General features: G+C 42.8%; 44 protein-coding genes and 3 tRNA genes (1 of these 47 only partly in view). 33 read left to right on the top strand and 14 right to left on the bottom strand.

Features of this window, described 5'->3' with window-relative positions; genetic code table 11:
- Nucleotides 1–272: the end of a type II secretion system ATPase GspE gene (gspE, locus tag I3252_RS05880; RefSeq protein ID WP_193011286.1), read on the top strand. Its footprint begins 1,282 nt before the window's first position; the window shows 272 of its 1,554 coding nt (coding positions 1,283–1,554); the start codon falls outside the window, past its left edge; it ends in the stop codon at nt 270–272.
- A 194-nt stretch (nt 273–466) separates the two neighbouring features.
- Here the strand turns inward: gspE and I3252_RS05885 are convergent, their stop codons facing one another.
- On the bottom strand, nt 467–955 hold the full coding sequence (locus I3252_RS05885; protein ID WP_238034534.1) for a RidA family protein: 489 nt from the start codon (nt 953–955) through the stop codon (nt 467–469).
- 118 nt (nt 956–1,073) lie between these two features.
- On the bottom strand, nt 1,074–1,775 hold the full coding sequence (locus I3252_RS05890) for a DUF4442 domain-containing protein (RefSeq protein WP_238034535.1): 702 nt from the start codon (nt 1,773–1,775) through the stop codon (nt 1,074–1,076).
- Nucleotides 1,776–2,121: 346 nt separating this feature from the next.
- Between I3252_RS05890 and I3252_RS05895 the strand changes: the two genes are divergently transcribed.
- The 22 genes from I3252_RS05895 (at nt 2,122) to I3252_RS14255 (ending at nt 26,528) form a co-directional block, all read left to right on the top strand.
- Nucleotides 2,122–3,582, top strand: a complete 1,461-nt coding sequence (locus I3252_RS05895; protein WP_238034536.1) for an AAA family ATPase — start codon at nt 2,122–2,124, stop codon at nt 3,580–3,582.
- Between the two features lie 12 nt (nt 3,583–3,594).
- Nucleotides 3,595–5,193 (top strand): McrC family protein, encoded by a 1,599-nt coding sequence (locus tag I3252_RS05900; RefSeq protein ID WP_238034537.1) that lies wholly within the window; start codon nt 3,595–3,597, stop codon nt 5,191–5,193.
- 243 nt (nt 5,194–5,436) lie between these two features.
- A tRNA-Pro gene (locus tag I3252_RS05905) sits at nt 5,437–5,513 on the top strand.
- A 96-nt stretch (nt 5,514–5,609) separates the two neighbouring features.
- Nucleotides 5,610–5,686, top strand: a tRNA-Arg gene (locus tag I3252_RS05910).
- Between the two features lie 39 nt (nt 5,687–5,725).
- Nucleotides 5,726–5,801, top strand: a tRNA-His gene (locus tag I3252_RS05915).
- A gap of 525 nt (nt 5,802–6,326) precedes the next feature.
- Complete coding sequence (locus I3252_RS05920) at nt 6,327–7,262, top strand: AraC family transcriptional regulator (RefSeq protein WP_238034538.1); 936 nt, start codon at nt 6,327–6,329, stop codon at nt 7,260–7,262.
- 291 nt (nt 7,263–7,553) lie between these two features.
- Nucleotides 7,554–8,609, top strand: coding sequence for a hypothetical protein (locus I3252_RS05925; RefSeq protein ID WP_238034539.1), 1,056 nt, complete (start codon nt 7,554–7,556; stop codon nt 8,607–8,609).
- An 81-nt stretch (nt 8,610–8,690) separates the two neighbouring features.
- Nucleotides 8,691–9,893 carry a type II secretion system inner membrane protein GspF gene (gspF, locus tag I3252_RS05930; protein ID WP_109591221.1) on the top strand — a complete coding sequence of 401 codons (1,203 nt, stop codon included), beginning with the start codon at nt 8,691–8,693 and terminating at the stop codon, nt 9,891–9,893.
- 729 nt (nt 9,894–10,622) lie between these two features.
- Nucleotides 10,623–11,081, top strand: a complete 459-nt coding sequence (gene gspG, locus I3252_RS05935; protein ID WP_238034570.1) for a type II secretion system major pseudopilin GspG — start codon at nt 10,623–10,625, stop codon at nt 11,079–11,081.
- Between the two features lie 263 nt (nt 11,082–11,344).
- On the top strand, nt 11,345–11,908 hold the full coding sequence (locus tag I3252_RS05940) for a protein-disulfide reductase DsbD domain-containing protein (RefSeq protein WP_238034540.1): 564 nt from the start codon (nt 11,345–11,347) through the stop codon (nt 11,906–11,908).
- A 67-nt stretch (nt 11,909–11,975) separates the two neighbouring features.
- Complete coding sequence (locus I3252_RS05945) at nt 11,976–14,111, top strand: protein-disulfide reductase DsbD domain-containing protein (RefSeq protein WP_238034541.1); 2,136 nt, start codon at nt 11,976–11,978, stop codon at nt 14,109–14,111.
- A gap of 359 nt (nt 14,112–14,470) precedes the next feature.
- Complete coding sequence (locus tag I3252_RS05950; protein ID WP_201560016.1) at nt 14,471–15,898, top strand: phospholipase A; 1,428 nt, start codon at nt 14,471–14,473, stop codon at nt 15,896–15,898.
- A gap of 27 nt (nt 15,899–15,925) precedes the next feature.
- Complete coding sequence (locus tag I3252_RS05955) at nt 15,926–16,777, top strand: ComF family protein (protein ID WP_201560015.1); 852 nt, start codon at nt 15,926–15,928, stop codon at nt 16,775–16,777.
- Between the two features lie 368 nt (nt 16,778–17,145).
- Nucleotides 17,146–17,625 (top strand): prepilin-type N-terminal cleavage/methylation domain-containing protein, encoded by a 480-nt coding sequence (locus I3252_RS05960; RefSeq protein WP_201560014.1) that lies wholly within the window; start codon nt 17,146–17,148, stop codon nt 17,623–17,625.
- A complete protein-coding gene (pilV, locus tag I3252_RS05965; RefSeq protein WP_201560013.1) occupies nt 17,625–18,188 on the top strand; it encodes a type IV pilus modification protein PilV in 564 nt (187 codons plus the stop codon). The genes I3252_RS05960 and pilV overlap by 1 nt, the downstream gene beginning before the upstream one ends.
- Nucleotides 18,188–19,297, top strand: coding sequence for a PilW family protein (locus tag I3252_RS05970; protein WP_201560043.1), 1,110 nt, complete (start codon nt 18,188–18,190; stop codon nt 19,295–19,297). The genes pilV and I3252_RS05970 overlap by 1 nt, the downstream gene beginning before the upstream one ends.
- 44 nt (nt 19,298–19,341) lie before the next feature.
- Nucleotides 19,342–20,280, top strand: coding sequence for a pilus assembly PilX N-terminal domain-containing protein (locus I3252_RS05975; protein WP_238034542.1), 939 nt, complete (start codon nt 19,342–19,344; stop codon nt 20,278–20,280).
- Nucleotides 20,281–20,321: 41 nt separating this feature from the next.
- Entirely contained in the window at nt 20,322–24,314 is a 3,993-nt protein-coding gene (locus I3252_RS05980; RefSeq protein WP_238034543.1) for a PilC/PilY family type IV pilus protein, read from the top strand.
- On the top strand, nt 24,307–24,909 hold the full coding sequence (locus I3252_RS14250) for a prepilin-type N-terminal cleavage/methylation domain-containing protein (RefSeq protein WP_275949298.1): 603 nt from the start codon (nt 24,307–24,309) through the stop codon (nt 24,907–24,909). The genes I3252_RS05980 and I3252_RS14250 overlap by 8 nt, the downstream gene beginning before the upstream one ends.
- Before the next feature lie 14 nt (nt 24,910–24,923).
- Nucleotides 24,924–25,337 (top strand): type IV pilin protein, encoded by a 414-nt coding sequence (locus I3252_RS05995; protein WP_275949299.1) that lies wholly within the window; start codon nt 24,924–24,926, stop codon nt 25,335–25,337.
- Between the two features lie 296 nt (nt 25,338–25,633).
- Nucleotides 25,634–25,990 carry a prepilin-type N-terminal cleavage/methylation domain-containing protein gene (locus I3252_RS14280; RefSeq protein ID WP_345945879.1) on the top strand — a complete coding sequence of 119 codons (357 nt, stop codon included), beginning with the start codon at nt 25,634–25,636 and terminating at the stop codon, nt 25,988–25,990.
- Between the two features lie 79 nt (nt 25,991–26,069).
- Nucleotides 26,070–26,528: a prepilin-type N-terminal cleavage/methylation domain-containing protein gene (locus I3252_RS14255; protein WP_275949300.1), complete on the top strand. Its 459-nt coding sequence runs from the start codon at nt 26,070–26,072 to the stop codon at nt 26,526–26,528.
- An 81-nt stretch (nt 26,529–26,609) separates the two neighbouring features.
- On the opposite strand, the gene fdxA is transcribed toward I3252_RS14255, so the two are convergent.
- Nucleotides 26,610–26,933: a ferredoxin FdxA gene (gene fdxA, locus I3252_RS06010; RefSeq protein WP_201631722.1), complete on the bottom strand. Its 324-nt coding sequence runs from the start codon at nt 26,931–26,933 to the stop codon at nt 26,610–26,612.
- A gap of 206 nt (nt 26,934–27,139) precedes the next feature.
- Nucleotides 27,140–30,280, bottom strand: a complete 3,141-nt coding sequence (gene mutS, locus I3252_RS06015) for a DNA mismatch repair protein MutS (protein WP_238034544.1) — start codon at nt 30,278–30,280, stop codon at nt 27,140–27,142.
- A gap of 505 nt (nt 30,281–30,785) precedes the next feature.
- On the opposite strand from mutS, the gene secA reads away from it, so the two are divergent.
- Together secA and I3252_RS06025 are read left to right on the top strand one after the other, a co-directional pair.
- Nucleotides 30,786–33,563, top strand: a complete 2,778-nt coding sequence (secA, locus tag I3252_RS06020; RefSeq protein WP_045443474.1) for a preprotein translocase subunit SecA — start codon at nt 30,786–30,788, stop codon at nt 33,561–33,563.
- A gap of 287 nt (nt 33,564–33,850) precedes the next feature.
- Nucleotides 33,851–34,384 (top strand): hypothetical protein, encoded by a 534-nt coding sequence (locus I3252_RS06025; protein WP_109592336.1) that lies wholly within the window; start codon nt 33,851–33,853, stop codon nt 34,382–34,384.
- Nucleotides 34,385–34,457: 73 nt separating this feature from the next.
- Here the strand turns inward: I3252_RS06025 and I3252_RS06030 are convergent, their stop codons facing one another.
- The 5 genes from I3252_RS06030 to I3252_RS06050 form a co-directional block, all read right to left on the bottom strand.
- A complete protein-coding gene (locus I3252_RS06030; RefSeq protein ID WP_238034545.1) occupies nt 34,458–35,114 on the bottom strand; it encodes a YsnF/AvaK domain-containing protein in 657 nt (218 codons plus the stop codon).
- 261 nt (nt 35,115–35,375) lie between these two features.
- Nucleotides 35,376–36,224, bottom strand: a complete 849-nt coding sequence (locus I3252_RS06035; RefSeq protein WP_238034546.1) for a PRC and DUF2382 domain-containing protein — start codon at nt 36,222–36,224, stop codon at nt 35,376–35,378.
- 428 nt (nt 36,225–36,652) lie between these two features.
- Nucleotides 36,653–37,834, bottom strand: a complete 1,182-nt coding sequence (locus tag I3252_RS06040; RefSeq protein ID WP_109592340.1) for a thiolase family protein — start codon at nt 37,832–37,834, stop codon at nt 36,653–36,655.
- A 96-nt stretch (nt 37,835–37,930) separates the two neighbouring features.
- Nucleotides 37,931–39,289 (bottom strand): homoserine dehydrogenase, encoded by a 1,359-nt coding sequence (locus tag I3252_RS06045; RefSeq protein WP_238034547.1) that lies wholly within the window; start codon nt 39,287–39,289, stop codon nt 37,931–37,933.
- Nucleotides 39,290–39,559: 270 nt separating this feature from the next.
- Nucleotides 39,560–40,414: a DsbC family protein gene (locus I3252_RS06050; RefSeq protein WP_238034548.1), complete on the bottom strand. Its 855-nt coding sequence runs from the start codon at nt 40,412–40,414 to the stop codon at nt 39,560–39,562.
- Nucleotides 40,415–40,827: 413 nt separating this feature from the next.
- On the opposite strand from I3252_RS06050, the gene I3252_RS06055 reads away from it, so the two are divergent.
- Nucleotides 40,828–41,757 carry a DUF808 domain-containing protein gene (locus tag I3252_RS06055; protein WP_238034549.1) on the top strand — a complete coding sequence of 310 codons (930 nt, stop codon included), beginning with the start codon at nt 40,828–40,830 and terminating at the stop codon, nt 41,755–41,757.
- Nucleotides 41,758–41,861: 104 nt separating this feature from the next.
- Here I3252_RS06055 and I3252_RS06060 read toward each other — a convergent pair whose 3' ends face one another.
- Nucleotides 41,862–46,175, bottom strand: coding sequence for an Rne/Rng family ribonuclease (locus I3252_RS06060; RefSeq protein ID WP_238034550.1), 4,314 nt, complete (start codon nt 46,173–46,175; stop codon nt 41,862–41,864).
- A 1,210-nt stretch (nt 46,176–47,385) separates the two neighbouring features.
- Here I3252_RS06060 and I3252_RS06065 point away from each other — a divergent pair.
- Together I3252_RS06065 and I3252_RS06070 are read left to right on the top strand one after the other, a co-directional pair.
- Nucleotides 47,386–48,396 (top strand): RluA family pseudouridine synthase, encoded by a 1,011-nt coding sequence (locus tag I3252_RS06065; protein WP_060490360.1) that lies wholly within the window; start codon nt 47,386–47,388, stop codon nt 48,394–48,396.
- A 120-nt stretch (nt 48,397–48,516) separates the two neighbouring features.
- On the top strand, nt 48,517–49,230 hold the full coding sequence (locus I3252_RS06070) for an HAD-IA family hydrolase (protein WP_238034551.1): 714 nt from the start codon (nt 48,517–48,519) through the stop codon (nt 49,228–49,230).
- 155 nt (nt 49,231–49,385) lie between these two features.
- Here I3252_RS06070 and yihA read toward each other — a convergent pair whose 3' ends face one another.
- Complete coding sequence (gene yihA / locus I3252_RS06075; protein WP_238034552.1) at nt 49,386–50,177, bottom strand: ribosome biogenesis GTP-binding protein YihA/YsxC; 792 nt, start codon at nt 50,175–50,177, stop codon at nt 49,386–49,388.
- 409 nt (nt 50,178–50,586) lie between these two features.
- On the opposite strand from yihA, the gene I3252_RS06080 reads away from it, so the two are divergent.
- The 4 genes from I3252_RS06080 (at nt 50,587) to I3252_RS06095 (ending at nt 53,888) form a co-directional block, all read left to right on the top strand.
- On the top strand, nt 50,587–50,922 hold the full coding sequence (locus tag I3252_RS06080; protein WP_045455333.1) for a c-type cytochrome: 336 nt from the start codon (nt 50,587–50,589) through the stop codon (nt 50,920–50,922).
- 338 nt (nt 50,923–51,260) lie between these two features.
- On the top strand, nt 51,261–51,929 hold the full coding sequence (locus I3252_RS06085) for a c-type cytochrome (protein WP_045443487.1): 669 nt from the start codon (nt 51,261–51,263) through the stop codon (nt 51,927–51,929).
- A gap of 448 nt (nt 51,930–52,377) precedes the next feature.
- On the top strand, nt 52,378–53,520 hold the full coding sequence (locus I3252_RS06090) for a hypothetical protein (protein ID WP_238034553.1): 1,143 nt from the start codon (nt 52,378–52,380) through the stop codon (nt 53,518–53,520).
- The gene (locus tag I3252_RS06095) at nt 53,508–53,888 is read left to right on the top strand and encodes an RnfH family protein (protein ID WP_238034554.1); all 381 of its coding nucleotides are present in this window, start codon (nt 53,508–53,510) and stop codon (nt 53,886–53,888) included. Before I3252_RS06090 ends, I3252_RS06095 begins: the two co-directional genes overlap by 13 nt.
- A 44-nt stretch (nt 53,889–53,932) precedes the next feature.
- Here I3252_RS06095 and bamE read toward each other — a convergent pair whose 3' ends face one another.
- Entirely contained in the window at nt 53,933–54,352 is a 420-nt protein-coding gene (gene bamE / locus I3252_RS06100) for an outer membrane protein assembly factor BamE (RefSeq protein WP_201501928.1), read from the bottom strand.
- 328 nt (nt 54,353–54,680) lie between these two features.
- Between bamE and fur the strand changes: the two genes are divergently transcribed.
- A complete protein-coding gene (gene fur / locus I3252_RS06105; protein WP_045443492.1) occupies nt 54,681–55,115 on the top strand; it encodes a ferric iron uptake transcriptional regulator in 435 nt (144 codons plus the stop codon).
- A 147-nt stretch (nt 55,116–55,262) separates the two neighbouring features.
- On the opposite strand, the gene I3252_RS06110 is transcribed toward fur, so the two are convergent.
- Both I3252_RS06110 and I3252_RS06115 read right to left on the bottom strand, forming a co-directional pair.
- Nucleotides 55,263–56,384, bottom strand: coding sequence for a PilT/PilU family type 4a pilus ATPase (locus I3252_RS06110; RefSeq protein ID WP_193011253.1), 1,122 nt, complete (start codon nt 56,382–56,384; stop codon nt 55,263–55,265).
- 168 nt (nt 56,385–56,552) lie between these two features.
- The gene (locus I3252_RS06115) at nt 56,553–57,608 is read right to left on the bottom strand and encodes a type IV pilus twitching motility protein PilT (RefSeq protein ID WP_045443495.1); all 1,056 of its coding nucleotides are present in this window, start codon (nt 57,606–57,608) and stop codon (nt 56,553–56,555) included.
- Nucleotides 57,609–57,671: the final 63 nt, after the last annotated feature.

Below are 57,671 nucleotides of genomic sequence, written 5' to 3' on the forward strand. Positions count from 1 at the left end.
ATCTACCCAGACCAGTTGGCTGCGACAAATGCAATCAATCAGGGTTTAAAGGACGGACGGCGATATATGAAGTGGTGCCCGTTGATGATACCTTGCGCCGTATGATTCATAGTAATACCGCCGAGTATGAGCTAGAGGAGTACGCACGTCAGCAGACACCGTCGATTCGTGCGGATGGGTTGCATAAAGTCATTGCAGGTCGTACGACGTTAGAGGAAGTGCTACGAGTGACGAAAGAGAGTGCCTTAGCTGATGACACAATACTTGTATAAAATGTCTAGAGTGCATTGGTGATGGTTTAATCTACCTCAGCCAAAGGGTCTGCATAGCAGGTAAAAAAATAACTGGCTATGGTAGCCAGTTATTTGATGGTCATTCTTTACTGTTTTTAATACTTTACTGTTTTTAATACTTTAGTGTTTTGAATAGTTCAGTGCTTTTAATAATTTAACGTGTGACGTCATTATTATTTTGCAGCGATACATTCAACTTCAACGCTGGCACCAGCCGCCAATTCAGCGACGCCAAAGGCTGAACGTACCGGATAAGGTTTGGCCAATTCTGCTTTATAGACTTTATTAAAATCGTCAAAGTCATCCATGTCTGTCAGCATCGCCATACATTTGACGATGTCTGACTTTTGATAGCCGTACTCTAACAGGGTTTCATTAATATTATCCAATGCTTGCTTGGCTTCGGCTTTGACACCACCTTTGACCAATTTGCCATCTTTAAAACCAATTTGTCCAGACATGTATAGCGTATCGCCCACACGTACTGCTTCTGAAAAAGGATAATTACCGCCATCACCAAGAAATACAGGGCTAGATTTAGTCACGCTTGCGGTAGTTGCCATTGGCGCCGCATTCGCTGTCATAGCAAGGCCTAGTGAGCACGCGCCCACGAGCAACGCCTTAGTTAAATGGGTAGTCAATTTATGGGTAATCTTGGACATCGCTGTCTCCTTATTATAAGTTTTTTTCACAATTTTTTTAAATTCACTATACAAGTTTAACAAACATAATGTCTCATCACACTAGATGACACATTATGTCTTACTTATGCTTAACCAGTTATTGGTCGTTTTGCTCAGCTTCGACTTCTGTTTTAGATTCAGTGTCAGCTTCTAGCGGCTTTTCGCTACTTTTGCCTTGACGGCGGGCTTCTAATTCAGACTTAGGAATCCAAGCCCATGTCATCTCAACCACGATAGGGTCACGATCACTGTCAGACTCACGGTCATGAATGACGCACGGAATTACCATTTCGCCTTTTGGTGTATTTAGGATATCTAAGCGCTGCTCATCCGATAAAGACGCCACTGCTGCAATTTGACCTTTTTTAATCGGGCGATAAAAATTAACCGAGTATGATTTAATCAATAGTACGCGGTCAGAGGGTAGGTTTAAACCCAAAATAAAACCAGTCGCTGTTTCGGCAAGTAAGGTAATGGCGACCGCATGAATAGAGCCAATATGATTTTGCACTGCTTTGGTGTTGTTTAAGCTCACGACGACTTGGTTGGGTTCGACCGTTTCATAATAGACGCCCGTTGTGCCTACATATGGAACCACTTTACCAAAGGCTTTGGATAAGATGCTCGAGCGTGCGCTGGTAGGTAAGTATTTGGTAACAGATAACAGTTTGGTAAATTGATTGCTGATGGGCTTGAGCGTGCTGTTGGGTTTTTCGACGGGCGATCTTGTGCTGTCAGAGGTTTTGGCTGGCAATTTATTGGTTAGCTTGCTAGGGAGTTTTTTTAATAATCCTGACATACAAAATTCCTTAATGTAGATAGATTAAATGACGCTTTGAGTGTTACATATTTCATCATAGCAGCTGATAGGATGCCTATTGTGCAAGCTGCCATGCTCACTATGGTACATTAACCGCCGTCTGCCTACTATTATTAGCATGAACTGTTGCGCTTATAAAATAGGGCTAACGTCATGATACTCTAGATGCTAGGAATGCTATCGCTCAACGCAACATCGTATCACTTAGATGCTTTCATAAACAGTGCTGCTGGATGCCATAAAGACAGCCACGCTATAATGATGATATTTTAGCGTATCTTATTGATTATTTTTCTTATTTCCTTTTTCTATGCTGGATGAAGCTATGCCTGACACGTCAATTCATGTGCCGACCAATATCATTTATACAGGCGTTGCTGGTACGGGAAAAACCTATCGACTGTTACAAATTGCTAAGCGATATACCGACTATCTGCCGAGAGCCGATGAGGCAGATTTGTTAGGGCAGCTATTGCAAGCGCTTAGCTGGCGTGAAATCGTATGCTTGGTACTTTTGGATTTTCAATCTAAACACCAAGACTTGGTAAAAGTGCCTGAAATCGTCAATCATGCGTTCTTTGTCGCGAAAGCCGCACAGAATGCCCGCGAAAAAAACTTAAGCAATACGGCTTGGTCTGTCCTTCAAATGCATAGCCCTACCAATTCAAAAACTGTGACTTATAAAAACCGTGCCAGCCAAGCCTATTTTGATAAAGATGAGGGCGGTGCGTGGTATTTGCTGCCAGAAAGCTTTGAGTTATTAACAGAGCTATCGCAGCAACTTGCCGAATTTCAGCAAGCGCAGCGTGATAACAGTGTCAACCAAAGCCAAGCTAATCCAAATCAAGGTTTTAGCCAGCAGCGCTTTACCATGGTTAGCTTCCATCAAGCATATGGCTATGAAGAGTTTGTCGAAGGCATTCGTCCTGTCATGGCAGCGTCTAATCATACAACAAGTAGCTTATCTCAAATGAATTACGCCATTCAAGATGGTGCATTTTTAAAACTGTGTCAAAGGGCAGCAAATGATCCAGAGCAGCGTTATGCCATCTTAATTGATGAGATCAATCGCGCCAACGTGTCACGAGTATTTGGCGAGCTACTCAGTCTAATTGAGCCAGACAAACGGGCTGGCATGGCAAACGCGATGGCCGTTCATTTGGCCTATTCTGGACGGGTTTTTAGCATCCCTGCTAACATCGATATTTATGCCACGATGAACATCCAAGATCACTCGTTAGCACCACTTGATATGGCCTTACGTCGGCGCTTTCGTTTTATAGACTGTCCTCCGCAGCCCAAGTTATTACCGATGATTCATGTACACCGAAACTCAGAAACTGACAGTCCAGCAGCAACGATAGATTTGGCAAAGCTCTTAGCTGGTTTGAATGATCGCATCACGCAAACATTGGGAATGGAAGCGCAATTGGGTCATGCTTTTTTATGGTCAGTGACGGATATTGGACAATTGCAAGCGGCGTTGGTTGAACAAATTATTCCGCAGTTAATGCAAGCGACGGGTGGGCAAGAGGGTACTTTGCAATATATCTTTAGAGACGAGCAGCAGCCACTGCGAGCGCAGTTTATTCATGATAGTCATGTATCCATCAATGACAGTGTGAATGATCAAGTGAATGCTAATAGTCAAAATCCGCTGTTTACTGGTCAAAACGCATTTTTCGGTCAGTCTATGCGCACTGCTGGCTATAAGATAAATGCCGACCTCATTGCGGGGGTAGGCGATTTTGCCACACCTACTGTCTATCAACGTTTATATCCATAAAGGTGCTCAGCGTTGATAAATAAAAGCTTTAGTCATAAAGTCATAGCCAATAATATTGACAGTACCGACGTTAATGCGCGTGATACCAATATCATCACTGTGTTTGAGCATCAGCGTCTAATAGCGCATGACTTCTTACGGGTATCTGATTTCCATTGGTTGATGGCGCAAGAGTTTGCGGTATTTAGCATTAAGCGAAGACAGGGACAATGGCAGTTAAAAGTCGGACATTATATAGGGGTTATTTTACTGCCTAGCGGCATGACGCTTGAGATTTTACCTAAACTTGCGGCAAAAACTTCTAGCGATCAAGTCGCGCAGCAATCATACCTTTCACAGAATACCAGTCATCGCCATGCCAGTCATCGCCCCGATATCAGTCTAACTCGCCAATGGGTGCAGGGCATGCTATCGGATTTGACCAATAGCAGTCATGTCAAAAACAAGCTACCCAATACAAAAAATCTAGGTCAATTTAGCAGTCAATTGTCGCCGCTATCGATAGCTGTACTGCCATTGTCAGATTGGCTTATCACGCAGTTTTTGCAGCGGCTGGTACATTATCGACCAAGCAAACACTATCAGACGCAGGTCGATAATCAAGCATCGCTACAAGGTCGACTGCTCATCAAAGAACAATTGCGCCACAACAGCATGCAGCCGCATAAGTTTGTCTGTGAGAGCAGTATACTGAGCCAAGACATGCTAGGTAATCGGCTGATTAAGAGCACGTTGGTTTTGATGACACCTTTATTTTTTCAATCAACGCTATCGAAAGCAGCTGCGCCTAAATTTTTGCAGGCTTGGCAGCGAGTAGCGGCGTTGAGTTATCAAGAGCTGACACAGTTAGAGTCGATATACAAGCAAGCCAAGCGTCAGTTAGCCGCTCAACCGCTTCGAGCACCGCAACTACAAGCTGCTCAGCAGTTGTTAGATATGGCTTATTGGTTACTAAGGCAGTCCAATAATGTGGCAACAGGTAATGGTATTGCGCCAAAACAACCCTTCAAGCAAAATCTGTCCTCTCCGCGTTTATGCTTGCTGATTGATATGAATCAAGCTTTTGAGCAATGGGCAAGTATGCGCATTGCCTCGATGTTTCAGCAAGTGAGTCAACAATATCAGCCGTTATATCAAACGCAAAGTATCTGGCTAACGGATGCAGAAGGGCGCGCATGCCTGTCTATACGACCTGATTTGCTCATATATAAAACTGATGCTGATGATAATTGTCAAAATCAGAGTAGCACTGCGGTTATTGAAGCTAGAGAAAAAGGTCACTATAGCCATGTCATCGATATTAAATGGAAGCATTTATCGCAGACAGCCAGCATGAGTGCCAGCGATGCTTATCAATTGATGAGTTACGCTCAGGCCTATCAAGCAGGGCAGGTGTGGCTGGTTTACCCAGTACAAGATAATGAGCGGTTGCCAGTTGCGCTCAGCCAACAAGTGCATGATTATAAAAAGACTGATGGTGCTAACAACCATGATAAGAGGCATAATATTGCTGGTGAAAAAGTGAGTCCTGCGCCATTGTGGCTCGTACCATTCAATGTTCTGACTGGTAAGATAAACGGCGGCTTGCTTCCTGATTGGAATAGAGTATAATGAGCGCTGTCGATGAGTAAGTAGCACTTAGCATCGTGGAGAAAAGGATTTGTCATAGTGGTTTTTATGATAAATGAGCGTTTTTTAAGTAATTTAGCAGTTTTTTTAAATTAATTAAAAATAGGTGTTGACACCATCGGCTTTTCCCCTTAATATGTGCACCTCGATAGCAAGGAACGTTAACAAGTTAGTGGCATTGCCAACAACGAGTTAATCAACAAACTATCGTGATAATAGAAATTTCGGAGTGTGGCGCAGTTTGGTAGCGCATCTGGTTTGGGACCAGAGGGTCGTAGGTTCGAATCCTATCACTCCGACCATCTATTTTTAAGAGCCTTACAGGCTTTTTTTTATGTATAATGGTTTAGTTTTTGATATATTTAAAACTTGCTTTAGTATATAAAAGTCCTCTAAGAGCGCCTGTAGCTCAGCTGGATAGAGCATCTCCCTTCTAAGGAGGTGGCCGCAGGTTCGAATCCTGCCAGGCGCACCATTTAGCCTGCAAATCTTGCCTCATCAGGCAATAGTTATGGCGGTTGTAGCTCAGTTGGTAGAGCCCCGGGTTGTGATCTCGGTTGTCGTGGGTTCGAGTCCCATCAGTCGCCCCATATTTTATTCTGCATTATCCTCTTCTTGTTCTACCTCATTATAAAAACCTTACTCTAAATAATAATACTTGCCATGTTTGGCTTTTTTTTGTGCCTGTATGATTGGTTTTAACCTATCTTACCCCCTGCGATTAAAATTTGTAGACTCATCAGCCCTTTGATTGTCTATTGATTTACTGGTTTTTTGTCTCATTTATTTTTATTATGGGTTCTCATTTTAGACGCTCCCTATCTCTGTACGTGCCTTAAACCTGCTGTGTTATTCTTTAACAGCCTTTATATAGGATAACAAGATATAGAATAACAAAGGCAACGCTTTTAGTGATGCATCATGATAAGGTCTTAAAGCCCGTTGATATATTAGGTCATCCACTAAGAAGTGATCCATTGAAGATGATACGAGTGTTAAGAAAGTCAGTTAAAAAATATATTGAATAGATTAAGTAAGCCTAAGACCGTAGTAGGGATGTGAGTGCTTGTCTGAGATGCGCTGCTATGGATCTTATATTATTGAGGAAGTGATTGATGGACGCATTGAGCGTATTGCTACAAAACGTGCATTTGTTTGAAACCAAGTATTATCGTTTGAATGGGACTGGTAATTGGTCTTATTCCATCACTAGACAAGATACGATTTTATTTTATTTAGTGATGTCTGGGAGCTTTTGTATCGACGTCGGCAATGGTTTGCGACAGGCGCACGCAGGCGATATGATTATGATTCCCAGTGCTCATAAGCATGTGAGCTATGCCTTAGATCATAATGGTGACGATGCGCTACCGCTGGATGAGTTGCTGACTGATTGTAAGGAAAACACCCTTGATATCGATGGTAATGGTGATCCTAACTCGTCTTTGATATTGATTGAATGCAAGTATGACAAAGAAATGATACGTCCTTTGTTGTCTGTGCTGCCTGCGATTTTGCCTGAAATCAATGATGAGTCTGACGGTAGGTTTGAGGTCATTGATGTCGAGATTAAGCTACTGACCTTAGAAGCCGAGCGTGAGCGCATGGGCAAGACCGCGATCATCAATCATTGGGCAAGTATTATGATGATTGAATGTTTGCGGGTTTATATTGAAAGTTTGCCTGAGGCCACAGAAAATTGGCTAAAAGCCATGAAAGACCCGTTTTTGACCAAGGCGTTAGCAGCGATGCATCAAGCGCCCAATCAAAACTGGACCATTCATAAGCTGGCTGAAGTCGCAGGAATGTCACGCTCGAGCTTTGCGCAGCGCTTTAAAGATACAGTTGGCATGCCGCCGCTGACCTATCTCATTGATTATCGCTTGCGCTTGGCGGCCCGTTATCTACGCTTGCAGCAAAACAGTATTGGCCGTATCAGTGAGTTGGTTGGCTATGCGTCAGACTCGACCTTTAGTCAAGCATTCAAGCGCGTTTATGGGGTATCACCAAAAGCCTATCGCCAACAATATCAACAAGAAAACATCGCATAACGTATCGTTAATACACCAAAAAAGCGTTAAGGTTGCCATTAGGCCCTTAACGCTTTTTTGTTTTCTCATGGTGAAGTATGAGACTTTTATGGAGATATTTCGTCTATGGTTGACAGGTGTCGACACGGAGTATTTTGACGATGGACAGCTGACAATGTGCTTGTGTTCAGGTACTATGGAATAATGAGTCATCTAGGCGCAAACGCTTGTTTTTAGCGTAAGATATGTCACTGTATGGTGGTCAGATCGTTTGTTCTAAATGATATTTATTTTTGCTGCTGATGGTATGTTATGACTGAACCGACCGCAAAGCCACGCGCAGGAGCCAATAGCCAACAAGGCTCAGCTGTGTCCGCTAAAAAACAAAGCGATATGAATCTAAGCAACGTCAAGCATGGTCGAAAAGACAAGGCGGGTGCGACACCTGACAAAGCGATGTTATTGGCACTGTTTACGCTGCCAGATATTGAAGAGGTAGGTGTTAAAGAGACAGTTGTTAAAGGCGCAGCTGATGAGTTATCTAATACCCATAGCGCGGTGCAACAATCTGCTGCTAGCGAGATGAATATTGCCGAGCAGCGTGTGGCACTGTATTGTACCCAGCATGAGCGTACGCGATTATTATATATGGCATCCGCTGCCACGCGACCTACTTATTTGGTACAAACGCTCAAATCACAATTCGCAGAACATCAGCAATACTTGCTGGCACAGCAGCTTGATAAACGCGGCTTGATGGATATCGATGGATTAGAGCGTCTTTGGCAGCAGCTGCATGTGGTCGATGACATCATCGCTGATATTGTCCGTCATATGCCAGCTCAGCAGCCAGCAGGTTGGCAACTGACCACTCAGGATGGGCGAAATCCGCTATGCTTTGCCACTGTTGGCAAATTAAAGAACAGTAAGCCTATTCGTGATCAAGGTAGTCTAAATAGCTATGTGCTTGGGCACTTCGGCGTGAGTAGTTTTACCTATGATCGCGGCTATTATATTGGCCATGTCGTTGGCTACTTATTCAGCTGTTATTTTTGTGCCCATCTATCTATTAGCTATGGTGTTACGGCACTTGGTCCGCAGGTTATAGCTGATTACGATTATGCCAGTCTTGAGACGCCATACATGGTTAGACTGCTACAAGGGCTGGATGGCTACTGTAAAAAACGTATTTATCAATTGGCAGTTATCTGTGCACGATTGAGTGTCTTTGCCAGTGACAAGCGTATCGAGAGAATGCTCATTGCTGAGGTCAACGACTTCGATAAAAAACTGCAGCAGCAGCACTTAGATGTTTTGTTATTGCAAGGTTTGATGCCAGACAGTAGCGATTCTACGCCGCTTTTTTAAGCCATTAAATCTCGATAGACCTCCTTTATAAGTCCTTGTTTATTACCTTTTATTATTGACCACTTTAGGATATTCGCTGCTATGCCCGCTTATCATTATAAAGCGTTAGATGACCATGGCAGTGTACAAAAAGGCTTGCTCGAAGGTGATTCTGCGCGACAAGTTCGCCAGCAGCTGCGTGATAAACAATGGACGCCCGTTGAAGTCAGTGCCGTCAATGACAGACAAAACCAGAATAAAAACCGCTATAAAAAACCCTCTGCTTACGAGTTGGCATTGCTGACCCGTCAATTATCGGTATTATTGGCAGCGGGTATTCCGTTAGAGGAAACGCTTGCCGCCGTCGCCAAACAGTCACCAAAAACCCATATTAAATCTCTCATGCTTGCCGTGCGCTCGCATGTATTAGAAGGTTTGAGCTTGGCGCGAGCATTGCAGCAAGCCGCCAGTTTTCCACCACTATATATCGCGACCATTGCGGCAGGAGAAAAGTCAGGTCACTTAGATTTAATCTTGAACCAGTTGGCAGATTACACCGAAAACCGCTTTGCATTGCAAAAGAAAATCCAAGGCGCGATGGTTTATCCGATTGTGCTGATGGTGATGGCAGTCGGCGTGATTATGGGCTTGATGAGTTTTGTGGTGCCCAAAATTGTCAAAGTGTTTGAGCAGTCTGAACAGGCATTGCCGCTCATTACCCAAATTGTTCTTAGCCTATCTAATCTTATTACGCAGTGGTGGTGGCTGATGCTGCTAGTATTGGCCGGAACGGCGTTTTTGTTTTATCGTTTCGCGCAGACGCAAGCGGGTAAGTTAGCGATAGACAGCATCGTGCTAAGACTACCGATATTGGCGCGGTTATCAAAAGGGCTGAATGCAGCACGTTTTGCCAGTACATTGGCGATATTGGTACGCTCAGGGGTGCCGTTAATTGAGGCACTGCATATTGGTGCGGCGGTGACGACCAATTTACATATTCAAAAAACCATCATCACTGCGGCTGATAGGGTGACGGAAGGCTCAAGTTTATCGAGTCAATTAGAAAAGTCCAGTTACTTTCCGCCGATGATGGTGCAAATGATTAAAAGTGGCGAAAACTCAGGCGAGCTTGAAAACATGCTCAGCCGCGCCGCCAATATGCAGGAAGCGGAAGCCACTAACTTTATCAGTACCTTGTTGTCGCTACTTGAGCCGTTGATGCTAGTGCTGATGGGCGTGGTAGTCATGATTATCGTGATGGCAGTGATGCTGCCGATTGTAAATATGAATGATCTGGCAGGATAATGAGCACTTAAGCCTTCTGAGCTTGTGTGCCTCCCGCTCACATTTCTATTGTAGCCATCTTACTAAATATTACGCTAGCTTTCTTAAGATTTGCTTACTGTTGTAGATTGTTGACTGAGTCACGTTTTTATTAGGGTAAAGCCAGCCATCAAGCTATAGTAAGCGTCAGTCAAAAGTTATCCTTATAAATGGAGTCGGTTCAAGATAATTTAGATACAAGGAAGGTGAGTGAAAGTACTACACATAGTAGACTGAGCGAGCCTGACACAGTATCTAATTTATATAGGAACGACTATATTACTCGTCATGCTGTGCTTCAGTATTGATGCTTATAAAAGTCAAGGTTCATAACAATATACTTGCGGTGCTAGGGCGTGTCCTTATTTTAAAAATGGTGATAAAAATGAGATAAATTGCCATCAAACAAGGAAAGTAGCGCAAATAATATCGAGATATTAAGAAGCTATTTGACGATGTTTGGCAAAATTTAGCTATTTTTAGGCCATTTAGAAAGTAAACGATTGAATTGAGGACACGCCCTAGATAAAAATAAAATCATGGTTTATAGTGATAATCGTTTCAGTGCTCATTAATACGCCGATCATTGCCGATTATTAATGTTACTTAAACGCCACTTTTCCTATTTACATCACCCTGATGCCAAAAGCGATGACAAAAGCGATGACTATAATTGACAAAATTCAAGTAACTACTATGCCAACAAGTGCTATGAGTTACAACAAGCCAGCTCGTACGAGAGCCCGTCAGCCACTGAATAACCAGTCTGGATTTACTCTGATCGAGATCATGGTCGTGATTGTAATCTTGGCAATTCTTGCAGGCTTAGTTGTCCCGAAAGTGGTGGGACAAAGTGATAAAGCTCGTGTCAAGACCACTGAAACGGCGCTTGCTACAGTATCCAACGCCCTTGATATGTATAAGGTTGATAATTCGCGCTATCCGACTACCGCACAAGGTTTAGAAGCATTAACCACACCGCCAGCAGAGGCCAAAAACTACCCAGATGGTGGTTATATCAAAGGCGGCTATCCAACAGATGGCTGGGAAAACGAGATGCAATATGTCGCCCCAGGCAGTGAAGGTCGTCCTTATGATTTATTTTCGCTGGGTGCAGATGGCCAGCAAGGCGGTGAAGGTCAAGATGCTGATCTTTATGCTCAATTATAAGTATTAGCTTGATGAGCAGTTAAAATATGGGTAGCTAACGATCCTTTACTCCATAGTATGTTTATTGGTGACGGTCGCTCTAAAGCTCTTAAATATCAACCAATAAGACCTTATTGGTTGATATTTTTATATTAGTAACTAAGTGGCATAGCATCCCATAGATAATGTCAAACCATCCATTTTTCCAAAAAGCTATACGTTTGATACCAGTCATATCGCCCCGCTCATTTGTCATTAAAATCAGCCAGTAGAGGTCATTACTCATGTTTACCAACAAACTTAATTCACAAGCCGTCATTACAAATAAACGAGTCTCTAAGTTGCCTCACGCACTTGCAATCATGAGTACTTCATTGATGATAGGGTTGTCAATGGCATCTATGAGCGCTCAAGCTGCAGGTTTGGGCGAGTTATTTGCTAATAATGGTGCCGCACAATCGAATTTTTTGCCTGTCGATAAAGCGTTTCAAGTTATTAGCAGAACTAAAGCCACCTCTAAGGGCACGCGCTTATCTATTAATTTTGATATTACGCCAGGTCATTATGTCTATAAAGATCAGCTTACTCTCAGTTTTCCTAAGGGCGTGAGTGCAACCCCCTTTACTTTTAGTCAGTCGCCGGTCTCCATTGACGACCCAACCTTTGGTAAGGTTCCCGTTTTTACCCAAAAAAACATGGTAGCAACCACGACTCTGACTACTAACAATGGTAAAGGCGCAAAAAATGCACCGATTATCATTGGCTGGCAAGGCTGTGCAAAAGCTGGGCTGTGCTATCCGCCAGAGAAAATCAAAACCACGGTTGATATCGCCGTGACACGCAAATAGACCACAAGCCGATCGACTCAAATATTGGTAATAAATAGCATATTAGGTAATAAATAGGTAGCTCTTCATGTCCATCAAGACAATAGAAAAAACACCATCGCTAACGGTACATCGCTCGTCCAAAAAATCTTATCTACTAGCGTTTGCGGTCTCTAGTAGTTCGTTGTTTACAGGACTGGCTGCGATGCCCATGATGACTCATGCGGCAGGGCTGGGTGATTTATTTAGCAGTGATAAAAATGCAGCACAGACGAAGTTTTTACCAGTGGACAAAGCTTTCCAAGTCAGTGATAGCAGTAAAACTACCAATAATGGCACGCGCTTAGCCATTAATTTTGACATTACGCCTGAGCATTATGTTTATAAAGACCAAATCAAACTGACGTTGCCAGCTGGCGTGACCGCTGCGCCTTTTACCTTTAGTCAAAAGCCAGTGTCAATCGATGATCCAACATTCGGAAAAGTACTGGTGTTTGACCAAGCGAATATGGTGGCGACGACGACCTTGAGCAGCAGTAATGGTAAAAGCGTCAACGATGCCGCCGTGGTGATTGGCTGGCAAGGCTGTGCCAAAGCAGGACTATGCTATCCACCTGAAAAAATTAAAACGACGATTGATATCGCTGCTACAACGCCACAAATTGCAGGAAATAGCGCCAGTACTTCTACTCAAGAAGCTGCTAATAACAACAGTCTGACAGATAATGACAACACCGCTGAGTCAAGTGCGACGGTTGCCGATAGTCTTGCAGCAGAGCAAGCGCTGACTGATGATGGGGTGATTGATTACGCCTTGTTGGATGATGAGGCTTTAGAGGGAGAGCTTGGCGCTACCAATACGATTTCTGGCGCAGATGAACAAGGCGTCGATGGCACTGCGACAAGTGAGGTTTCTGCGACAACCAACAATACTGTTGCTGGAGATAATGCCACTGATAGCGATCCTTTTGGTCTGGCTTCTCATCCTTGGTTGGCATTGGTATTATTGTTTTTAGCAGGGCTGGGTTTGGCATTGACACCATGCGTACTACCAATGTTGCCAATCGTTGCCAATATCGTTGCCCGTGAGGAAAACCCAACGGTGAAACGCGGTGTTATTCTCACCACCAGTTACGCTATTGGCGTGGCAACAGCTTATGGTATTTTGGGCGCAGTTATCGCCGTGTTTGGTGAATCATTAGGCATTATCGGCTGGCTACAAAACCCCATTATCCTGATTGGTTTTGCGATTGTTTTTGTCCTGCTTGCACTATATATGCTGGGTGTGTTTAGTATCCGCTTACCAAGATTTATTAGTAATAAAATGCAAGGCTTGAGTCAAGCAGGGGATAGCAAGCTGGGCAGTACGGGCGGTAGTTTAATCGCGGGTTTCTTATCTGCGCTCGTAGTATCTCCTTGTGTTTCTGCGCCATTGTTTGGGGCACTGCTTGCCGTATCGACGATTGGTAGTCCACTACTGGGTTTTGCGGCTTTATTTATGTTGGGTTTTGGTTTATCCGCACCGCTTATCTTAATTGGTGCCACCCAAGGTAAAATTATGCCGAAGGCGGGCGCGTGGATGAACTGGGTTAAGCAAGGTTTTGCCTTATTACTCTTTGCCGTTGCTTTATTATTAATTGAGCGCGTCTTTATCTCACCCGTGATGCTAATGGTATGGGCATTATGGTTTATGGTTGTAGCGATGTGGGCATGGAGTTGGTTGGGTAAAGGTCGTATGCTGACCCAAGCATTGGGGTTAATCGCTGGTATTTGGGCAACATGTTTAGTCATCGGCGCGGCGTTGGGTAACGATGATAGCTTGCATCCGCTGGCATCTTTGAGTGCTGCTCCGATGATGCAGACGACTGGTCAGCCAGCCATGAGTAATACAACAGATAAAACCGCCACAACGCTGACTGAATTAGATGCCATTATCGCCGCTAACCCTAAAGTGCTTGTCGATGTCACTGCTGAATGGTGTATCGAGTGCCGTATTATGGATAAAAACTTATTTCATAATCGTCCAGCGCAGATGCAGGATTGGCAGTTGGTGAGACTGGATATAACAGAAACTACTGACGATTCTAAAGCAATCTTAGCGCGCTATAAATTGTTTGGCCCGCCAGCATTGCTGTATTATCAAGACGGTCAGTTGACCAATCAACAAGTAGGTGAGATTGATCGTCCAGAATTTGAGCAAACGTTGACGATGCTTAATAACTGATACTTAATAAAATGAATAAGTCTTTTCTAAAGGCTTAACAATACAAAAGAGCCAATGTACTATTCATACAGTACGTTGGCTCTTCTATTTTTACCAATGGTTACTTATCATCCTGACGCTAAGCATTTGGTTTAGCGTTGATTATTGATATTTACATTGGTATAGGGCAGCGATAAGGCTAGTATAGTACACACATTTTCATTACAATAAAGCAACAATGCTGAAGGCGCATTACTCGTTGTAATTGCTGACTTCTATGTCTGAATGTCATTGGGTTTATTTTAGCGATGACGCTAATGGTCATACTCATTATCTTATATACTCTGCTGGCGATAATGTCAGTTAGATAAAGGACACTTATGTTTTCCCATATCACCGCACAGCGCCGCCCTATGCCTCTTATTACCGCGCGCAAAAACACTTTATTTCAGACAAGAAAGCATTATTTGAATATTGCTGTTGGTCTAGCGTTAACCTGCTTGACCGTGCAAGTCCAAGCTGCCGATAAAACTCAGAGCGATAATGAGTTACCAGTACCGGAGGCAGCGTTTGAGTTTGAAGATTATCAGGTGTCACAGGATGCCAATACAGCTGCGCAAGATCGCCAAGTAGTCAGTAAAGAATTTATCGCTCAGCAAGCAAAATTGTTTTTTGAATGTACCCAAGTACAGACCAGTGCCGCACGTTTGGCTTGCTTTGACAAAGTAGCCGAAGAAGGTAAAACACCGAGCTACACCACAACTAAGCAGCCAGTAGATTTGGCAAAAACCTTTCAAAGTACGCTTTCAGGTAATCCGCAAGTTGTCTTTGTAGAAGAAAAGTCTACCATTGCTGGTGCTAATAATGCCGCTACTGACTCAGTTGCGCGCGCACCTGCTACTAATGAAGGTTTAGACACCGTTGGGCTAACGCAAAGAGAAGCACAAGTTTTAGAAAATGTTGGTGTCACTCAAACAGATATCGAAAAATACACACCGCTTAGTTTATCCTATGATCTCGATAAAAACAGTGAGCGTGGAACTTGGACCGTCAGACCATACCGACCAACCTATGTATTGCCAGTATTTTATACCTTTGACCCTAACCTAGATCCAAGCACGCCGTCACAGGAAACTGAGTCCTTTTCTTCTAATGACATACGCAATACTGAACTAAAATTTCAGTTGTCTTTGAAGACCAAAGTTGCCGAAGACTTATTCGATACCAGTGCTGATTTGTGGTTTGGTTATACCCAAGAGTCACATTGGCAAGTTTATAACGAAGACAACTCGCGACCATTCCGTGCCACCGACTATCAGCCTGAAATATTTTTGACTCAGCCAGTGACAGCAGATTTACCTTTTGGTGGTCGTCTTCGTATGCTTGGTGCTGGTGCCATTCATCATTCTAATGGACAAGACGATCCGTTATCACGCTCATGGAACCGTGCTTATCTCATGGCAGGGGCAGAGTGGGGTAAGCTATCAATCGTACCGCGCCTGTGGGCTCGAGTGAATAGTGAAAGCAGCAGCAGTGAAGACAATCCAGATATCGAGGACTACATGGGTTATGGTGATATCAAATTCTTATATGATTTGCCTGATCAACAGAGCCTGAGCGGTACATTGCGCTACAATCCAAGCACCAATAAAGGGGCGGCGCAAGTCGATTATATTTATCCATTATCAGAAAATGTTAATGGCTTTGTGCAGGTTTTCCAAGGCTATGGCGAATCCATCATCGATTACAACCACGAAAATACCTCTATTGGCTTTGGTATCGTACTGAATGATTGGAAAGGTTTCTAATATCAGCGCACATTTTGACAATCGTCCATGCGACTTTTAGCGCCTTATCAAACCGGACTATGGCTGGCAGAGTATCTCGATATACGCTGCCAGTTGTGCCGTATTTATCGCAGCACGCCACAATCTCAGCTACTTCAAAATTACCTCTCATCAAGTTTTAGTAGCTTGCCAACGGCTGATCCTACACCGCACTCTCTAAACCCCTTGCCAAACAATCCTTCGTTTTTTGCTAATTTGCGCCAGCAATTTAACCACGGTTTTAACAGCGGACTACTTTGCTCACATTGTCATGACAGTATCGCGTGGTTGCCGAAACCTTTCAATGTTGACATTGCTACTGGTACGGTTTTATCTATCCAAACGGCGACTTATTATGAGTATCCGCTGCGTCAAGCGATCAGAGCTTTTAAGCACCATGAAGACATGACCAAATTGCCGTTATTGTTACATGCTATACGTCAGCTACCACGTCCTCATGGTTGTCATCATGATAATAGCGTGATTGTCGCTATGCCAACAACCGAGCAACGACTGGTCAAACGTGGCTTCGATCCTGTCAGTATTTTATCCGCGCAATTGTCTAAGCATTGGCAGATACCTTTATGGCATGGTGTAAAGCGTATTGACGACACTGTCAGTCAACAAGGGCTTACACGTGCTGAGCGCCTAAGTAATCTAGACAATGCTTTTGTTTTAATCGAAAAGCCTCCTGTGAAACGCTTATTATTGTTTGATGATGTTGCGACCACGGGTGCCAGTTTACAAGCATTGGGGCGTACACTGCTTACCCCGTCTGAAACAGTCACCATGTCAGATATTCAAACCAATTATAAATACCATCTTTCTGCCTATGCTTTAGCGCATGGAAATCAGTCTTAAAATCTGTTCCTCTCTATTGCTAACTACTAATATATTGCTAATATGTTGCCTTAACGCTATATTATTAAAATAATATATGTTTATTTGTTATTAATATTCCAAAATACTGTGCTTATCACTCAATAGCATTGCTTATAAAATGATATTTTCTAAATAGCTTGCATAACTGCTATGGCTATTGTTATTTCTATGCAAAACTTTTGTTAAATATTATGGAACAAAAATTGCATCATTTTTATTAAATAACAATAAAAAGACTGGCAAAAATGATACGAAAATATGAATTCATTGTTAGTTTTTTTGGTTCAGTATTGGTATTAGACAAACAATAGTCATTATAAAATTGCCGTTATAAATAGGGATTTGATGTGAACGCATCTACAAATAATCTACCACTTACGCTACGAACAACCAACTCAGGATTTACCCTGATTGAACTGATGGTGACGATTGCTGTGCTTGCTATTATTGTCGGTATTGCCGCGCCCAGCATCAGTAATCAGTTGGCTAATCAAAGAGTGAAGTCAACGACTGCGACGCTCGTTAATGCACTAAAAGAAGCTAAGGTAGAGAGTGTGATTCGGCGACAGGAAGTTGAGTTTAGCTTCGATGATAGCACTCATTCTATGAACATAGAAACAAAAGCTGTTAGCCCCGATGAAGTGGCAAGCTATAGCTATAGCTCAAAAAGTACCATAAAAGCGAATAAATCTTCTATTACATTTAGTCCAAGTAAGCGTGCAGATGCAGTTATTTATAATATATGTGATGACAAATCATCTGCTACGATGCAGGTTATCGTTACTGAAATCGCTAATATAAGTACTATATTAGGAGGAAGTTGTTAATGACTCAGTTTAGTAGCCAGAATGGTATAGGTTTGATCGAGGTCATGGTGGCTTTGCTACTATTAGCAGTTGCTGTATTAGGATTTAGCGCTTTGCAGATCAATGCACTTAATGCTACAGATGAGAGCTTAGTACGTAGTCGTGCTATGAGTATGTCAAAACAGCTATCAGAAAATATGCGTTTGAATACTTTAGTCGCTGATGACTTTATGACAGAGTTAAATACTTTAAATCAAGGTACAGAGAATATTACTGAGTATTGTGCCAAAGTATCACAGGCAAGCAGCGGTTTTGATCAAGATAGCTGCAAGTCAGATGCGTGTAGCGCGGAAGAAATAGCAGCATTAAACACATGGCAGGCAGCTAATTTAGGTTGTGAGCAAGACATAATGCTAAACATGACCAACTGCCCAGAGATGGCTGATATAAATGCCAGACAATGCATTATTACCTCATGGGGTAACACGATACCTGTTTTAGATGACAGTGAAGACAATGCTTGTGGAGACAGTAATGGTTCGTACAAATTAGGTTCTCGCTGTTTAATAATGGAGGCTTATTAATGAGAATCTTAACGCTTCAAGATTATCGAAAATATCAAATAGGATTTACATTAATAGAGCTTATGGTATCGCTGTTTTTGGGCTTACTAATATCTGCAGCAGCAGTACAAGTTTATATGATCAATGCAAAAACAGCAGGTGTTCAAGCAAGCGCTTCAGAGTTAGTTGAGGATGCTACCTTCAATATACCTACTATCGAAAGAAAAATTCGTCTTGCAAACTTGGGGTTAGCAGATAAAGTTGCAGCTGACCAACCTGGTTCTGGTATTGTCTTAACGAGTGCTGATAACGCAATAGAGGACGAGGATGGGAATGAAACGTTAGATAACTTTCGTAACCCTAAAGATCTAGGCGGTGATCCAAAAGTACCTAAAAATATTACTTTAGGTGGCTCTCCTGTAGAGGTAGCTTTGTTGACTCGTACTGGTGATCAAACTGTGGGCACGAAGGAAAACGAGTGGACTGGGCTGAGTAATGTGAGCTCAAAAAGTGGTCAATTAACAATTCAGTACCGTGCGCCGCAAGACATGTATGACTGCGAAGGGAAACTGGCTTTAGGGTCAAGACAAGTTACTATTGGTGGAGTAAAGGAAGTCATTGACGGTCAAATTATCATAGAGCGTTTTTATTTAAAGGCACCTAACCCATCAAAACCTACAGAGCTCTCTTTATACTGTGATGCAGGCAAGTATATTACCGAAATAATGGATGATTATATTGAACAAAGCAAACCGGCAGAAAATCTTCCCCAGTCTATTAATTTCACCAGCAACAACGAAATAAAAGATTTCGGTGATGCCGGTCAAGAGGTTATGGCCAATGTAGATTACTTCGATATATTATTATCGACTAGAAAAGGTGATGAGCTACAGTATTATACGGTGCAAGACTACTTAGATTTAGACCTTAAAGATCAACCATCTATCATAGGAATAAAGTACGGTTTAATTTTGCGCTCTGATAATGCAGTGCTAAATGAAGAAGGTCCATCTGAGTTTACTGTATTAGGTAAAGTCTCTACCTTGAATAATGGATTGAGCAAAAAGTATCTGCGCACAGTAGTAGAGTCGTATGTGACATTAAGAAACATAAGTGTTATGGATGATTAAGCAGAACCTGATGTGTAAACCTGTCCCACTTAGGTAATAATATTATGAATAAGTATCCTAAATATCAGCTGCCAACTTCTCAGGATGGAGCTACATTAATCGTAGTTTTAATGTTTCTGCTATTGATTATTGTCGTAGGTGTCATTGCTGTACGAAATAGCATGACATCATTGCGCTTAGCAACTAGTGATCAGGTTGATACCTTACTATTAACCACTTCAGATACATCTAACAAGAATATCGAAAATATTATTAATGATCCAGCCTACAGCAGTGAAAAAGCTAATATCCTCGGGTCGCTCGGATTTTTTGGTTACTTTTTGAATACGGGTGCCACGTCAAACCGTGGTGATCAGGTACTGTTTTGTTATCGCCCACGCCAAAGCTATTTTTTTAAGATGTCTGAGGCAACTATTAATACTCCATCTGGGCAAAGTAAGTTGGTAGGGGGTGCGGGTTCAAGTGGTTTTTGTCGTCCTAGCCAAGCTGATGATTTTGTCAATGCTCGTCAAAATGTCATGACTCAGGTGTCAGTGACCAGACCAAATACTCAGTCGTTACCAGTGACGCCATTTGGAAATGTGCCGTTAGAGATAACTGTCAATTCAGAGGATGCAACTAGTAGCTCACCAAGTTTTCGAATACACTCCACCTCTTTCTTGCCAGCGATGTCAAACGTATCAGACGCAAAGATTACCGAGTGTCTTAAAAAACCTAGCGAAAATGCTGAATCATTTGTAGCTGGAACTGACGAAGATGACCCTACTCAAAATACATATTTTGGCGAGACGCGTAACGAGTGTTTGGCCAAGATTGGTGTACCAGCCAAGGTGCTAGTTAAAGAAGCCAAGCTAGAGAATGATGTCAATTCTGAAAACTGTATAGATGAGGGTTATGGTAAAGGTGACGGTACAATATCTCAAGCGTGTCAGGATTTATTAGGCTTAACGCCGAATGGCAATATCGCTCAATCAGCAAAGTAACGTGACCAATATCTATAATTCGCATATAGTAGGAGCTCAACATGAAACTCATTCAATCGACCTTTGCTTTACCATTACAGTTTCGTCCTGCTGCTATCACGTTGGCGGTGGGTGCACTCATGGCATCTTCAGTTATAACCCACGCTGGCACCTCGTACGATGTCAGTGGCAACGCAAGCTATAACAAGCTTGGCGACTTGACTATTTATCAACCCAGTACCGAATCAAACAAACCTACTCTTACCTTAATGCTAGATAAGTCAGGCAGTATGGGTGGTGATCATAGCTTCACACAAGATGAAGATTATAAATATAATACTATATATGAGGCTTATAGTAAGGTTTGTAATAAGTGGCGTTGCCGAAACAATGATGATTATACGTATACTTTTTATCAATATAATAACTATGGAGATATTCCATCCGGTCTTACTTACTATCGAAATTATGAAATGTATACAGCATCGGAATTAAAGGGTAAAGATAATCAAGTATGTGTTATGAGCAATAATAGAAATACATTCTACGCACCAACTTATAATCCTATTGTTGAAGATGTAAATGGTATACGCTTAGAGTACTGCGAAAAAGATGGTGAAAGAGTTTATGACCGTATGTCAAAGCTGAAGCTTGCGCTGATAGAGCTGCTTGAGTTTGAGAACCTCAATGAGGATATCGTTATGGGCGTAGGTGCTTTTGCCTATGGTGATAATGACAGGCAAGGCCGCATTAAGGTCGCAGCCAAACCTTTAGACACAGCCCAAAAACAAAAGATCAAAGACTTCTTAGGAGATCTACGAGCCTCAGGTGTTACACCGATGGCTACAGCCTTTACTGAAGCAGGTGCTTATATGTTAGGTAACAGTACATTAGGAGGGTATTCGTCTAACTCCTACAGTGGCATGATGGATACTTATGATAGCGATATTGTGCGCGGTAGTGGTACTAATAAGTCTTATATAGCCCCGCCAACGCAGGAATGCGGGGCAAAAGGCGTCTATCTGTTGACCGATGGCTCTCCTAATAACATGAATAATGAGACCGCATTAGGACGTATGATGGGTACCGCTCTAAACACCTCAGCATTGTCTTGCCCTAGCTTCAATGGGCTACTACAAGGTGAGTCATCGGATGGTAGATGGCAGTGCATGGGAGAGTTTGCAAAGCAGTTACGTACCAAGCGAAATGTGACTACAGCAATGGTTGGCTTTGGTGCAGATTTTAGTACAGTTAACAACCCTCGCAATTACCAATCTAAAGAAATCATTCTTAATAAATTTACAGATAGTAATGGTGCACCATATAAATATGAGAAAAAGTTTTATGACTGCTCGCAAATATCAGCTAGTGACAACCCTGACGCGCGCAATGCATGCAACCTAGGTATGGAATCGGGCATCTATGATGGTGTCGGTGGCTACGGACAAGGTGGTTTTTATTTTGCTAAAGATACCAAAGATATCGTCGGTAGTGTGCTATCGGTCATCGAAGACCTAAAGGCAGAGTTACCAAGTGTCCCAGCCGGTACCATCACAGTCCCCGCAGATCCGCTCAGTAGTTTGGGCGTGAAACCCTATGCTTATCTGCCGATGTTAGAGCCAAAGGTAGGTAGTAATGTGGCAATCTGGCCAGGCAATCTAAAGAAGTATCACGTTAAGCAAGCCACATTGTTTGGACAAGATGACAAAAGACTTTATATCGATGAGGATGGGGATGGTTTTCCTGATGACTTAAACCCAGATGCCCAAGATATTTGGAGCACAAAGAATGAAACTATGCTCAACGATGCTGGCGACAGCATTAACGTAAACAATAGAATCACAGCGGGTGGTTTTTATGCTCAGCTAAAGACTCCAAAGACTACAGATAATACCACACGTAATGTCTATGTCGAAAACACTGTGGGTGGTAAAACACAACTGCTTAAAGTAGGTGTCAAAGACGGCGTACTGCAAGGATTCGACACACTTGATAACTCATATAATACCTTGAGGAAATTATACCTATTAAGCTTCTTAGGTTATGATGCCAGCCCCACTCAGGCAGAAGCGAATCGTATCAATACTTCCGCTGTAGGCGTGCAAGCAGAGCTCAAAAAAATCATCATTAAGCCACCAGGTGACATAAAAGTGCTGGGTGGTGTCATCCACTCCAGACCGACACTCATCTCTTATGGTGCCAAGATTAATGCGAATGACAAAGATGCTGATGGTGATGGTAAAATAGATGCCGATGCAGGTATGGTGGCGACTGATGAGAGTAGCCGCGATGACTATGTGATGTTTGGCTCCATGGAAGGTGCTTTGCATATCGCTTCAGCAGATAGTGGACAAGAGAGTCTGGCATTTATCCCAAAGACTATTCTTAATAAGCAGATTGAAGCCTTGCAGCCAGAGGGTACTATCGCAGATGCGCCTGTCTTTGGCATTGATGCGCCGTGGGCAGTTCAAGGCAGTTATAAGTACGATTTTAGTTCGCCCACATCTGAGTCATCTGGCAAAATTGTTGCTGATAAAGTCTATGTCTATGGTGGTCTTCGCCAAGGTGGTAAAGGACTATATGGTCTAGATGTTAGCAACCTAAACAGTCCAAAAATGCTGTTTAGCCTCGATGCAACAGGTGATTATCAGGCATTAGGAAAGGTATGGAGTGAACCAGTCTCTGGTAAGATAAAAGTTGGTACGGGAAAAAATAGCATTAAAGATGTAATTATCTTCGGTGGCGGTTACGATGAGTGCTATGAAGACCCGACATTTAAGCTGAACAGTTCAAACAATGAGTTTGCAGAATGTAAAAGTAAACCAGTTGCAGATGGTAATGCAGTCTATATTGCAGACGCCAAAACAGGCGATATAATTTGGTCGATATCAGGCCGAACCTCAGGTGCCTCTGGCAAACATATTCAAGTGTCCGAGATGAAACATAGCGTAGTAGGTAAAATTACCACGCTAGATCGTGATGATGATGGCATGATTGATCATCTATATTTTGCTGATTTAGGTGGAAAGTTGTTTCGCGTAGATTTGCGTAATGGGCAGGCTATCAGTGGCAGTGCTGGTATCAATAACTTTACCCGCCGCATCGTAAAAGTACTTGATGCTAACTCAGGAACACTCGAAACAGAAGGGCTACAGCGCCGGTTTTATGGTCAGCCATCTGTGAGCTTTTATAAAGATCAAAGCGTTCTATTTGCGCTAGTCAACATTGCCTCTGGTGATAGAAGTAATCCAATATCGCGTTTACGCAATACGATCCCTAGCCAGTCTGATCGACTGTTCGGTATTATTGATCGAGATATCGCCAGTCCAGGACTGTATGGTAAGGATGCAATGATAACGCTAGCGACCAAAGACCTTAATTCAGACAATTTGATTGAATTGCCTTTTAATCAAAGCAATACCAGTGCAACTAAGGCAGGCGTGAAATCACCGATGCGGCCAAATGTCGCAACTTCACAAGGTTGGTTCTATCCATTGAATCAGTTTGACGGTAATAGTAAAGTTAAAAATGTTAAATCGATGGGTGATGGCATGGCCGTTGGTGGTCTTTATTATATGACGGCATATAGCCCAGAAATGAAATATGATGATACCAGTGGCTGTGCGGCTCAGATCGTTGGTGGTTCAGAGCGTCAGATATACTGCTTGCCTTACGGTATCTGTGAGCAAGAGGGTGCTACAACAGACAAATCATCAAATGGTACAGCTGGGTTTGTACGTGCAGGTAAAGGTATTCAAGAGCTGGCTTTCGGTGCGTTCAATCCAGCGAACCCTACCACGCGCATCATGCTAGGTACTCAGTCATTTAGTGAGTTAGTTAACTCAGATAATCGTCTCGAGTTTGGTGGTGCTTGGTCATCAGATAAAGATTCAGGATTAGATACCAGCTGTCCTAGCGGTAGTTGTAAAGGATCGAGTCTTGATGCAAACAATGAAAACGCTAGTGGCTCTGGCGGTGGTAATGTCAGTATTATGGACTACCGCTTATTTACTACCAGATGGTATGAGCAGTTATCGGAGTCAGTGAATGACTAGACATGGCAACAGCTTTCAGCGGTTATTGAGCGGTGTGTTGGCAAGTCGCTACGGAGACCCAACTGCCCAAAAAGGCTTCACGCTCATTGAGGTGATGATCGTTGTGGTTATCTTAGCTATTTTGGCAGCTATCGCTGTCCCAAGCTATAGACAATATACGATCGTTAATGCTGAACGTGACACCCAAGCCAAGATGCTGCAGTTACAGTTAGAGCTAGAGCGTTGGCGTGCTACTGCTCTCACTTATAAAGGCTTTGTACCACAAACAGTTGATAGCAATGGTGATACTGATTACAGCTATGCAGACACGGATGATACCATCATCAATGTGCCTGCGGGTAGTGGCGATGATTACACCTATCGCATTACCCTAGTTGATGGTGATACATCAGGCACGCCTAAAAGCTTAGTCGCAGCGATAGGTGTGGACAATGTCACAGGACGCACATGGAAAATGCTTGCAGCACCTAATCCTACTGGTTATATCAAAACTGGCAGCAAAATCATGCTTACTAGCTCTGGTATCAGATGTATGACAACGACGACTATCGCGATTGGAGCAGTAGACTGTGGTAATAATGCTCAGGTGTGGTAATAATGAAAAATAATATGACAAAGATAAACCAGACACGAGGCTTTACGCTTATAGAGTTGCTGATAGTCGTTGCTATCATCGGTATCTTAGCGGCTATCGCTTACCCAAGCTATCAGGGATATATTGAAAGAAGTCATCGTGCCGATACGATGAGCGAGTTACAAAACATTGCTGCTACTATCAAAAGTCGCAAGCTGGCACAAGGGCAATATAGCAACGCGTTACTCACTGGTCTCGGTGGTAATTTCCCACAAAGTAATTCACTTTATACGATCAGCTTTGATCCAGATCCGCTGACTTATGAATGGACAATTATAGCGTCACCCATAGCAGGTACCCGAATGGCTGGTGATGGTGATCTAACGTTTGACTATCGTGGGCTGAAATGTCGCAACGCAACCTGTGGTATGGATAATGAATGGCGATAAAATGGATATTTAGGGCTGATTGACAAAAAACGTCAGTTTGATTTACTATCTACTCTCAAAATAATATCAATGGACAATATTTAGTAGGCTAAGCGTAACATTTACTGTCGGTTAATACTGGATTGAACGGCTTAAAAGCTTAATAAAGTAATAAAAATCAAATAATCAGCCTAAATATATACTATAAGTAGTAATTTGGCACATTATATGCAGCATTTAAAATAAGAAAGAAATTTTATTTATAACTGACAGTAAGACTATTAATCTACCGTCATATTATCCCAAAGGACAAGTCTATGAATTCTCAAAAAGGTTTTACATTAATTGAACTAATGATCGTTGTTGCTATTATCGGTATCCTAGCGGCGATTGCTATTCCTGCTTATCAGAACTATACTAGAAATGCTATTGATAATCAGTGTCTAGCATCTACTAAAAACTATACAAGTCAATTTAATTTACATGAGAACGACCCTACTGATACAACTCCAGCACCTAATGTAGATGATTTTAAAACTGATAACTGCACTATTGCGGCGCCAGCAGATGTTGATAGCAAGTCAACAATTGTGGGGACTATTACAAAGGGTAATAAAGCTAGTGCTAATTGTGTTGTTGCAACTGGTCAATGTAAATTGATAGATAAAGTGTAACCCCTTAATCTATATAATTTATTATAAAAAAACCAAACGTACTGTTTGGTTTTTTTATGTCTAAAGTTTGGAATACATATTGTTTAGCACTTATTTTAGGATATTTTGTGGCACAACAAATGCAATAGTTAAATCAAACATAGTCAGATTAACTGTATATATGTATTCAACTTCAGAATGTTACGGAAAAAAGCAATCCGGCTTTACTTTGATAGAGCTTATGACCATTATTGCTATTATTAGTATTTTAGCCAGTATTTCTATAACTGCATATCGCTCTTATGTCACAAAAGGGCAAAACAATGCCTGTTTGTCAGAAGCCAGAAACTATAGTATTCAGGTTTATTTGGCTATCAACGATCCTGAGGTTAGTGTGCTACCTACGGCACCAGTAGTGAGTGCTTGTCAATCAACTACTGATGCAGCGGGTTGGACAATGGCAACTCAACAAAAAATAATTGCTGTCGCGAAATCTCCATCTAATGTCCGTATAGAGTGTGATATTCCTAATGGAGCGCCTTGTCGGATTCTGCCTTAAATTTTTATTTTGCTTTTTTACGCATAAAAAACCACCTAATAGTAATTGCTACTAGGTGGTTTTTTTCAGAAGTCAAAATAGCTACTTCTCTAAATACTGAATCTTACCTTCCACACCATCCCACTTTTCAGCTTCTGGCAATTGACCTTTCATCTCTGTGATGTTTGGCCATTTTTGTGCCAGTTCTTCGTTTAGCTGAGTGAATATCTCTTGCCCTTTTGGTACTTCATCTTCTGAGAAGATGGCATTAGCGGGACATTCAGGCTCGCATAGTGCGCAGTCGATGCACTCGTCAGGATCGATGACGAGGAAGTTCGGGCCTTCATAAAAGCAGTCCACAGGACAGACTTCCACACAGTCGGTGTATTTGCAAAGAATGCAGTTATCTGTAACGACAAAGGTCATAGTGAGGTCTACCTGTTATTGGATTGGCTGATATAGTTCATCCCTTTTAAAAGAGTTACTGTGCTCACCGTGCTTGACGTATTATTGGTACATCTGCACTTGGTTGCCATGATTTTCTTTTAAAGTGAATCAACGATAAGGGCTACATAGAATAGTTGGAAAATAAGGCACATTTTAACGCCTTTACGACTAATTGACAATTCCCTTTAATGACTAATGATTTTCTTCAAATGATAGAGTAAATCATGCGCTTGCTTTGGCGTTAAGGTATCAGGATCAATCGCACTTAGCTCATCCTGTAAGCTAAACAGCTGATTTTGTTGTGGAATATCAGCCATTATTTGAGATTGATTGGTGGTTTTTATATCAGCTCTCTCTATTTCATGACCATTCATATGATCGCATTTATCATTTACTGACTTAGCTAATTCATTTTTGTCATCAACGGTTCTTACGCTTTCTGCCTCAATAGGGTCTAATTTTAAGTTATCTGCTAAGTAGCGCTTGGCATCATCCAGTACTTGGGTAGGAATCCCTGCCATTTTTGCCACATGCAGACCAAAGCTAGAACTTGCTGCACCATCTTTGATTTGATGCAGTAGTAACAGTTGACCGTCGATTTCGCTAGCAGCGACATGGACGTTGCGGATAAGTTTGTCATTGCTGCCACTGCTTTCTTTATAGTTTTCCGCCAATTTTGTCAGCTCAAAGTAGTGAGTGGCAAATAATGTCAGGCAGCCAATCTCTAGCAATCGATTAACGCAAGCATGAGCAATGGCCAAACCGTCAGTGGTCGCTGTGCCGCGTCCGACTTCATCCATCAGCACCAACGATTTGTTGGTCGCTTGATTGAGAATATTAGCCGTTTCAATCATTTCTACCATAAAGGTGGATTTGCCGCCCGCCAAATCATCAGCTGAGCCAATACGGGTAAAGATACGGTCGATATCGCCGATATGAGCACGCGCTGCTGGCACAAAGCTACCGCAATGAGCGAGTAGAACAATCAGCGCGGTTTGGCGCATATAGGTCGATTTACCACCCATATTAGGCCCAGTAATCATCAATAATCTTTCAGGGTTTTCATCACTGCCTAGTGCACAATCATTAGCGACAAAATGGCTGCTATGCTTGGCAGAAGTATTGCTGTGGGTATGAATAGGGTTGAGTGCGGCTTCGACGACGACATGACGACCTGCTTTAATATCAATACTGGTTTGACTTTTATGGTTCAAGCCATTTTTTAAGTGACTGTTTTTTAAGCCACTATCTTCTTTTGAGTCGTTACTCATGACTGGGCGCTGCCAGTTATACATAACTGCAAGCTGTGCCCAATTACTGAGCACATCTATTTGCGCAACCACAGCGCTCAGTTGTTGCAGTTCGGCTAAATGGCTACTAAGTTCAGTTAAGAGTTCGTGATACAGCTGCTTTTCACGGGTTAATGCTAAGCTTTGCGCGCTTAGATATTCTGTCTCAACTTCTTTTAGCTCGTCAGTGATAAATCGCTCGCTACTTTTGAGCGTTTGCCGACGGATAAAATGCGCTGGTGCATTTTTTGCCTGCATTTTAGGCAATTCAAAATAAAAGCCGCTAACCTTGTTAAAGCCTACTTTTAGACTGGATAACTGGCTCTCTTGACGCGCGCGTTCTACCATCTCATCCAATGTCACTTGGATATTGTCATGCAGATGAGTCAGGCGATCAAACTCAGCATCAAAACCTGCGGCAAGCATGCCGCCATCACGAATATGGGCAGGTGGTTCTGCAATAATGGCTCGCTCAATCAGCTCAGCGACGGACTGTATGGCAGGTAACTGCGCAGGCAATTGTTGCATTAGCATCGGCAACAGTCCTGCTTGCTCATGGCGAATACCTGCATTCGTCAGTAGCATCGTAAGCTGGGCGCTACTAGCAATACCCTCAGCAAGTTTACGCAGGTCACGCGGCTTGGCACTCATTAGTCCAATGCGGCTACTAATACGTTCGATATCGCCAATGGCGTTTAGGGTTTCGCGTATGTTGGTAACTAATGAGATATTTCCCGAGCTTTGCTCAGACTGTTTATCAGTATTTAACAAACTGGTTATGGCATCTAGGCGTAAATTAATGCGCGCATGCTGACGCAGTGGGCGTTTCATTTGCTGCACCAGTAAGCGTCGACCCATCGGCGTTTGACAATGATTAAGGACAGATATTAATGACGTACCATTACTGCTAACGGGGGTAAATAGCTCAAGATTTTGCTGACTATTGGCATCAATAATCAAATAATCGTCACTGTATTCTATGATTAGCTGGTTGAGTTGTGGCACATGACGCTGCTGAGTTTGCCGCGCATAATGTATGAGCGCTGCACAGCTAGATTGAGCAAGAAGTGCGTCATTGATTCCTAGTCCATCAAGGCGCTGCACGTCAAACTGCTGGCAAAGGGTTGCGCTGGCATGCTCACGATGGAAGTCATTTGCCGCCACTTGGATAATAGGACAGTCGAGGTGTTGACGTAGCCACAGCATCCAATCTTCGTGAAGACTTTCACTAAGTGCTTCGCTAACGATACATTCACTAGGCGCAAAGCGTGCCAGCACCGTCAGCATTTGCGTTTGCAAATTTTTAACATCATCATGGCTGTTATTATAGCTGGCACTAAGCGTTTGCGTCGTTAGTGTTCCAGCGGCTAAATCCATTTGGCTAATGGCAGCTTGCAAAGATTGTTTGCTGTTCGATTTAGGTATCTCGATATCAATGGCGACCACAGTTGGCGTATGATTGGGCGCAATTAAAGCATCATCAGTAATTGTCCCTGCGGTCAGCGTTTTAACCACTTCACGGCGCATAATGCTGCCAGCAGCAGATTTGCTTTTATCTTTTTTCTGCTTATCGCCCATCGTCGGAGCATTGGACGGGTTATTCATGTTGTCAGTGCCAGTGGCTGATTCGTCAATTTGCTCACACACAACGACGGTTTGCCCAGCAGCTATCAACCTTGCCATGTAGCTATCGGCCGCATGAAAAGGCACACCTGCCATGGCAATGATATTGCCCGCTTTATCCGTACCACGGCGAGTCAAGGTGATGTCTAATATTTGTGCCGCGCGCTTGGCATCATCAAAAAATAACTCATAAAAATCACCCATGCGGTACAGCAGTAACGCTTGTGGATAGTTGGCTTTCATGGTTAGATATTGCACCATCATCGGCGTATGATCTGCCAAGTGATAAACGGTATTGCCTACCATTAACTGATCGGGGGTCAAAGGTGTCGCGGTCTGTTGTTTTGATATTGCGTACTTCGACGGAGTAGGTTTTTTGGCGTTAAGATTTTGAGCGGATGGCTTAGCGGTCATGCAGAGTCTCTTATAATGCTTCAATGGGTTTGTAGTCAGCAGGCGTTAAATGGACGACGGTATAGTCAGATCAGTGTGAAAAATAGATGAGAAAAACACTCGCTTATGAGTGGTTGATTTGTAGAATTCTGGTTGATTTTTACCAAAATAGCTTTATTAAAGGGTCATCATAGCGCGCAAATTTAGCAGTCGAAAAACTAAGAAGTGTGAAAGTGTAACTACTATTTTAACACGTCCAGCCGTGCTTTTACGTCGGCAAATATCTACTCGCTGCCCTTGTATCCATCGGCGTCATAACCATATATAATGACGTCACACTTAATTGGGCGATACTTCATTAGGCGACACTTCATTAGGCAGTACCTTATTAATTAGTACTTTGTTAAGAGGTGCTTTGTTAACAAAAGGTACGTAGTCAGGTGATGACTGTAATGACAAGGCGGCAGCGGGCGAAGCTTTGGCTAATGCGCACTAATTATCGAATATTTCCATAGGTCAAAAAATTATGTTATCAAAGATTATAGGCAGTGTGGTTGGCACTAAAAATGACCGCGAATTAAAGCGCATGCGCAAAGTGGTCAGCAAAATCAACGCACAAGAGGCTGCGGTACAAGCCCTGTCTGATGAGCAATTACAACAAAAAACCGAAGAATTTAAAGCACGACACCAACAAGGTGAAAGCTTAGATGCACTGCTACCAGAAGCGTTTGCCGTCTGCCGTGAAGCGTCATTACGCGTCAATGGCATGCGTCATTATGATGTGCAGCTGATCGGTGGTATCACCCTGCACGAAGGCAAAATCGCTGAGATGAAAACGGGTGAAGGTAAAACCCTAATGGGTACTTTGGCGATGTACCTCAATGCCATCAGCGGCAAGGGTGTCCATCTGGTTACGGTCAACGATTATTTGGCGGCGCGTGATGCTGAATTGAACCGTCCATTATTTGGCTTTTTAGGCATGACCGTCGGTGTCATTTATTCACAGCAGCCGCCACAAGAAAAAATCGACGCCTATCAAGCGGATATCACTTACGGTACCAATAACGAATACGGCTTTGATTATCTGCGCGATAACATGGTCTTTAGTTTGAAAGAGAAAAAGCAGCGTCCATTAAACTTCTGTATTATCGATGAAATTGACTCTATTTTAATCGATGAGGCTCGTACGCCGCTGATTATCTCAGGTCAAGCCGAAGATTCTTCACGTATGTACGCGCTGATTAATACCATTATCCCGGTGCTGATTCGCTCAAAAGATGAAGAGGCCAATAAGAATAATGAAGAAGAAGATTTCTGGATTGATGAGAAGAACCGTCAAATCGAAATCAGTGAAAAAGGCTATGAAAAAATTGAGCGCTTCTTAATCGAAGTCGGTGAGTTGGGTGAAAATGAAAGTTTATACAGCCCAAGCCGTTTGCCATTATTGGCTCACGTACAAGCTGCCATTCGCGCCCATCATGTATTCGTTAAAAACGTACACTATATCGTCGATGATGGTGAAGTAGTTATCGTTGATGAAAACACCGGTCGCACCATGCCGGGTCGCCGTTGGTCAGAAGGTCTGCATCAAGCGGTAGAAGCCAAAGAAAACGTCGAAATTCAAGCAGAAAACCAAACGCTTGCGACCACGACGTTCCAGAACTACTTCCGTTTGTATGAAAAATTATCAGGCATGACAGGTACCGCTGATACCGAGGCAGCAGAATTCAAATCAACTTATGACTTAGATGTCATCGTGATTCCGACGCACGAGCCGATTGCTCGTATCGATATGGATGACCAGATTTTCTTAACCAAGTTAGGTAAATACAAAGGTATCATTCGCGAAATCAAAGAGATTCAAGCCAAAGGTGCTCCAGTCTTGGTTGGTACGGCGACGATTGAAGCCAGTGAAGAGTTGTCTTACTTGCTCGATCAAGAAGGCGTCAAGCATAACGTCCTAAACGCCAAACAACACGAGCGTGAAGCCGAAATCATCGCGCAGGCAGGTAGTCCAAAGGCTGTGACGATCGCGACCAACATGGCTGGTCGTGGTACCGATATTATCCTTGGTGGTAACTGGCAATCGTTTATTGAAGATATCGATTCGGTCAGCCCTGAAGAAATGGCGCGCCTAAAAGCAGAATGGCAAGTCAAGCATGACCAAGTGGTTGCGGCTGGCGGTTTGCATATCATTGGTTCTGAGCGCCATGAATCACGTCGTATCGATAACCAGCTACGGGGTCGCGCCGGTCGTCAAGGCGATCCTGGGATGTCGCGTTTCTTTTTATCGCTCGAAGATGACTTGATGCGTATCTTTGCTGGTGACCGCGTCGTAAATATGATGCGTGCCATGGGTCTGAAAGAAGATGAAGCTATTGAGCATAAAATGGTCTCAAAATCGATTGAAAATGCCCAAGGTAAAGTAGAAAGCCGTGATTTTGATGCGCGTAAAAATCTGTTGAAATATGATGACGTCGCCAATGAGCAGCGTAAAGTGATCTATGGTCAGCGTGATGACTTGCTAGCAGAGATGGATTTGCTTGAAGCCATTGAGATTATGCACGAAGAAGTCTATAACGCCATGATTAACCAGTTTATTCCGCCAGGTTCTATCGATGACCAATGGAATATTGATGGCTTAGAAGACGAGCTTGAAAATGAATTTAAGATTGCGATGCCGATCAATGATTGGCTCGATGAAGATCGCCGCTTAGATGAAGAAGGGTTGCGTGCCAAAATCATCCAAACGGCTATCGATCGCTATCATAGCCGCCGTGAGCAGATGGGCGAAAAAGATGCTGCCCAGCTTGAGCGTCACTTTATGCTACAGAGCTTAGACAAGCATTGGAAAGAGCATTTGACCCAAATGGATCAGCTGCGTAAAGGCATTCATCTGCGTGGTTATGCACAGAAAAACCCTGAGCAAGAATATAAGCGTGAATCATTTGAGCTGTTCCAAATGATGCTTGGCGCAATTAAATCTGAGACCGTTCAAGATTTATCACGTGTCCATATTCCGACCAAAGAAGAGCTAGAAGCGCTGGAAATACAGCAGCGTGAGAATGCTGCTCATATGCAAATGCAGTTCGAGCATAGTGATATTGATAATATGGATAGCGGGGCTGAAAAAGCCGCCGCGCAAAATCGCAATCTTGCTGGTAGTGCGGTCGCAGGTGCTATTGTGGGTAGTGGTAATAATGCCAATGAGGCAGACCCATACGCTGGTATGAATATCAGTCGTAACGCCCCATGCCCTTGTGGTTCAGGTCTTAAGTACAAGCAATGTCATGGTAAAATATAGCATTCATAAGCGAATATTGATAATAAACACTTAAGCATTGCTGCTTATATATCTTTAATATTCGTTAGTCTCAAAAGCCCTTATCTATTTTAGATAAGGGCTTTTCTGTATTTGCTCATATTCTTTGTCTCTATATTATCTTGAATCGACTATATTATTTGTAGATAGTAAAGTTGACTCTTCACAAACGTGTTGGCTATATTTTGTATTGATTACTTACAAATTCAACATAGGCGTGAATTTATGGACACGTTATAGTGTTTAACATATTCATTGGGGAAAGTGTTATGACTATAGAATTATTAAAAAAATTGCGTACTTCTGTGGCGCTCACTGGCTTACTTGCTGGCGTTCTGACGCTTGGTGCTTGTCAGCAACAGTCAGACACAGAAGCGGGTATAGATGATGGCGCCCATAGCGAAGAAACGGTACCGATGTCCGCTGAACCTGCTGAGCCTAATGAGGTGGTTGTCGATACAGCGGATGCATCGCTTAGTGAAGTACAGGATGATACCGTAGCTTCGGTCAATAGTGGCGTCAGTCAAATAGCCTATCTGTGCTCACCCGAGCTGAAAGTTAATGCAACTTATAAAGAAGATGCCAAACAAGTAGTCATCGCGACTGATACGGGTACGGTGACATTAAATAAAACCAATGATGCCAGTAATCCAGAAGTGTTCGAAGTAGCAACTGCTATTGATGGTAGTCAGGGCTTTACCCAGTGGCGTGTAGCACACGAAGCGCGTGAGACGGGTGTGATGCGTACAGCAGGTACAGATGCGGCGAACGTCAGCACTTATGAATGTAAAAAAACCTCATAATAAGTAAGCAATCAAGAAAAAAGCAACGATAACGTTGCTTTTTTTTATGTCTAGTTTTAATGAGTCAGAAAAATTATTTATGAGGATTGGCGCTAGACTCATGTGCCAAAAATCCCTCTTCCTTCACATCTAATTCTTCATGCTTAAGCACTACTTGGATACTATCTGTATGGGTATGAGTGCTTTTATTGATATCGATTTCTTGGATAGCATAAGTGTCTTTAGTAATGGTAGCCACTTGACGTGATAGGACAATTTCAATCGGCTCATCACCAATTTCGATCTGTTTGCCATTCACGGTAACGACCGCCTTGCTATCTAACGATGGCTCGACATGGCGCAATATATCCTTTTCATCATAATTGCCTGACAATAAGTCCTGACTTTTCGCATCGTGGTATTCAGTGCGAATAGTAATATATTCTTCTACCAACTCAATAGGCACGTCAATGGTCTTAGTACGAGCGTGCTTGGTCACCGTTACTTTACCGACATCTAAACGCTCTTTGTTGATGACAGGACGCTCTTCTAATAGCTCCAAGTGTCCAACATTATGATTGCTCTTATCTATGTCATTACTGCTTATATCATTACTTTCTATGTCATTAGCTACTGTGCCATTATGAGTATCAATTGGGACCGTTATAGCGTTTGGTGTCACTTGCTTGTTATGTAAACTCTCTTGTAGAAAGCTATCGTTCGGGATGCTGTCGTCGTGATTGCTAGTCATCATAATGTCCTTATCTTTATCAAATAATCGTTATACAATATTTTAGAGCCATTTTTGCAGATTTTGCAAGGTTAGCCTTATCAGATGTCATTAAGTATTTTTAATTCCTAAGTATTTTTGAGTATAATAAGCAAAAAAAGACCAGAGGCATGCTCTGGTCTTAATTCACTAAGTAAAAATACTTAGCTGCTTATTACGGTCATGTATTGCTTGGCGATCTTATTTTTTAATAACAGCCAAACAGTATGACGGTTTAGCGTATTACATACCACGAGCGCGGCGTACGTCTTCTGCAGTAATACCATCACGGTCGATTATGTTGCCTTCGCGGTCTACTACGTTGCCATCGCGATCGATATCTAGTTCTTCACGTTGGATAGTCTCAACGATAGTTTCAGTATGACGTTCAGTGGTTTTACCGACGTTCACTTCTTCAGATACGTAAGTGTCTTTACCAACGCGGGCACGTTCAGCCTCTAGTTCAACCTCAATGGTTTGATTGCCATCAATGTCACCGATACGGCGATCTGTTGGACGATCTACGTTAGTACGCTGGATATTAGCATGCTCTTCTTCTATCTCAACATCGACATTGCGCTCTTCGGTCACTATATGCTTACCAACTTTAACCAAACCTGCCACGATACGATCTTTATTGACGGTCAAGCGCTCTTCTAGTAGCTCTAGTGTGTTTGGTGCGTCATAGGCATGGTCTGCAATCTCCATACGCTCTGCAACTGGAACTGTATCAGCGACAAATGCTTGACGATCCTTTTGATACTGATCTTTGTAGCTATACTGATAATCATGGTCATATACTTCCATGGCATCAACTTGAGCCTTGGTCAAGCTGTCAAAGAATACGTCATCACCAACGATACGTGCCAGACCTGCTGGTACTAATACTTCTTTTGAGCTGAACCAGCCGCCTGCATCAACGATCAAATAACGAATGCGACCAGTAGTGTCTTCTACTAATGCACCTTCAATTTTACCGATTTTTTCTTCGTTGACACCATAAGCAGTTTTACCTGTTGGGTCATAATAATCATCACCGATTAAATCTTTATGAGTAGCTTGGATATCTTTTAAACGAATTAGTTGGCTCATTGTTGTCTTCCTTTTTTATGAGTTAATCATTATTAATTATTTTAAAAACAATCGTTGTTTTGGAAAGGTTAAATTTCTAGTAAAAATATTTTTATAATAAAAGGTGTAGCAAGCCATGTGAGTAGCCTCTACATCGACTTGTAAGAATCTTAACATCATGATTTTCGATGAGATATATGAGCAAGGTAGCAAAGTGTGCGCTTGAAGTAATTGCGTGTAATAGGCTGTAAGTGGCATAACATAGCTGGGGTCAAAAATTAACGTGTCTTTACACAGAGCAATATTTCTAGCTTATTTAAGAGTCATAGACACAGAAAAACCGCAAAGCAAATAGCGATGCGGTTCCTGATATTTTGAAAATTTTATAAGAAACGATAATGATAGAGGCTAATTTAATATAGCAATCGATTAATTAATCTACTTGAGTGTTAAGCAAGTTCAATAGCAACAGCCACGGCTTCACCGCCACCAATACAAAGTGTTGCAACGCCTTTTTTGCCGCCAGTACGCTTGAGAGAGTTGATAAGCGTGATCAAGATACGAGCACCTGAACAGCCTACTGGATGACCGAGTGCACAAGCGCCGCCTTCAACGTTTACTTTGGCATGGTCGATTTTTAGCTCGTCCATCGCCGCCATGGTTACCATTGCAAACGCTTCGTTGATTTCCCATAAGTCAACATCAGCGACTGACCAACCAGCACTAGCCAATACTTTTTCAATTGCACCAATCGGAGCAATGGTAAATTCGCTTGGGTGACGAGAGTTTGATGCGGTTGCAACGATACGCGCTTGATAGTCAAGGCCCTCAGCTTTCGCTTGCGATTCCTTCATGACCACAACCGCTGCCGCACCGTCTGAGATTGAGCTGGCGTTTGCTGCCGTGATGGTACCATCTTTAGCGAAGGCTGGACGTAGAGTAGGGATACGCTCAGCATTAGCAAGCGCTGGTTGCTCATCGGTATCGACGGTTTGCTCGCCTTTACGGGTTTTAAAAGTCACTGGCGTGATTTCATCTTTGAAGTGGTCATCTTTGATAGCAGTGAGCGCACGGTTCAGCGATTCGATAGCAAACGCATCCATTTGCTCACGGGTATAGCCTTTTTCATCAGCCATTTCCTGTGCGAACATACCCATCAATTTGCCAGTTTCAGCATCTTCTAAACCGTCTAGGAACATGTGATCTTTGACTTCTTTATGTCCCATACGGTAGCCGCCACGTGACCCTGGCATGATGTATGGCGCATTGGTCATTGATTCCATGCCACCAGCGACTGCCACATTGAAACTACCAGCTTTGATGCCGTCATGTGCTTGCATGACTGCTTTTAGCCCTGAACCACAAAGCTTGTTAATAGTGACAGCACCAGTTGCATCAGATAAACCTGCATTACGCATCGCTTGACGCGCAGGACCTTGACCCAAGCCTGCAGTCAAGATACAGCCCATAATGACCTCGTCAATACTATCGACTGCCACACCTGAGCGTTCGACAGCGGCTTTAATAGCAGCACCACCAAGTTCAGTTGCGCTCATATCTTTTAGTGCGCCTTGGAAGCCGCCCATTGGGGTACGTGCGCCGTTTAAAATTACAATTGCATCATTTGACATCGTTATTATTCCTTTTTACGTATTTTAAATGAGTTTGTTTTAATTAAAACCAAACGCGGACTAGATAGCATCTTTTAGGCTCAATAACTGCAGGCTTTATGCTAGCTCATCTAAGCGAATGCGTACTACTTTATCAGTAATGGTCTCTAATTTTTCAATTTTTTCGATGGCTAGATTCATCTGACTTTCGACCACGGGCAGCGTCAAAATAATAACCGGAACTTGACCAACTTTGTGCGCAGGTTTTTGTAAAATCGCATCGATATTAATACCAGCATCGCTTAGAATGCGAGTAATATCTGCCAACACACCAGGGCTGTCATAAGCGTGTACGCGTAAATAATAACCGGTAATCATCTGCTCAGCGCGCAATATGGGCGTGTCTGATAGCTGCTCAGGGATAAATGCTAAATGCGGCACATGGTGACCGTGGTTGTTTTGATTACTGTTGCTTTCATCGCTACTGTCTTTGCTACCTAGAACACGCACCAAGTCCATCACATCGGCCATCACCGCAGAAGCCGTCGCACCAGCGCCAGCACCATCACCGCAATATAACGTCTGTCCAAGCGGATGGGAGTTTACCAATACCGCATTTTTTACGCCATTGACGTTGGCGAGTAACGCATCCTGCGGAATTAGCGTTGGGTGTACGCGCAGCTCGATACCAGAAGCCTCATCATTACCTTGACCATCACGGCGTACGGCAAAGCCCAAATGCTTGATACGGTAGCCAAGCTCTTCCGCATAGTTGACGTCTTGTAAGGTGATACCAGTGATGCCTTCACAGTAGACCTTGTCAAATTGCAGCGGAATACCAAAGGCGATAGAGGCGAGTAATGCCAGTTTATGAGCCGCATCAATACCTTCGACATCAAAAGTCGGATCTGCTTCTGCATAACCCAATTCTTGTGCTTCGCTCAACACTTCGGCAAACGGGCGACCTTTGTCACGCATTTCGGTCATGATAAAGTTGCCAGTACCGTTGATGATACCTGCTAGCCAATCGATTTTATTGGCAGCGAGCGCTTCGCGCATGACTTTAATAATGGGGATACCGCCTGCGACTGCTGCTTCATAAGCGACATGGACGTTATGCTCTTCAGCAAAGGCAAAGATTTCGTTGCCATGCTCCGCCAATAGCGCCTTATTTGCAGTCACCACATGCTTGCCGTTTTTAATGGCGTGCATAATTACGTCTTTGGCAAGGGTCGTACCGCCAATCACCTCGACGACGATATCGACATTGTCGCTTGCAGCAGTTGCCATCAAGTCACTGTTTTGCATAATATTGGGATCAATATCATCACGATGACGGCGCGTACCAACTTCGGTAATGATAATGTCGCGTCCGCTACGGCGTTTTAGCTCATTTAAGTTGTCATTGATTAGATTGATCACGCCCGTTCCGACGGTGCCCAGACCAAGTATCGCTAGTTTGATGGAATTACTCACAGTATCCTCAAGAGGTTAAATATAATGAACCAATGATAACGCTGTCACAGAGTCAAATGCGCATGCGCTACTAGCTGTAGTAGTTGCGTGCATTTTGACAGTCGCAGCTTTATCGATTTCTCATTACAGTTGAATAAAAAATACTCAAATAAAAAGTATGCTGCTGATTTTTCATAGCGCTTTATCGTATCATACCGACAAGCAGTTGTGACGTCTACACAATGTCGCCATCGTCATAGATATCACAAATACCTGAAACAATAACAGATTTTAGCTAGCACCGACAGCTTGAGCCAACTCCGCCGCAGGTAGATAGCCGCCTACTTGCTGTCCTGCTTCTGTAAAGATAGCGGGAGTACCACGCACACCAAGTTTTGCACCCAGTGCCATGTGTTCTTGTACAGGGTTGGCACAGCTAGGCGCTTGTACATCAGCGCCCATTTTCCCTTGATTCATGGCCGCCTTACGATCTTGACTACACCAAATGGCTTCCATTTTTGGCACTGATTCCTGACTGCGCGGCCATGCCAAATAACGTACTTCGATACCACGTGCATTGATATCATCCATCTCTTCATGCAATTTACGACAATAACCACAGTCTGCATCGGTAAAGGCATAGACCACTGACTTCGTTTCGCCTATGGCTGGATAAATCACCATGTCTTTCTTATCGACGGCTTTTAGGGCTTCTTGTGCGGTACTAGCAACCAATGCCGCACTGATATCGACAGGCAGAGCCTCGCCAACCGCAATAATCTGACCTTGGATAATGTGTTTGCCAGACTTATCAGTAAAGAAAGAAGGCAGTCCTTCCGCTGTGACCCAATAAATACCATCCATATCTGTTGGTACGGCTGAAATGATATTTTCTTCAATACCGGACGTATTCAAATTCGCCTGCAACGCCTTTACCACGGCAGCATCGCTATCAGCGGATGCCTTACTTGTACTGGTTTTAGCATCGGTATTATTGACGATACTGGTGTTGCTGGTCGCATCTGCTGCATTGTTTGAGCAGCCCGCAGCAACCACAACAAGCAGTGCACTCATCATAAAACGAGATAAATTATTTCGAGAAAAGCGGTTATGAGCAAAGGTGTTTTTTGCAATCGGGGATGACATATATAGGTGTCCTGTAGGCATCGTGCCTAATCGTGAAGTCGTTTTAAGAAAAATGATACTAAATTTCTATATAAAGCAATACGTATCGATATTGTCTTAAAGGTTTAAAATTAAAAGGTTTTTTTACAATTTAATAATTATAAAAGGTAAGTAATCATGTCGCCTATATTAACATATTTATGGCAAATAACAGCCACAGGCTATGAGGTGATATAGGGAGGTGAGGGTAGCAATAATAGTAGTAGGCATAAACGTCAATTCAAAAAAATAAGATACATTTGTACTATTTAATATCGACGCTTGCCCTTGTAGTCTACGGCTAATAACAGTGTTTTTATAAAAATTCCTATAAAACTATTGATATCAGTGATTTTCAACCCTTTATTTCAATAAATTTTTGCTAAGGAGCACACATGGCAGGTGCCAGTTTATTAACCCTACTTGATGATATCAGTGTGATATTGGATGATGTTTCCGTCATGACCAAAGTCGCTGCTAAAAAAACTGCTGGTGTATTGGGCGATGATTTGGCGCTCAACGCAGAACAGGTCACGGGTGTCAAAGCCAATCGTGAGCTACCAGTGGTCTGGGCGGTCGCCAAAGGCTCATTTATTAATAAGCTTATTTTAGTACCAGCGGCAATACTTATCAGCGCTATTTATCCGCCACTCATTACTTTTTTATTGATGTGTGGTGGATTGTTTTTGGTTTATGAAGGCGCTGAAAAAGTCATTCACCGTTTTTGGCCGCATGCCTTACCACATGATGAAGAGCAAGAAGCGCGTCGAAAAGCCAACGCTGATGAAACGGTAGATTTAGTCGCTTTTGAAAAGGAAAAAATTAAAGGGGCCGTACGCACCGATTTTATTTTATCGGCAGAAATTATTGTAATCGCCCTTGGCGCGACGGCTACCGCGACCTTACTAGAGCGCAGTTTGGTACTGTCTATTTTAGCCATTGGTATTACCGTCGGTATCTATGGTTTGGTGGCTGGTATTGTCAAAATTGATGATATTGGTTTACATATGATGGAAAAAGAAAGCGCATTTACTCAAAAGGTGGGTAAGGTTTTATTTGCTGCCGCGCCTAAATTGATGAAATTCTTGTCTATCGCTGGCACGTTGGCGATGTTTTTAGTCGGTGGTGGGATTTTAGTGCATGGTATTAATTTTTTACACCATAACGTTGAAGACATTGCCCATCTGACCGGTGTATTCCAAAGCTTTACCACTGCGCTCTTAAATGGCGTGATTGGCTTTATCATTGGTGCAGCAATCGTTACTCTTTTGACTGTCATAAGTAAAATTCGTGGAAAAGACGACACAGCGTCATCTGCACACTAAGTCAGTTACCTGTGCTTTAGCTTTATATTTTTTGTAATTTTATTTCGTAAAAAAGCCCCAAAGTTGCTGACAACTTTGGGGCTTTTACGTTGGACGTTATACGATTAGCTTTCGCTATCTGAGTCATCAGCCTCTAGCTTTTCAGCTTGCGTGGGCTTTTTATGCTCCGTTTTAGGCTTACGGCTACGTGCCTTTGGTACTTTTGGCGTGGTCAAATTAAACATACCAGTCTGTGGCAGCAGTTGCTCAGCCACATTTTCAATCATGTTTTTATAACTGGCAATCGTGGTTTTTGACTTAGCTGCCTGACTGTCGTCTTTGCCTGCTTCTTTGGTATTGGTAGGTTGCTCTACCTTAGGCTCATCTGCTGGCTTAGTTTTTTCAACGTCAGCTTCTTGAGTATTAGCCTCTTCAATGTCAGCAGCTTCGCTATCGTCATGTGCCCCGTCAGTCTTTTCAGCTGCTACGTGCTCAACAATAACAGTGCCTTCATTCGACGGCTCGTTAGTTGCTTCTACTAGCGCCTGATCCACTTCTAGCAGCTGCTCGCTATGAGCACTGATATTATCAGCCTGAGCTTGATTGGCTAGAGCATTTGCCTCAATATCATGAGCATCCACATTGTTATCATCATGTTCAATAACCGCTTGCTCAGTATCAGCCGCTTGTGCGGTCGGTAGACTCAACACTGCGGGCTCCTGATAACTAGGATGTTGACCACGTGGATCGTTGCCAGCACGCTTACCAATGGCGCGTGGTTCGACGTCTGTTTTACCTTGCGTTGCCGCAAACTGACTGACCGCTTGTGTCATCGTTTCAAAGCGCGTCAGGTAATCTGCCGCCAATGGCTGATAGCCATAGTTGCTAAAGTCGAAATTGCTGTCCTCAACGTTAGTATCAGCAGTCGGTGTGACGCTCGTTCCAATGTTGGCTGATTTTGCTTGCTGCGTATGTGCATCGATAGCAGCAATAAAGCAACTGATGACACCGTCATTTTTCAAACGACTTTCTGCATCTACTAATGCTTTACGAACAAAATCACCAACGGTGCCACGAATAGTCGATGGGCTTACCACTACAGGCTCAGCTACTGATGGTTGTTGAGTTGCTTGCGCTTGCTGACTACGAACCACACGTGGATCATTACTAGCCTGACCAAACTTCTCAGCAGTCACGTAGCGTTTGGCAAATAATGCTTCGTGCGTTAGTGCCAGTGCTGAGTTGTTCTTATCATTTGTACTATGACCACTTGCGCTATGACTGTCATTGGCATTGCTAACATCGGCGTCACTGTCGGTAGTAACGTCAACAGTGTCACTATTCGCTTTTTCTGTGGATTCTGATTCTGGCTGCTTTGGTGTTATTGCTACGCTGTCCACGTCGGTATCCACAGATTTTGAATGGTCAGCTTGGTCTTTGGTAGCGCTGTTAGATGTTGGTTGCTCATCTATAGCAGGTTTTTTGACAGTAGCGTTACTGTCTGTTTTCGGGGCATTATTTTGTCCCTTGTCCTCAGTGGTGCTAACGTTAACATCATCAACATCATCAACATTAACATCATGAGTCGCTACAGTGCCTTCGTCGTTACCCTTCACAGCAGCTGTTTCAGGAGCAGTTTTTTTGTCATTGCTCTGCTGATTATCACTTTGCTGTGTACTAGCTTCTTTTGTACTGCTTTCTTTATTAACATCATTTACTGACTTTTGCTTTTCAGTAGATTGAGGTTTTGTCTGTGTAGACTTACTGTCATCTAGAGACAAGTGCACGACTTCTGGTGATTTCAGCTCAACAGGTGCTTCATTGACCTGTAGCACGACTTCATTAGGATCTTGATTTCGACGCGTGTTAGAGTGATTTTTTCGGCTGTTCGCACCTGTCGTCGCTTGCTGATTGGGTTGCTTAATGTTTTCAGCTGTTAATGTCTCACCACGCTCTAACTTGCCACGTGAGCCGCGTTGACTATGCGATTTACGCTTCGCACGAGTTTGCTCATCTGCCGTATTACTGTCTTTATCAGCATCATCATTGCGCTCGTTTGCATGGTGGCTACTGTCTTGACGACTGCTGTTTTGCTGGTTATTATCTTGACGATTGTTGCGGTTGCGCTCATTCGTGCGTCTGGTATCCTGCTGACGTTTGTTTTGATTGTCAGCCTGCTTGTCATCAGCGTTATTTGCCGCATTATTTGAGGTGTTGTTCTCGGTATCGCCGCTTACTTCATTGCTCGACTCTTCTGCCTGATCTTTTCTTTGACGAGGTTTAGAAGATCTAGATTTACGTGGCTTACGTCTTCTTCTATCTTCATTACTGCTATCATCATCGGTGTCGCTGTCTGAGCTACGACGCGCTTGTTGACGATTGACATTGTTGTCGGATGGTTGTTCGTTATTTTCCTGACTGTTCTGCTGATTTGCTGGTACATTGTTCGATGCACCCGTTGATGGATTACTCAGAGCACTGCTATCCACTTGTCCAAATGAGCCTAAGCTTTGTGCGCCATTATTTACTAGTGCTTCAATGGCTTGTGCTGCATCACGACTACTGACGCTAGGCGTCGTTGAGGCTTGTGGTGCTTGCGCAAATAGGTTTGATAACCACGCCACTGCTTGTGGCTGAGCTGCTGTCTCAACATGTGCAGGAGCTGTAGTTGCTGCTACTGGAGCAACATGTGCAGGGGCTGCCACACTCTGGTTGTTGTTTGCTTGTGGCGCGCGCGCCGATGAAACGTTGGTCGTATTTTTATTGTTACGATGTTCGTTGCTGTGTTTACTATGCTCAGCTGTACTGGTCGGTTTGTTTGATTGGCTAGCAGTATCATTGCTCGCTATTTGACGTGGCTGGCGCGTTGGCTGTTGCTCTGGACGCTCTTTTTCAGCCGTTTGCCAGTCAACTTCATAACCCAAATCGCTATGTTCTTGGGCTGTATCCGTAATACGCTCATAACTTGAAGGCGCAAAGCCATCACGGTTAAAGTGTAGTTTAAAGTTAGGCGACTCTAAATGCGCGTGTGGCAAAATCGTGATACGCGTGCCACTGTCTTGTTCAAGATAAACTAAGGCATCACGTTTTTCGTTTAATAAGAAGGCGGCGATATCTGTTGGAACTTCTGCTTGTACTTCGCCTTGACGTTCTTTTAGCGCGATTTGTTCAATCTGACGCATAATTGATAGTGACAATGAGCGCAAGTCACGAATCATGCCATTACCATGGCAGCGTGGGCAGATATAGCCGGTTGATTCTTCTAGCGATGGACGCAGACGCTGACGGCTCATCTCCATCAAACCAAACTTAGAAATATCACCAAATTGCACACGTGCACGGTCATATTTGGTGGCATCGATCAGACGTTTTTCGACTTCTTTTTGATGCTTATTGTCATTCATATCAATAAAATCAATGACAATCAAACCACCCATATCACGCAAACGTAGCTGACGGGCAATTTCATCGGCTGCTTCAAGGTTAGTATGATACGCAGTTTCGGCAACGTCTGAACCTTTGGTCGATTTGGCTGAGTTGATATCAATAGAGACTAGTGCTTCCGTTTGATCAATAACGATTGAGCCACCTGATGGCAGACGCACTTCACGTTGATACGCGGTTTCGATTTGCTTTTCGATATTAAAGCGTGAAAACATCGGCTCATAATCGGTATATTTGCGTAGCTTTTCTGCTTGTTTTGGCATAACCGCATCGATGAAGCCAGCGGCTTCGATATAAGCGTTTTCGTTATCAATCCAAATCTCAGCGATATCATCACGTAGGTAATCACGGACAGCACGGGTTACGACACCTGCTTCTTGATGTACCAAGCGCGGCGACGGATATTTCTGGTTTTGTTCTTGAATGGCTTGCCAGATATTCAGCAAGTGGTTTAAATCGTGCTGTAAGTCCTCTTGAGTTTTACCAATACCCGCGGTACGAATAATGACACTCATACCTTTTGGTAAATCAAGATTGCTTAGCATACGCTTCATGTCTTCACGAAGTTTGCCTGAAATTTGACGTGAGATACCGCCGCCACGAGGGTTATTTGGCATCAATACCAAATAGCGACCTGCTAAAGAGACATACGTCGATAGGGCAGCGCCTTTGTTACCGCGCTCCTCTTTTTCGACTTGGACGATTAATTCATCGCCTTCTTTGATCAGTTTTTTGATGTTTTCGTCACGTGGATTACCGCTTAAATATTCAGCAGAGATTTCACGAATTGGTAAAAAACCTTGGCGCTGTGAGCCATATTCGACAAACACCGCTTCAAGCGATGGCTCGACACGGGTTACATGACCTTTATATATATTGGATTTTTTTTGTTCACGAGTACGGTTTTCAAGATCGAAATCGTAAAGATGATTGCCTTTACATAAGGCGACACGAATTTCTTCGTTTTGAGTAGCGTTGATCAAAATGCGTTTCATATTTGTATCCTATGAGTACGCATAACAACGACGAGACGGGCTTTAGAGCGCAATGGCAAGTATGGCTAATATTTAAATTAGCATGGGCAGATGTTAATCAACGATAGAACGTAAATCATGGGTTAATAAAGCACTTGGGCTTTGTCAATGGCTTGTTTTTTACCTAAAGTGTGTTAGCAAAACTAACGTAAATATAAAATTTATAGGGTGTAAGGCTATCTATTTATATCCTATTATTGATAGGTTTGGTACAAATATTAATGCGTCAGCATGCGATTCAGTTTTACTATCAGCAAGCTTTATTGGTAGTCATGCCAGCTTACTTTGTAAGAGCAGGCGACGGGCAGTGACGAGATTCAATATACTGATATTCAAAAGGCGTTATGCTGCTGCAATCCATCCATCAAAGTCTAGCAATAATATCGCTGTTATAAATACCATTATATGAAATGGTGATATTCAGCAATTATTTGTTTAGGTAAAGCAATTGGTCACTCTTTATTTATCGTTCTTTCTGGTATAACGTCAATAATATCTTGGGTGTTTTACGGTTAGGTGTCGCGGCTCCGGTGATCAGCGGGGCGTACTTGGCAAACAGAATAAATGACCAAACTATCGGTGTGGTGCTGTATTCATATCTTTTTTATCGTTATCTGTTTGACCACCAATACGTAGGCAGCTATCGATATACTTCTCGATCCTAATGCTAAACAACCCATACTTGCTCAACTACACTTGCGTAAAGGACCGCCAGATAACCAGTCATTAAATCATGAATAATTATCAAATAAAGTCGTTGTCATGCAGGTTGTGAGTCAATGTAGTGTCATTATCGGTCAATAAACAGGCGCTTAGCCAAACTTATCAACGCTGAATTTATGAACACAAAGGTATTTAGTGTCACTATTTATTCTATGGTACTGAGTAAAGTCAGTACGATACTTTCATTTTACAATTTATGGGGACATATCTATAAATATCTACAAGTGATATTTCTAAACAGATACTGCGCCCTAAAATTCGATTAAACATACAATGTTGGCAGGGCATACCGCCAATACCTTTTCACTAAAAGTTCGTAAAAATGGTAATGCGCTATTTAGAACAACAACAATGATTATTGCTGCAGTCTCTGCTTAATTGTCGCTCAACATGCTAAACTATAGCAAATCTTTCTGTAAATACCTAACTAAAAATGACGAAGCCAAAAATGACTGACGACGCACCTACCCATGAAGCCCCTGCTATTTTTAATAGTAAAACACGCCCGCAAAGCGCTGATGATGAAATCAGCAACTTTGGTAAGGTAAATTATCTTGAAGTAACCCGCCATCAACACGATCAGCGCTTGGATAATTTCTTACTGAACCGTTTAAAAGGTTTGCCAAAACCGCATATCTATAAAATGATTCGCTCAGATGAGATTCGGGTCAATAATAAACGCTGCAAAGCGCATGATAGAGTACAGCGTGAAGACGTGGTACGTATCGCGCCAGTGGTACTTGCTACCCGCGAAAAACCAATCATCAGTGCCGAGTTTGCTAAAAGCTTGTTAGCGCGCGTAGTGTATGAAGACGAAGGAATGCTAGTACTGAATAAGCCTTCTGGCATCGCCGTTCATGGTGGTAGTGGTTTGGACTTTGGTGTTATCGAAGCCATGCGTGAAGTGACAGGTAAAAAATACCTAGAGCTGATACATCGCATTGATAAAGACACTTCAGGTCTATTGATGATTTCTAAAAAACGCTCAGCGCTAAAAGCGTTGCAACAGCATCTCGTCGATAAAACCATCCAAAAGCATTACTTATGTATCGCCAAAGGTCAGCCAGCATTAAATGAGCAACGCATTGATGCCTCATTGCTACGCTATACAGTTGCTAGTGGTGAACGCCGCGTCAAAGTAGATGCGCAAGATCCGCAATCTAAAGACAGCCAGACGGATATCGTCGTTCATGGTCGTTTTATGATTGCTGATCAGCCAGTTAGTTTAATTGAAGCCAAACCACTGACCGGTCGCACTCATCAAATCCGTGTGCATTTGGCTCATATTGGTCACGCTATCTTGGGTGATGATAAATATAATGTGCATGATAAATCAGGCGTCCATCGCCTGTGTCTGCATGCGTGGCGTTTAGACATTCCAGGCTATGAAACTATTACCGCACCGCTACCAGATGACATGGCAGATTGGTTGCCAGAGCAAGTTAAATTACCTGAATAAGTCGCCAAATAAAATTTTTAAGCATTAACTTTAAACGTCACGAACACTTATTTTTCTTAATAAGTCGCCGTGACGTTTTCGTATCTACCATTTATTATTGATATTCGTTAAGGTCTATTTATGAGCAATCAATCTGTCGCTAGTATCTCTAGCGCTTCCAAAGGAACTCAGTTATCAGCCAGTCATCGTTTAGCGGATAAGACGCTGATTATTTTTGATTGGGATGGGACGCTGATGGATTCCATTGGATTAATCGTTGAGTCAATGCATGTGGCAGGAAAGGCGCATGGTTTTCAGACGACCGATAAAGCAGTACAAGACATCATTGGGCTGAGCTTAATGAATGGCATTGAGGTTTTGTATCCGCAAGCCAATGACACGCAAAAGCTTGTGATTCAGCAAAGCTACGCAGACCACTATATTGCCAACAGCCACAGTACGCCGCTTTTTGCGCCGATAGAAGGGATGTTGCAGACCCTACAAGCCCAAGGTAAAAGCCTCGCGGTTGCAACTGGTAAAAAGCGAAAGGGCTTAGACCGCGTATTAGATGCTTCAGAGAGCCACCATTATTTTGTGATGACCCGCTGTGCCGATGAGGCAGGCTCAAAATCTGACCCGCAGATGTTGACCGATATTTTGGATTATACGCAGCAGCAAATCGCCGATGCTGTTTTCATCGGTGACAGTATCTACGATATCCAAATGGCAACGAGACTGGGCATGAACAGTATTGCGGTGAATTATGGTACAGCATCACCTGCAGAGCTCGCCGCACAGCAACCCACGTATCAGGTTGACACGCCACAAGCGTTGGCTGAGCTACTATGTGCTTAAATAAAAGCACTTAAATAAAAGTGCTTAAATAAAGGTGCTTAAATAAAGGTGCTTAAATAAAAATCTTTTTAGATGCTAAAAATGATAATAAAAAAAGGGCTTATCGATAATAATGATAAACCCTTTTTACTTGGAGACGATGATATTTATTGGCTTTATTTTTGAGTGCTATCCTTTTGAGCACTGTCCTTTTCAATCGCGCCTTTTTCGATATTGTCTTTTTCAATCGCTTCTTCCAACTCAGCGCCTTCTAGTAACGCAAAAGAGGATTCAATGATTTTGTCTGCATCGAGCTGATATTCATACCAGTTGCCCATGACACCAGCCAGCTCATCAAGACCTTCTTTTCTTAGTGCTGAAAATAGCTGAATGCTACAGTTCAATCCCAGTTCTTTTAGTCTTTTACGAGTATTAAGTAACGCATTTTTAGATGCGCCATATTTCAATTTATCAGCTTTGGTTAGCAAGATATGTACTGGCAGTTCACCATCATTTGCCCAACGTAGCATTTGCTCGTCAAAGAACTTCAATGGATGACGAATATCAGTCATGAGCACCAAACCTGCAAGGCTTGAGCGCGCCACCAAGTATTCTTCTAGCTCAACCTGCCATTCTTTTTTCATCTCAAGCGGTACCGCTGCGTAGCCATAACCTGGCAAATCCACCAAACGTCTATCAGCATCACCAATACTAAAAAAGTTAATCATCTGCGTACGACCAGGCGTTTTAGATGAGCGTGCTAGTTGGCGCTGATTGGTTAAGGCATTAATAGCAGAGGATTTACCTGCGTTTGAGCGTCCTGCAAAGGCAACTTCTAAGCCCATATCGGGTGGGCAGAGACGAAAAGTAGGCGCTGACATCATAAACTCAGTTTGCTGAATTTTTTGACGAGATTTAGTGTTGAACAATGCATGTTCGGCGGCGACATCAGTAAACGGGGTACTCATAAATGGCTCATTAATCTTTAAGAAATTGGATACGGTTATAAAATTTTAATCAACTGGTTGTCGAGAAGACAGTGCATTAGACAAAAAATCGTTACGAAGTTATTCATCATAACTTTCAATGTTTATTGGTCATAAACACAGTCATTTCAAGTTATCGACTATTCTATACTATTACTTATCTTACTTATTGAAATAACTATGATTAGCATCACATAAATGACAGAATACCATTAAAATAAGCGCTCATTAGAGCAAGTTGCCGCTTTTATTCATGCGTTACCAAAGCCAAACTATATTTATCTATATTTATACGACATACATTGTTACAATGTTTAATAAGATATACTGAACGAACGACGTTTAATAGCAAGATTGATTAAACGAGAGAAGCATCAAAAGGAGGTGTTCTATGGTTTCAATCAATGCACTTTTTAGCCAGACCTACCGAGTTTTAGTAGGTAGCGGAGCGGCATTACTGCTCAGTAGTGCCATCATGACTAGCGCTAATGCTGCTGATATTGCAGCCACCTATGATAACTCATGTGCTGCCTGTCACGATAGTGGGGCGCTGAACGCCATCAAAAAAGGTGATAGTGCCAAATGGCAACAGCTTATCAAACAAAAAAGCATGCCGACACTTATTAATTCTGTTAAAAGTGGTATGACGCAGATGCCTGCTGGTGGTCTTTGTAACAGTTGTAGCGATGATGATTATCGTAAGTTGATTGAGTACATGAGTAAGTGAGACGCTGACCGATAAAGCAACACAATACGACACACTATAAAACAACATAAAAAAGCGCTGGGTTTTTTAGCCTGTAAGCGCTTTTTGTTTTTTGTTGGCATACTTGTCTATGTGTTAGAAAAACTGATGGATGTGACGATTAAGTAGGCAAATGCTACAAAGTCTTGCTATAATAATCGAAAATAAACCCTGATGTTAGTAAGTACTTTCAGACTGCTTGTGGCCAAGACCTTAAAACATATACCTACCTAACCAATAGTAGGGTAGTTTATATGAGGTATCTTATCAGTGCAATCACTCTAAATAATGCTTACGCCGAGCTAGTAGGATTTGTATCAATGAAAAAGTTAATCGCTGCTGCCAGCTTATGCGTTGCAAGTTTCAGCGTACAAGCTGCTATTATTGTTCCTGAGTACGACGTCAATGCCGGTAAGCAAATTGCAGAAACGGTTTGTGCTGCTTGTCATGGTGTTGATGGTGTGAGTGTTGTCCCTGCGCAGCCCAACTTGGGTGGCCAAAACGTAAAATACCTTTACAAACAGTTGGTCAACTTTAAAGCAGGTTATCGCAAGAACGGTATTATGCAATCACAAGTTGCAAATTTATCGCAGCAAGATTTAGCCAACGTGGCTGGTTATTATGCTAGCCAAGCGCCTTGGGGTGTTGGATTTGGTAATCCTGCGACCAATCAAGAAGCCACTAAGCTATTCTTAGGTGGTGATAAGTCACGCGGTGTCATCGGTTGTGCAGGCTGTCATGGTCCAGATGCTGCTGGTAATACTTGGGCGGCATTTCCACGCTTAGGTGGTCAGCATGCACAGTACATCGCAACTCAGCTAAAACTCTTCCGTGCGGCTGGCCGTGTTGATGATGTTGATAGTGATGAGCAAAAACGTGTCAATGATGCTGCGAAAGAAGGCGATATGGGCATGATGCAGACAGTCGCATCGAAACTATCGGATCGTGATATTCGTATCTTGTCAGATTATATCAGTGCTGTTCACTAATTGATTGATATCAGCTACTAGTGCCTAATGCACGTTGCCTCACTGAAATTGATAAGCACTTGACCATATATTCGCCATTGTTTCATTATTAAACCCCGATTTCGGGGTTTTTTTATAACTGTTCATCCCTTATATTATAGAGACCTTATAGTCATTCCATTATAAAAGAGTTGCTGCATTAACCTCGCTTGAAGTTTTGAATATATATATTTGCTTCTGGTTACCTTGTGCTTCTTTTAAATTGAATCGACTATATAAAATAAAACTGCTTACAGAGGCCTATCGTTGCTCTGTATCATGATAAATTATCGTTATTCACTTTATACCAAACCCACAGAGTATGATTGGCGGTGTCAAACTTGTTTCGTCTACAATGCGTAGTACTGACCCTCTTTTTCCCAGCTATTCTCATTTTTGTGAAAGGTATCAGATCGTTTGGATTTAGATTATGATGATCCGTTATGCTTCTTATTTTATCGCGGCACTGCTACCGCTACTGCTGTTTCGTTGGTTTGCACCAACATCCATTGGTGAGATTGACTTTTGGTTACTCTGGCTATTGGCTATGGTATTGGTATCCTTGCCCGTCGTTTATGCGGAAATTGCTTTAGCCTATCGTAGTGTCGAGGCGCCATTAGCAGGGATGCAAAAGCTTACTCGCGAAGCAGATGCCAGCCCAATATGGCGTAGTTTTGGGTGGCTCGCCGCGCTGGTCTCTATTATGATTGCGGCGTTAGTGATCTCAGGCGCGAGCACAGGTATTTTGGCGGCATTGACGGAGCTTAATAGCGCTCCTGCTATACCAGATTTTGCGATCGCTGCTGGCCTGATGGTCATTGCTGTGTTACTCAGTTTATTAGGCGTTGCACCGTTACCGATTGGCCTGGGATTAATGGTGATAGGTTTGTTGCTGGGCGTGGCAAATGGCCTACCCAATATTGACTTTGCGATGACTGATATCAGTTTAAATGAATGGGCGCGTGCAGTCGCGTTAGCGTTGGTTAGTGTGGGTGCAGGCACAGGCTTATACTGGTTTGGTCAAAACTTGGTAACCAACCAAGTGGCAACAGCGGTAGACACGGACAATATCAATGCACAAAAACCTGCTCGCAGCCGTGCGACGAGTGAGTATCGGGCAACCAAATTGGTACTCCCGATTTGGATATTGCAATTGATCGTTGGGGTTGTGGCGTTATCTATTAGTGGCATGGCATTGCCACCGATTGGACAGCTATCGTATTGGATAGGGGTGTTATTTGTCGCCAGCTATTTGCTGTATTATAGTACCCAGCAATTAGCGCACAAGTTTGGGCTACTGGTCAGTTTGGGATTAACCTTTGTTTTGGCGCTTTTGTTAGTCGTTATCATACCAACTGTTTGGCTGGTCGGACTTTTAGTGATTATTAGCAGCATAGCGGTATTATTGCTGTCTATCTTTGCGGGTTGGCAGATGAAAATTAGTCATCTGCGTAAGTCATTAAATTTTGGCAATGAAGCGTTTTATAATTTATGGCGAATAGCGATTCGTTTGATTGTGCCACTAGCACTGTTATTGGCATTGATAGGTTGGGTGATGCAGTGGTTGAGTTAACTGCTAATGGCGTTCAATCTGATAATAATTGTGCGCCGTCATCTGAGCAGACCATGCTAATGACTGTTTATTTGGCATACGCTGAAGATGCAAAATGTCAGCATTATTTAACCCTACAAGTTAATGATGAAACAAGTTTGTATGAGGCATTGAGGAAGGCAGGATGGTTGGTGAAATTTCCAGCGTTAGCACGTTGGTGTGAGCAAGTGGCAGATATTACCACGCCAACGGCGAAGCGTTGGCATGTGGGTATCTATGCACAAAAACAGCCGCTCAGCTATCGCTTGCAGCCTTTTGATCGTATTGAAGTATATCGCAGCTTAAGCGCTGATCCCATGTCTCAGCGCAAAAATAAATCTCGAGTTTAAGCGATGTTGCGCCATCTATCATCAAAGCCAGTTGCCGTTCTTGATTATGAGGCAGGTAGGCTTTCGATACCTTCAATACGATTGACCAAACCATTATTATCAAAATAGATAATTAAGTGCTGACTGGCATTTTTGACATCAGCAATACCCTTGCGGCTACCTTCTGTCCCTGCTTTGTAATCGTAAATATAATCCCAACGCTTAGGTTCTAAGGTGTCTCTAATAGCTGGGCTACCAAGGATATAAAGGACTTGGTTTTGATTCATACCCACTTGCAGTTTTTGCGCTTGCGCTTGAGTGATGGCAGTGCCTTGTGGCAAATCAATCTTATAAACACTCAATAATGAGCAGCCAGACATAGCGACAGTAGCGCTAAGAATACTGGTTATGACAATCTTGCGTAATACGCTTGCAGGGCTTAACGGACGAAAAGTTAATGTCTTTATCATGGTAAGATGACTCATAAGAAATGAATTAGGCGCAGCCAGAGGTTGTTAATGCGAGTCTGGCTGACAATCTTGGACAAATGATACGTCATTTACTTGCAATTTCCTACCACTTACGACATTATTTACCAAATGCTACCTGAGTCATTTTATTATTTATATTTTAAATTCATAGACTTGCGTTAGGATTATTATAGAAAATAACAGGCTTGGACATGAGGTCAAATCAGCCAGTCTGCTGTTATTAAAATGTTTCATATACTATAAAAAAATAATCATTAACGATTATTTATCTCATATTTTTGGTTCTTTATTTGCTAAGACTGTCACAGTCAGAAGGGATATTATGGCTTCTTTTACCAATCAAGATTTACGTAAAGCGGGATTAAAAGTCACGTTACCTCGCATCAAGATTTTAGAGCTACTGGAGAGTGCAGAGTTGCATCATATGAGTGCTGAGGAGGTTTATAAAGCACTGATAGAGCAAGGTGAGGATGTGGGTTTAGCGACTGTCTACCGAGTGCTGACGCAATTTGAGCAAGCTGGTATCGTCGAGCGTCATAACTTCGAAAATAATTTATCGGTGTTTGAGATTACCCAAGAAGGCCATCATGACCATTTGGTTTGTGACGTTTGTGGCAAGATTATAGAATTTCATAACGAAGTCATCGAAGAAGAGCAGCTTAAAGTCGCAGAAAAGCACGGATTTAAGTTATCAGGTCATTCATTGGTGCTATACGGTATTTGTAATGACCAAGAGTGTCGGGATAGCATCAAGTAATTTTTTAATTGGTGAGCATGATCTACCTTTGATATCGTTTTTAGTGCGTTATCACCATGTATAAAATAAGAAAGCCCTCATAATAATATGAGGGCTTTCTTATAAGTTTTTATGACAAAAACGAATAACAATGCTCAAAAGCCATGCTTAACTGATATCTAATGATAAGTTATCCGCACCTTCATCCAGATTGGCGGTGCCATTTTTACTGCTGAGTTTGATTTTTAGGCGCAAATCATTAGGAGAGTCAGCATGAAGAATCGCTTCTTTATAGGTGATTTCTCCTTGCTCATATAAGTCAAAAAGAGCCTGATCAAAGGTTTGCATGCCGCTATCCCGCGATCGTGTCATGACATCTTTGATTTCATGAACCTCGCCTTTACGGATATAGTCACTAATCAGCTGTGAGTTCAATAAAATCTCAATAGCCGCACGGCGTCCTTTACCATCAGGAGTTGGGATGAGCTGCTGCGCAATAATGGCTTGCAAGTTGAGCGACAAATCCATAAATAACTGATTGTGGCGACTGGTTTCAAAAAAGTGAATGATACGGTCAATCGCTTGGTTGGCGTTGTTGGCGTGTAAGGTGGCAAACACCAAATGCCCAGTTTCAGCGTATTGGATCGCGTAGCTCATGACTTCACGGTTACGAATCTCACCAATCAAAATAACATCAGGTGCTTGGCGTAACGTGTTTTTTAGTCCTGCTTCAAATGAGTGGGTATCGATACCAACTTCACGCTGGGTAATAATACAACCACGATGTTTGTGGACAAACTCGATAGGATCTTCGATGGTAATGATGTGACCATGCGAGTTTTGATTACGGTGTCCGATCATAGAAGCAAGGGTCGTTGATTTACCTGTACCCGTTGCACCCACAAGTAAAATGATACCGCGTTTTTTCATTGCCAGCTCTTTTAACGATGGTGGCAAACGCAGCTCTTCGACAGTCGGAATTTTATTCTCAATTTTCCGTAAAATCATCCCTGCCATATCACGCTGTATAAAGGCACTGACCCGAAAACGTGCTTGCTGTGCTTCATCAGCAATGGCAAATTGGCACTCGTTGGTCTCTTCAAACTCTTTTTGCTGGTTTGGTGTCATGACGCCTTTGACCAATCGCATGGTTTGCTCAGCGGTTAAAGGCGTTTTACCGACAGGCAGAATTTTGCCATTCACTTTCATGGAAGGCGCTACATCAGCGGTAATAAAAAGGTCCGAGCCATTTTTATTGATCATTAACTGCAATAGTTTATCAATGTCCATATCGTACCTGCATTCGATGTAAATCGATTAAAAAAGTATTTAAAATCATGTTTTAAAAATCGCCAGTAGCAATAAAAGTAAGGCATATCATGGCTTATGAATGCTTGTATTATTGACTCACATATCAATCGTCAATCATTATAAGCCAGTAACGCACGATTAATAATATTACAAGAATGCCTCAGGCTGTTTGGCATAAGGACGGGCTACGTCTTTACTAATGGTGCCTTTCGCTACTAGATTTTTGAGCGTTTGATCCAGCGTAATCATACCTTCACCTGCACCTGTTTGGATGGCAGAGTACATTTGAGCGATTTTATTCTCACGTATCAAGTTACGGATAGCGGGTGTGCCGAGCATGATTTCATGTGCTGCTACACGTCCGCCTGCTTGACGACGCAAAAGCGTTTGTGAAATAACGGCTTGTAGTGACTCTGATAGCATCGCCCGAATCATGTCTTTTTCTGCTGCGGGGAATACATCAATGACACGGTCAATCGTCTTAGCGGCTGAGCTGGTATGCAAAGTGCCAAAAACTAAGTGACCGGTTTCTGCGGCGGTCAATGCGAGGCGGATAGTCTCAAGGTCACGTAGCTCACCAACCAAAATAACATCGGGATCCTCACGTAGGGCCGAGCGTAGCGCAGGCTCGAAACCTAAGGTATCACGGTGAACTTCACGCTGGTTAATCAAGCTCTTTTTGGAATCGTGGACAAATTCGATCGGATCTTCAATGGTCAAGATATGCTCTTTACGGCTCTCGTTGATATAGTCAATCATGGCAGCCAGCGTTGTGGACTTACCAGAACCTGTCGGACCTGTGACCAAAACCACACCACGTTTAAAGTCTGACACGCGCTTGAATACATCACCCATACCGAGGTCTTCCATCGTTAAGACTTTGGACGGAATGGTACGAAAGACAGCGCCCGCCCCACGGTTTTGATTGAATGCGTTTACCCGAAAACGTGCTAGATTAGGAATCTCAAAAGAGAAATCCGTCTCATAAAATTCTTCAAAGTCAGCGCGCTGCTTATCGTTCATGATGTCATAAATAAGCTGATGCACAACCTGATGAGTCATCTCTGGCATATTAATACGGGTCATTTCACCATCAACACGTATCATTGCTGGCATACCGGCTGAAATATGTAAATCTGATGCTTTATGCTTAACCGTAAAGCGCAGCAAGTCTTCGATGCTTAAATTGTTTTTTTCAGCCATAATCGGATATTCCTATCAATCAATAAGGGTAGGACAAAAGAGCAAAAAAGGGGAGTGATTATC

The sequence above is a fragment of the Psychrobacter sp. Ps4 genome, assembly GCF_022129285.1.
Taxonomy (GTDB): domain Bacteria; phylum Pseudomonadota; class Gammaproteobacteria; order Pseudomonadales; family Moraxellaceae; genus Psychrobacter; species Psychrobacter immobilis_A.

What these genes read in the sequence shown, in the direction of transcription:
- I3252_RS05885 (WP_238034534.1), bottom strand. Translation starts at nt 955, where the DNA reads ATGTCCAAGATTACCCATAAATTGACTACCCATTTAACTAAGGCGTTG.
- I3252_RS05890 (WP_238034535.1), bottom strand. Translation starts at nt 1,775, where the DNA reads ATGTCAGGATTATTAAAAAAACTCCCTAGCAAGCTAACCAATAAATTG.
- I3252_RS05895 (WP_238034536.1), top strand. Translation starts at nt 2,122, where the DNA reads ATGCCTGACACGTCAATTCATGTGCCGACCAATATCATTTATACAGGC.
- I3252_RS05920 (WP_238034538.1), top strand. Translation starts at nt 6,327, where the DNA reads ATGGACGCATTGAGCGTATTGCTACAAAACGTGCATTTGTTTGAAACC.
- I3252_RS05925 (WP_238034539.1), top strand. Translation starts at nt 7,554, where the DNA reads ATGACTGAACCGACCGCAAAGCCACGCGCAGGAGCCAATAGCCAACAA.
- gspF (WP_109591221.1), top strand. Translation starts at nt 8,691, where the DNA reads ATGCCCGCTTATCATTATAAAGCGTTAGATGACCATGGCAGTGTACAA.
- gspG (WP_238034570.1), top strand. Translation starts at nt 10,623, where the DNA reads ATGAGTTACAACAAGCCAGCTCGTACGAGAGCCCGTCAGCCACTGAAT.
- I3252_RS05940 (WP_238034540.1), top strand. Translation starts at nt 11,345, where the DNA reads ATGTTTACCAACAAACTTAATTCACAAGCCGTCATTACAAATAAACGA.
- I3252_RS05945 (WP_238034541.1), top strand. Translation starts at nt 11,976, where the DNA reads ATGTCCATCAAGACAATAGAAAAAACACCATCGCTAACGGTACATCGC.
- I3252_RS05950 (WP_201560016.1), top strand. Translation starts at nt 14,471, where the DNA reads ATGTTTTCCCATATCACCGCACAGCGCCGCCCTATGCCTCTTATTACC.
- I3252_RS05955 (WP_201560015.1), top strand. Translation starts at nt 15,926, where the DNA reads ATGCGACTTTTAGCGCCTTATCAAACCGGACTATGGCTGGCAGAGTAT.
- pilV (WP_201560013.1), top strand. Translation starts at nt 17,625, where the DNA reads ATGACTCAGTTTAGTAGCCAGAATGGTATAGGTTTGATCGAGGTCATG.
- I3252_RS05970 (WP_201560043.1), top strand. Translation starts at nt 18,188, where the DNA reads ATGAGAATCTTAACGCTTCAAGATTATCGAAAATATCAAATAGGATTT.
- I3252_RS05975 (WP_238034542.1), top strand. Translation starts at nt 19,342, where the DNA reads ATGAATAAGTATCCTAAATATCAGCTGCCAACTTCTCAGGATGGAGCT.
- I3252_RS05980 (WP_238034543.1), top strand. Translation starts at nt 20,322, where the DNA reads ATGAAACTCATTCAATCGACCTTTGCTTTACCATTACAGTTTCGTCCT.
- I3252_RS14250 (WP_275949298.1), top strand. Translation starts at nt 24,307, where the DNA reads ATGACTAGACATGGCAACAGCTTTCAGCGGTTATTGAGCGGTGTGTTG.
- I3252_RS05995 (WP_275949299.1), top strand. Translation starts at nt 24,924, where the DNA reads ATGACAAAGATAAACCAGACACGAGGCTTTACGCTTATAGAGTTGCTG.
- I3252_RS14280 (WP_345945879.1), top strand. Translation starts at nt 25,634, where the DNA reads ATGAATTCTCAAAAAGGTTTTACATTAATTGAACTAATGATCGTTGTT.
- fdxA (WP_201631722.1), bottom strand. Translation starts at nt 26,933, where the DNA reads ATGACCTTTGTCGTTACAGATAACTGCATTCTTTGCAAATACACCGAC.
- mutS (WP_238034544.1), bottom strand. Translation starts at nt 30,280, where the DNA reads ATGACCGCTAAGCCATCCGCTCAAAATCTTAACGCCAAAAAACCTACT.
- secA (WP_045443474.1), top strand. Translation starts at nt 30,786, where the DNA reads ATGTTATCAAAGATTATAGGCAGTGTGGTTGGCACTAAAAATGACCGC.
- I3252_RS06025 (WP_109592336.1), top strand. Translation starts at nt 33,851, where the DNA reads ATGACTATAGAATTATTAAAAAAATTGCGTACTTCTGTGGCGCTCACT.
- I3252_RS06030 (WP_238034545.1), bottom strand. Translation starts at nt 35,114, where the DNA reads ATGACTAGCAATCACGACGACAGCATCCCGAACGATAGCTTTCTACAA.
- I3252_RS06035 (WP_238034546.1), bottom strand. Translation starts at nt 36,224, where the DNA reads ATGAGCCAACTAATTCGTTTAAAAGATATCCAAGCTACTCATAAAGAT.
- I3252_RS06040 (WP_109592340.1), bottom strand. Translation starts at nt 37,834, where the DNA reads ATGTCAAATGATGCAATTGTAATTTTAAACGGCGCACGTACCCCAATG.
- I3252_RS06050 (WP_238034548.1), bottom strand. Translation starts at nt 40,414, where the DNA reads ATGTCATCCCCGATTGCAAAAAACACCTTTGCTCATAACCGCTTTTCT.
- I3252_RS06055 (WP_238034549.1), top strand. Translation starts at nt 40,828, where the DNA reads ATGGCAGGTGCCAGTTTATTAACCCTACTTGATGATATCAGTGTGATA.
- I3252_RS06060 (WP_238034550.1), bottom strand. Translation starts at nt 46,175, where the DNA reads ATGAAACGCATTTTGATCAACGCTACTCAAAACGAAGAAATTCGTGTC.
- I3252_RS06065 (WP_060490360.1), top strand. Translation starts at nt 47,386, where the DNA reads ATGACTGACGACGCACCTACCCATGAAGCCCCTGCTATTTTTAATAGT.
- I3252_RS06070 (WP_238034551.1), top strand. Translation starts at nt 48,517, where the DNA reads ATGAGCAATCAATCTGTCGCTAGTATCTCTAGCGCTTCCAAAGGAACT.
- yihA (WP_238034552.1), bottom strand. Translation starts at nt 50,177, where the DNA reads ATGAGTACCCCGTTTACTGATGTCGCCGCCGAACATGCATTGTTCAAC.
- I3252_RS06080 (WP_045455333.1), top strand. Translation starts at nt 50,587, where the DNA reads ATGGTTTCAATCAATGCACTTTTTAGCCAGACCTACCGAGTTTTAGTA.
- I3252_RS06085 (WP_045443487.1), top strand. Translation starts at nt 51,261, where the DNA reads ATGAAAAAGTTAATCGCTGCTGCCAGCTTATGCGTTGCAAGTTTCAGC.
- I3252_RS06090 (WP_238034553.1), top strand. Translation starts at nt 52,378, where the DNA reads ATGATGATCCGTTATGCTTCTTATTTTATCGCGGCACTGCTACCGCTA.
- bamE (WP_201501928.1), bottom strand. Translation starts at nt 54,352, where the DNA reads ATGAGTCATCTTACCATGATAAAGACATTAACTTTTCGTCCGTTAAGC.
- fur (WP_045443492.1), top strand. Translation starts at nt 54,681, where the DNA reads ATGGCTTCTTTTACCAATCAAGATTTACGTAAAGCGGGATTAAAAGTC.
- I3252_RS06110 (WP_193011253.1), bottom strand. Translation starts at nt 56,384, where the DNA reads ATGGACATTGATAAACTATTGCAGTTAATGATCAATAAAAATGGCTCG.
- I3252_RS06115 (WP_045443495.1), bottom strand. Translation starts at nt 57,608, where the DNA reads ATGGCTGAAAAAAACAATTTAAGCATCGAAGACTTGCTGCGCTTTACG.